Below are 44,933 nucleotides of genomic sequence, written 5' to 3'. Positions count from 1 at the left end.
GTCCATGGAGATTGCCTTTGGTGTAGCGGCCTCGCAGTACCCTGCCCATGCATTTCAAACCGCTACCGCAGACCGTGGCAAAGAGTTTGCCTGTTACGCCAGCCTGGAAGCCACTCATGGCCTAGAGGTGTATTTCGCAGATCCGTATTCCTCCTGGCAACGCGGTTCGAATGAGAATGCCAATGGCCTCTTACGAGAGTTTTTCCCCAAGGGGACGGATTTCGCACAAATCACGGATGAAGCGCTGGAGACCGCTCTGCGCTTGATTAATCTCAGACCACGAAAATGCTTGGGGTGGAGAACCGCTCACGAATCCTTTTCAGAGGAACTGTCGCACTTGGCTTGACAATCCGTCTAATGTAATCGTTTCTTCTGAACTTCTTGAAATGGAATATGTGCCGAGAATCGTTCCAATATATGATTAATATCAACATTATAGCAATTGGCTGTCTTCACGATATGCCCCAGTGCAACACTGATCTCATCAGGCCGATCTGCAACAAAGTCTGCATACTCTTCAAGTACAGCAACTTCGCCAGATAACAGCCGGTATAACAGTGTGTTCGCTTTGGCCCACTCGTTGAATTGCTGAATATACCATATGGCCTCCTCATCCCGCTCACGAATGTAGGCTCCCCCGTTGGCATATAAAGAGACATAACCTAAAGCCTCTGAATAATTCTTAAGTTCTGCGCTCACCGTTCCTCTTGCAAGCCAGCCATACAAGATATAAGAATAGTACGGTTCATTAGGCTGCCTTTCCCCAGAAGGGTGCTCATATTGGATGCTCGCGACATGAAGTAACTGTTCTGCCAATTGATCTACCTGCTTCCATCTATGGGCTGTTCCCATAACATTGATTAGTTCTCTTAGCGCTTCTACCTGATAAGACTCCTCCAGACGGTTTACGTAGTGCCCGAACACATCAGCTGCTCTCAGATTGTCTTCCACATCATCGCTCAGTGAGATCTGGAACAGCCGATAACGGCAGATTGCTAATCGCTCAGAATGCTGGTATCTCTCTGCTTCACTCACGCTCGAATACAGCAATGCCGCAGCCTCTGTATGGTTTAGAGTGAACAATTTTTCAGCGACTACAAATAACAAATGCACATTCCGCAGTTTGTCCAGCAATCGGCCCACCAGTCTTTCCAAACAATCCAAACGACCAAGCTCTGCACATCGTATGATGAAGGGTTCAATACGACGGAAAGTCGTAGAGAATTCAACGCACTCCTCCACGTACAGATCAAACAGCGCATCCTCTGGCAATTCCATGCCTCTAGTAATCTGTTCTAGTTGGCGAAGCGAAATGGGCTTGCTTCCTTGTATCATGCGGCTTAGTGTACCTGTATTCACACCAGAGATCTGGTGAAACTTGACGTAAGAGAGGTTGTTCTTTTGCAAGTATGTATGGAGTACTTCACGAATGGTATTTCCACCTTCCACTTCAATACCTCCTCTATCCATAATCCAAAGTATTGCTTCTCGTAACATCCATATAAAGGTTCTATAAGTTTTTTTACTTTCTATATACTACACAATGAATACTAGTAACCGCAATATAATTCACGAATTATATTGCGTTATATATACTTTATTCCTCATCTATCATAGATGGTATACCAAATATGAGGAGCTATTGTCATTGAGGATCAAGGAAGCCAGAGAAGCCGCCAGGCTTACCCAGGAAGCGCTCGTACTCAAGATCAACCATACGATGAAATGTACGTTGCGCCACTTTCAAAATATTGAGTATGGTATTGTGATCCCTAGCGTCACTTTAGCACTATTAATAGCGCATTTACTGGAAGTGGATCCCCGTGAGGTAGATGAGTGGAAGTTCAAAATTGCTCAAGCTGATTCGTAATCAGCCCACGCTTACCAAATTCACATGAGATGGAACGACTACCGATTCAGGTTGTGAAGCCTGCTCGGTAGTTTTTCTATTAAGCACGAGTTTTACGATTTCAAAGCTTTGTGGATATACCTCCATATAGCAGCCGACTCTGAATCGATGCATTTAATTTGATTCACTCGTTTCCTTTGCTTATTTCACGAAGCAATCGAACAAGTTCACCATGCTTCCGTCCAGAATGTGAGTTAGCCGCAACGGGCACTACATACTTTTGTCTTGTCCCTGCACTTCCCAATATCCCCTTGTCACTCTCGTTCTCTTTCTGATTAGTAGCGGATTTCAGCTCAAAAGCGCAACTTCCGCAGATCCATCGCTCCTGATAAGGGGTGAGCCGCATCTCGGACTGACAGAACACACACTCCTGTAGCTGGTATCGACGCATCATCATGTGCCCTGTATCAGTATCTGCAAAAAACTCAATCAACGAGCTCGGCCCCATCTCCATGGATTGACGTAATTCCACAGGTATCACAATTCTACCCATCCCATCAATAGCTCTGATCATTCCAGTTCTTGTCCCCATGTCGCCCTTCTCCTCCCTTTCCTGAAATATATTGTAAGGCGTCCTGTCATTTTTATTTCCAATATACTGGAGACAAGTATTAATTATGGTAATAAGAGTCATGCCCTAATTTTTATAACAAATGGCTTTGTCCTCGAGAAAATTGTGGAAGTACTTGTCCATATACATGTCCGATATTTCTATTACATCTACTTTATGAAATGTGAGAGCCGCCATGTTTTTTGATGGAATGATTACTGGCTTTACTAACGGTTTGTTCTGAGTGGATTGTAGATTGGAGGGCTTTGCCGGTTGGGATAACTGCAATTGGACACTTGCTGGGTTTTCCCTCTGCTACCGTTAGTGCATCTGGTTGTTTCCTACCTACAAGTCAAACTCACGTTGCTAGCGTTTGTGAGCGTTTTTAATTGGGACCTAGAATCTTTGATGCACTCAGGGATATTGAAATCTGCCAACGACTGATGACCATGGCCAGAAAATTAATAGTATGTTTATCAGAATAAATATCCCGGATGAAGTCTGTTCCCCTTCGGTGCGAACCCCAAGCGCACATGAAATCCCTGGAAGATTCGCACCTCAGTTTTTGTCGAAAACGAGTCGAATGTGAACAGGATTTGAACACGCACCTAAGAAAGGAGCGCTTGTTCTTTTTATTTTCGCGGGTATACGCTAGAATTAGAAGTACCCACAACTTGGTTAAGTTGTTTTTCGCTGTCGCACTCTACATGGGTGCGTGGATTGAAATTCATGAGCCTATTCAACTTTATAGAACCGTTTTACGGTCCCACTCTATGTGTGTGCGTGGATTGAAACGTCCAACCAATCATGACATAGAGTGCATAAGTGTAGTCGCACTCTATGTGAATTCGTCGATTGAAATGAGTTACAGATCGTTTCCGTGGATTCATCCGGACGTCGCACTCTACTTAAGTCGGTGGATGTTCTTTACCTTACTAACACCATTAGAAGGTGTTACTTCCTATCAACTACCGAATTATTATTAAAATACGCTAGAAAAAAGGGCTTCTTCTTCCCTTTGAACTGTGACCCGTAAAATGGACACCTTGAAAAAAGTGACCTCTTACGGGTCATTTGTGTTTGAATCGAAACATTAAGAGAATTGCAAGGTAACTTTCATAGGATTAAGAGCGGGACCTTCAAAGATCTTTAGAGAAGAAGAGACAACTCAAGCCGTTAACAATGGACATTAAAAAAGATGACTCCTCATGAATTCAGAAGCCATCTGTTGGTTACCTAAGCTGAGGCTTTATTCTCACCGGGCGCACAACTAGTCTACAGTGCATGTAATGCTAAATCAGCTTTTGCTGTATACTTTATTGTTTTTACGATGATTATTCTATTTTTGCAAGACATTGATACCGAATTCAATATCTCCACGTTGAAACCTTTTAAGATGAAATGCCATGTTGTTAACCTTATAAATATAATGTGATGTCGTTAAATAGAATGAAGGCAGGAATAACCCGCTCCTAAGCATGCTCAAGGGTACACTCATCTTACACAACGACAAGCAAAAGCCACCGAGGCGTCCAACCTATTAACGGTGGCTTTTTGCGCTATACGAGTGAATCTAGTACACTTTGACTCTATACGTATAGTTTAATTTCTTAGAGGGGTGAGCCAATATGATGAAGCCGAATGTTCAACGCTTGTTATTCTCCGGATTAAGTCTGCTGATTCTTTCCATCGTTGCCACTGCGCTAGCTTTTTACTTGGATGGCCAAAGAGGTGAAAACCTTCCGTTTTCATTGTCGCCCAATGAATCCGTATTAGTCTTTGTCATCGCTGCTTTGTTTTTAGTATATCCCGTTGTATTGCTCGCATTTGCCTTACCTTTTTTCTTGCTGAAATCCTTTCAAGTCCACTTCTCTATTCGTGCATTGGTTTATCTGATGACGGGCATAGTTGCCATGCTTATTCCTACAATTTTACACCGCTACGGCTATTTCTATCTTGTAATCGCGTTGCTCTTTGCGGGATTGGACTTTCTGTGGTCAAAGCAAGTGAAAACGAAATAAACGAATTCTTTAGGTTGTAATTCCTTCTCTTATTTTTCCTATATAGGTGAAAGGGAAAATAACCTAAGGAGAGATACAATATGGCAAACTATGAATACTATACGTGGAAACACATCCCAGCCGCACTTGGGGAGCAACACATTATCAAAACGTCGCTCAGTAACATCAAATCAGAAACGATTTTGCGGCCAGTAAACAAGACGGCCTATGTGGGTATCAATGGCGGTTTTTTCGAAGCGACTAACGGATACAGCAGCCCACCCACCGGTGGTTCTTCCATCGTGTACGTAGCCAGTGAAGAAAATCAAACGGTTACTTATGGGGGCCGAACACTGAAAAAGAATTACCTTTCGAATACCTCGGTCAATGGGAATGAGATTTCCCGAAAGTCAGCTGTCTTTTATCGGGATATGAACGGTAACCTAAGAGCCAGACACCTTTACATTAAAAATGTAAATGAGGTGTATCAGTATTATCCGAAGTCCATGGTGGAAATGGTTATTGGCGGGAATGACTATAATTTGGAGAGTTGGGGCGGCTCCTCTATTAAAGGCGAGCTAGGATACTACTTCCCAATTAATAGAACCATCTTGGCCTGGAAGAATAACGATGCCTATCTCATTGCTGGGAATGGCAGTGTGCCATTCATGCGGGGAATTATGGATGATCTCGGGCTTGATGCGGTTAACTCCATTATGCTGGACGGATCAGGTTCTACACAAATGCAAGTGAGTAACCCGCTTCGAAATCCGATGGATAGTGATCGCTACGTTTATAATATGATTCGTCTTAAGAATACCTAAAAAACTTGAAAACATAAGTTATTTGAAATTGCCTAAGTGGAGCCCAATACCCCACCTGGGCATTTTTTCACTACACATATAAAAAAGGGAAACGCTACAAGAGCAGTTCCCAAGTTGTATATTATTTAGATCTACACTGTTTTATTAATTTCACTAGATGTTCTAGCTACTGAAAGAAAAACATGTATATTTGTGCTGGGATTCGTATGTGAAGCATTAGGCCTTAGTTGAATGGAACAGTAACAAGGGATTAATGAACATTAATATAGTATCTTGGAAAGGAAGCAAAAAAGACGGGACTATCAGCACTTTTGTAACGTAACTTTTTCCCAATTACCGTTTAACCATTTTAAAGGAGGAGTGATGACTTTGAATACATTTACACGCCGAGTGTTAGCTATAGGGATCGTTGGCCTTATGCTTGTAGCGGCCTGTGGAAAAGAAGATAGCACATATACTTCTAGCACGAATCCAAAAACCAGCAAGCCTGCAAACCAACCACCTTCAGATCCCCATACTCAGCAATATACATCAAACGATCCTGCTCCAGATCAGCTCATTGATCCTTCTACCAAAGAGTTTAAGGAGATTACAGAAGCTGAGTTCAAACCAGAGATATCTATTGATTTTGAAGCGTATAAAAAGAGCTTTTTTGATGACGAGATTATTACCAAATTAAAAGAAACACTTGAAGCCGTTATTGCCCAGGATAAGGAGAAATTTCAGACACATTTGCAATCAGGGTACAATCTTGACTCACTATTCTTTGATGACAAAGATGCTCAATATATGTTTTATGATCTGGATATCCTAGAGAAATTGACAATAGACGGTCGCGAGCGCATCCATGTAGGCGTTCGATATGCAAAAAAATCATCAGACGGCTCTATCTACAATACAGGAAATACCGTTTTCTTTACTAAAAACAAAGAAGGACAATGGGGAATTGCCAACATCGATTAAATCAGCTACAAGGTTTATGCCGTCTTTACTGTTACATGTCTAGTGGGGATACCTGAATGATCAGGGGACGGCTTCTCCCGTTTTATCATGCGTTGTAGTTTTTAGACTAATCTCCCTTTACGTTATTGTCGAACGGAACTAACTCATACAAGTCACGAACATCACAACCGATGGAATTGGCGATTGATATGGCAATTTTGAGTGGCATCACTCTCTTGTTTTCAATAAAGTCGTAAACTCGTTCCGGTTTTAAGAGCAAGTTTTTTGCCAGCCATTCCGCTGACTTTCCGGATTCCATCAATCGTTCATTCAGTAAGCAACGTCCTAGTTCAAATTTCAAGAAGCGATGACCTCCCGCATAAGGTAATATTTATCCTAAGCGTTGTCCATTGTCAGTATGAATATACTTCATAAAGGGATGAAGATCCCCATGCGCGTCTGGCCAATTTGCTGGGCGAGTTCCATTAAGATTGCCATGATCGTCGCACTCTATATGGGTGCGTGGGTGATTCATTAATCACATCCTCCCCAAGGAATTCCTCCTTAACAAATAAAGAGTAGCGGCTTAATGTCCACTACTCTTTATTTTCTGACCTAATTCGTTGCTAGTTCCCAGTAAAAACTAGCATGCATCTTCCAGTGACGGACAATAATTAAAAGAAGAACATTCCTTGTGTTGGGTTACTTTCGCCAGTGCATGGCCATGACAAAGAAAAAGCACCACTATGGGTGCCTTTTCTTACTCTCTTTAATTGCAATAATTGCAATTACCAATATAAGTAACGCCACTGTACTTAGGATTATAAAGGAAAAATAAGCAATCTGGTTCAAAAAAGTAAACACAATCACAATTAAACCAAGAACGGAAATCAGTTTATAAAACATTTTACCGATTTTCGATAGTTCTGTATCATGATCAAAAAAATGGTTACCCGAAACAACCACTATTGAGAGGGCAAAAAAGATTAAATCGATCAATGTAACCAAGCTTACTAAAGTAGTGAACAAATACAATTTCGGATCAGTAAATAAAAAATCGATTAAATGCTCGCGTCTTCTTCTCGGTGGAGGGATAATAGTACTTAGGTAGTATGTAACCCAGCTAAGAATCAATGTAATAAGGAATTTAATAATATAACCTTTTCTTTGAGTACTGAAATGAAAGTATTTTATAATGTAGCCTTTAATTGATTCGACCAAAAGTATTCCACGCTCCTACATCGTTTCCGTCTTATATTGGGACGTTATCAACATCTTACTTCCTTTGAACAATTCGGTCTACTACAGAATAGCCTGCCTGCCCATCGTCTCTATACGTACCCTTTGCTTTTCTCTGGCTGTTTTTATCTGAGTGACGGCTTCCGTTTATGTCTTCTTGCCATGGCGACGCTCACCCCTTGGCCAGTGATCATATTTTGCCCCACTACTAGAACTCAACTTATGGTCAATATCGCAGCCCTTGGATCACTCCAAGCAAGTATCCACTTCGGTGCGAACCCCAAGCTCACATGAAATCCCTGGGGGATTCGCACCTCAGATTTTGTCGAAAACGAGTCGAATGTGAATGAATTGTGAACACGACTGTGTTTTAAATCGTCTAAATGCCTCCAATATAATGGATATACGGTATAATAATTTCTGGGTACAGCGTGTTTACGCTGTTTTCCGCTGTCGCACTCTACATGAGTGCGTGGATTGAAATAGAATTTGGCTATGAGTGTTGGGAGCTGGATGCGTTGTCGCACTCTACATGAGTGCGTGGATTGAAATAGTGGTGGTACTAAGCTTAAGGTGGAAGTCACCGGGTCGCACTCTACATGAGTGCGTGGATTGAAATTCTCGAAGAGCTGCGATCCGGAATGTTTGGTTTGCGATCCGGAATGTTTGGTTCATGTCGCACTCTACATGAGTGCGTGGATTGAAGTAACTTACCAGCCAGTATTGGTGAATCTGAACGATAGTCGCACTTTACATGAGTGCGTGGTTCAAATGTCTCTTTTTACGTGGAAGAAAGATGACGAGACGATAAACGCAATCTTGGTATATAAAGAACTTACACGCACTTTAACCCACTTTTCAGAATACTCTAGGTCTTCATCAACTAGCTCTTACACGCGTCGATGCAGCGGAGGGTCGGAGGATTTCTGGAGAAACGAAGTGGTCGCCTTTCAAGCCCGATTTCAACTCCCCCTCTACGATCCATTCAGGAAATCGGGCTTGAACAGCGATTGGAAGAAACCTCCGAGCCCGTAGCGATTCCCTCAGAGAACAAAGTCATTTAACAAAGTCATTTAGGTAGCCTATCTCTTTTAAAGCAACAGACGCTTTACCAACCCCCTCTGTTCGTGGTATTCTGTTACCAAATAACTTGAAACGCTTTGACGGGACCAGTAAGAGTGCATTTGCGGTACTCAGAGAGTAAATTCCACAGGCTGAGAGAATTTACCATCCGTATCCTCCGAACCCTATCCCCGAGCGGCCTGCACAGCAGGACGTTACCTGACGTTACAGGCAGAGTCGGATGATATTCATCATCAATAAAGGTGGTACCGCGGAAGCTAGAACTTTCGTCCTTTGCATTGGCAAAGGATGAAAGTTTTTTTGTGTTATGCCCACTTTCGTATGTACTCCCTGCCTCAGTGGAACAGTATACAACATTTCAGTAAGCTAGAAGGAAGTGGTTACAATGTCTTCGCGCGTAGTGGTCAAAATTGGCAGCAGTTCCTTGACAGAACCAGAGGGTGGCTTGAATCGCGCTGCAGTCGAATTTTTCGCGGCAGAAATAGCACAGTTGCGCTCGGCTGGGCATGAGGTGCTGCTCGTCACATCCGGGGCGGTTGCAGCAGGTTTTCGGGAGATCGGCTATCCGACCCGTCCCAAGCAATTGCACGAGAAGCAAGCAGCAGCGGCTGTCGGTCAGGCATTATTAATGCAGTGCTATCAGCAAGCCTTCAGTAGACATGGTATCACCACTGCCCAGATTCTGTTGACCCGAAGCGATTTTCTTATTCGCAAACGGATGAACAATGCCGGCTTGACTGTTGAAGAGCTGCTGCGGCAGCAAGTGGTCCCGATTTTCAATGAAAATGATACCGTCTCTGTCGATGAACTGAAATTCGGGGATAATGACATGCTGTCCTCGCTGGTCGCGAATCTTGTCAAAGCCGCTCACCTGGTCATCATTACGGATACCGATGGACTGTACAGTGCAGACCCCCACAAAAATCCAAATGCCATCAAATATGAGCGAATCAGTGAAATTACAGCCGAAATTCATGCACTCGGCGGTGACTCAGGCTCATCGGTAGGCACAGGTGGCATGCGTTCCAAGATCGAGGCGGCCAAGGTGGCCACGCGCGGAGGTGTCCCCGTCTTCGTGGGCCGGGTGAAGGAGTCAGGTGATCTTATGCAGGCTGTCATGGGCAGCGGCAAGGGAACTTATTTTGATACGACACTATCCTCACTGCCGATGAAGAAGCAATGGCTGGGCTTCATGTCCACACCGCTGGGCTCCGTGCATGTGGATGCTGGGGCCGAGAAGGCGCTTGTATACGGCGGTCATAGTCTTCTACCAGTCGGTGTTGTCCGGGTAGACGGTAGCTTCCATGCGGGCGATGTCGTGGAGGTCATTGGACCGGAGGGCAAGATTCTCGGGCGCGGCATTGTCAATTATGATGATAGCCAGTTGAGGAGTATCACAGGCCTCCCTACCGGTGAGATCGTGAGCAAGCTTGGCTCGATCCATCGCCTGGAGGTCATTCATCGGGATGAGTGGATTACATTATAGAATGAAGTATGGATTAGGTCGCAATGGCCTGCTAATTATACAAATATAAGGAGGATTACAAGATGACCGATATATTAGGCAGTGAAGTTACCAAGAGTGAAGTATTGCACAAATCGCGGCTGGCAAAAAGCACTACAGCGACCTTGAACCTGTTGACAACAGAGCAGAAAAATAAGGCTCTATTAGCTATGGCTGACGCACTTGTGCGGGAGCATGAGGCGCTGATTGTCGCCAACCAGGAAGATCTGGAGCGCGGACGCCAAAATGGCACCTCAGAGTCCCTTCTCGACCGTCTTAAGCTGACGGAGAGCCGGATCGAGGGTATCGCTGAAGGGCTGAGACAGATTGCGGCATTGCCAGATCCTGTAGGGGAAACAATGGAGGAGTTCGAGCGTCCGAACGGCCTGCATATTCGCAAAATCCGCGTACCGCTCGGGGTCATCGGCATCATCTATGAAGCGCGTCCGAATGTAACGGTGGATGCTGCCGGATTATGTCTGAAGACGGGTAACGCTGTCGTCTTGCGTGGTGGCTCCTCCGCTCTATCCTCCAACCGGAAAATTGTCGAGATTATGCATGCGGCACTTGCCTCGACGGCCGTTCCGCCTGAGGCTTTACAGCTTATCGAGGACCCTAACCGCTCCTCGGTAGATGAGATGCTCAAGCTCACAGGCGTGCTGGATGTCATTATCCCGCGCGGGGGCAAAGCACTGATTGATAATGTCGTGCAAAATTCCAAGGTGCCTGCAATCGAGACCGGTGCCGGCGTCTGCCACACGTATTTAGATGCCACCGCTCCTGTTGAGCTGGCTGCCAGCATTGCCTTGAACGCGAAGGTACAGCGCCCATCCGTATGCAACTCCATGGAGACACTGCTGGTGCACCGTGACTATGCTGCATCTCACCTCGGAGCGCTAGCACAACAGTTCGTCGACGCGGGTGTAGAATTGCGCGGCTGTGAACAGACAAGACAGTATGTATCGAATGCACGTACAGCTACCGATGAGGATTACGCTACCGAGTATAACGATTATATTTTGAATGTGAAGGTTGTCTCTTCATTAGATGAGGCACTGGAGCATATCGCACGCTTCGGTACCATGCACTCCGAATGTATAGTTACTGCGGATACGGCGATGGCGGAGCGCTTCCTGCAAGAGGTAGACGCTGCTGCGGTCTATCATAATGCTTCTACTCGTTTCACGGATGGCTTTGAATTCGGATTCGGTGCCGAGATAGGCATCAGTACACAGAAGCTGCATGCACGCGGACCTATGGGACTGCCAGCGTTGACATCCACCAAATTCATTGTTCATGGCAACGGGCAAATTCGCGAATAACAAGTACGAGGAATTGATGCTGCATTTTTCGCATGAGCGGCCTCGATCTCTGTCATACAGCTTTTCACGATAGTAAGTGAAGATCAGTTGCCGAATTTGTTCTCTCGACCTGATTCCATGGACCTATTGGACTGTACTATTACATGGATAGCCATTACAATCGAAGGATGCAGCATTATTTTCAAAATTTAGGCAGGGGGTACCACCAATTATGTGTGAAGCATCTTCCATTAAACCACTCATTGACAGTAAAGTCGCCTTTATGGGCGCTGGATCATTAGCAGAATCACTGGTACGCGGCATGATTAGCCGCTCCGTTATTCGTCCCTCGGACATTACCATGATGAATCGCAGCAATGCCAAACGTTTGGCAGAGCTACAGGAGCGATATGGTGTAGAGACCGTTGGCGATGAGCAGGCAAAGGATGAGCTCCTGCGCACCAGTCCAGTGATTGTACTGGCAATGAAGCCTAAGGATGCTCGCGCATCGCTGCAGCATCTGGGCCCACTGCTTTCTGAGCATCAGCTCGTAATCTCGGTTATAGCGGGTCTCTCCATTCGCACGATTCAAGCCTTGCTTGGACGCAAGCAGGCGATTGCGCGAACGATGCCGAACACCTCCAGCTCGATCGGACTGGGTGCCACTGGCATTACCTTCTCCAAGGAGATCACCGATGACCAGCGCAGCCAGGTCATGATGATGTTCGAATCCGTAGGTACCGTCAGCGTAATTCCTGAGGACAAAATGGAAATTCTGACTGGAATCTCGGGTAGCGGCCCAGCCTATGTCTACTATCTGATGGAGGCGATGATCGCCGCAGGAATTCGTGGCGGACTCTCTCCACAGCAGTGCCAGGACCTGACGGTGCAGACGGTGCTTGGCGCAGCACGCATGGTTCAGCAGACTGGTGAGGAGCCTTCTGCTCTTCGTACCAAGATTATGTCGCCCAATGGCTCTACCGTAGCCGCACTTCATGCATTGGATGAGGGAGATTTCTTCGAAAATGTCATTGCAGCGGTGAACCGCTGTGCCGAGCGCTCTCGTGAAATGGGTGCCGAGCTGGAGGTGCATGAATGAGCTACTGCCAAGCTACGTACCGGGTATATGACGACCAAGCAGATTTTAACAAGAAGGCTCAGTCCATCGCTGTTGGCATGACTGTCGGCAGCTGGACCGAGCTACCCCAAGCACGTCGCGAGGCTATGAAGCAGCATCTGGGTGAAGTCATAAGCGTCGATATCCATGATGAAGGACCAGGGCATCGTTATGCAGATATGACCATCGCCTATCCTGACATCAACTTCAGTCGAGACATTCCAGCGCTGCTGGTCACTGTTTTTGGCAAAATCTCAATGGATGGCCGCATTAAGCTTACGAGGCTTGCTTTCTCGGATGCATTCCTGTCGGCCTTCCGGGGACCCAAGTTCGGAATCTCCGGATTACGCAATGAGCTTGGTGTTCATGATCGTCCTTTGTTGATGAGTATTTTCAAATCCGTGATTGGCCTCGATCTGCCTGAGCTGCGTGAGCAGTTCTACAAGCAGGCCCTTGGTGGAGTGGATCTGATCAAGGATGATGAGATCTTGTTCGAGAATGAGCTGACGCCGATTGAGAAGCGTGTAGAGGCTTGTATCCAGGCTGCGGAAGAGGCTCGCAAAGAGACGGGCAAAAAGCTGCTGTACGCTGTGAATTTGACCGGTCCTACTTCTCAGCTGCGCAAGCAGGCTCGCAAGGCCATTGATGCTGGTGCGAATGCCCTGCTCTTCAATGTGCTGTCTTATGGCTATGACGCACTGCAAGAGCTAAGTGCCGATCCGGACATTCGAATACCCATTGTCGCACATCCAGCGTTGGCAGGGGCTATGTACCCTTCTCCTCACTACGGCATCGCGCCCTCAGTCCTGCTTGGTCAGCTGATGCGACTTGCGGGCGCGGATCTGGTCCTCTTCCCATCTCCGTATGGTTCTGTGACCATGCCACGTGATGAGAATATGGCTATTCGGGATGAATTGGTTCGTACGGACTTGCCTTTGCAGCCAAGCCTACCTGTTCCCTCTGCCGGGATCCATCCAGGCCTGGTGCCTCTGATTCTTCGTGACTTTGATACGGATGTGGTCGTGAATGCCGGCGGTGGCATTCATGGACATCCGATGGGCACGGAGGCCGGTGGACAAGCCTTTGTTCAAGCGATCGCAGCTGCCGGGCAGTCGATACCGCTCGCGGATTATGCAGAGTCACATCCAGAGCTGAAGGCTGCACTTGAGCTGTGGGGGGGAGAGCGTTGAGCCCTAAGCGCAAGCCGGTCATTTTCTGTGATTTTGACGGCACCATTACCATGAGCGACAATATTGTTGCGATCATGAAGCATTTCAGTCCTCCTGGCTACGAGCCGATTATGCAGGATATTCTTGATCGTCGCATCACGCTGCTCGAAGGGGTAAGTGCCATGTTCGCACTGATCCCCTCTTCTCGCAAGGATGAGGTCATTGATTTCGTGCTGGGTCAGGCAGGCATCCGTGAGGGATTTGACACGTTCCTGCAATATATTCGCAGTCAGGATATCGAATTCTTCGTGACGAGTGGCGGAATGGATTTCTTCATTCAGCCGCTGCTTGCGCCGTTCGATATTCCAGCCGATCATATCTACTGTAATAGTGCAGACTTTTCGAAGGAAGCCATTGAGATTGTCTGGCCGCACACCTGCCAGCCACCATGCGAGAATGGCTGTGGCATGTGCAAGACGACGGTCATGCGACGTTATCCACAGGAGCACTACACGCGTATTCTCATCGGAGACAGCCTGACTGATTTTGAAGGAGCCAAAATAGCCGATCTGGTCTATTCGCGTTCCATTTTGACGACCAAATGTCAGGAGCTTGGCGTTCCCCATGTTCCTTTCGAGACGTTCCATGAGATCGTGAATGATCTGACAACTAAGCTTGAGCAGGGAGTGCTGTAATATGAGTCTATCTAATGTTCCGGCTGAGGACAAAAATCGAGTGCTTGGAGAACTGGCGGATATCAAGGATCTGTTCGCTGCACGCAACTGGTTCCCTGGCACCAGCGGCAATCTGTCTATGCGTATAGGTGAGTTCTCACCCGAGAGCTTTCACTTCGCAGTCACTGCCAGTGGTAAAGACAAATCCAAGCGTACACCTGAGGATTTCCTGATCGTAGATCAGAATGGCAAACCAGCAGAGACTACGGGTCTGAAGCCCAGTGCGGAGACACTGATTCATTGTGAAATCTACCGTCTGACGGGCTGCGGCGCGGTGTTCCATGTACACACGGTGTTCAACAACCTGATCTCGGAATATTACGGGGAGCAGGGTCATGTTCCTGTGCAAGGGATCGAACTCATCAAAGCTTTTAACATCTGGGAGGAGAATGCAGCCATTCAAATTCCTGTGCTCCCTAACTATGCGGACATCCCTTCTATTGCACGCCTGGTACCGGATGTCCTGAACGCTGCCATCCCTGGCATCCTTCTACGCAATCATGGTATCTATGCCTGGGGGCGTGATGCTTTTGAAGCCAAGAAGCATTTGGAGGCCTTCGAGTTCCTCTTTGAAGTTGCCTATCGCCGCCTATTGCTAGAAAAGTAAGCATCTCTATGCTACCCAGCCCGCCGAGGGGCCATGTGCTCAACATGCTCTCGGCGGGTTATTTTCATGATGCAAATTTTATAAGCCTATAGCCCGTTATGTAGCTTACTATGCTCTTCATGCTCAGTTTACGCTGAACCACGTACTCATTCTAGCTTAATACATATACTTACTACTTCGTTTTCGAAGCTATCTTTACTCACACCAAGCTTCTACTCCTAACCAGTATTCATACGAGCTTCCCTACCACCTCTCCAACCTATAAATAACTTCTAACCCGTCATAGGACATAGAACCATTTTTTGATTAATCAGACAATGAACGATTTCGTCTCGTTGTAGGTCTTATTACTGAACATAGCAAAAAAGGGGGTGCAGCAGCATGAATGATCGAGAGATTTTTGAGATGTACAAAGAGCATGTATATTATTTCTGCTACTATTTGTTGAAAAATCAGGCAGATGCAGAGGATGTATCCCAGGAGGTCTTCATAAAAGTCATTCTGGCTGATCGAACAAACGTGCGAAATATGAAATCATGGATTCTGCGTATTGCAGCCAATGAGTGTAACCGTGTTATGAAAAGGCGCCAAACGGGCTGGATGAAGGAGATTCGCAACTATTTGCTCTCCAGAGCTCAGCATTCCAATCAAGTGGAGGATCAACTGGAGTTTAGAGAAACCAAGCAAGCACTTCAAGGCTTATACAGCCAACTGCCGGATAAGCTCAGAATGGTCGTCATTCTGCGATATTTGAATGAATTGACCGTGCCAGAGATTTCTCAAGTCATGAATATACCCGAAGGAACCGTAAAATCAAGGTTATTCAAAGGTCTGAAATTGCTGAATCGTATGGCTGATTCCCAATTAAAGGAGATGATTACGAATGAGTCCATTTACCAAAAAGGATGAACAAGTGCCTCAGCCGGATTACGATCTGATGTGGGCAGCCATAGAAAAAGAAGCATACAAGCGGCAGCAAAGTCCGAATGCCTTCCCAATGACTCGACCTCAGCGTGCCAAGCTTGTTCCGATCAGCCTGGTATTCTCGTGCGTATTGCTTATCGGTATTCCGGCATTCGCCGGTGTAGCTATCAATTGGGATAAAATCGGCGGTCGGAGCGTAACCAATGCCTTAAATAATGGTGTTGGCCAGCAATATGATCTCAAGGCATCAAGTTCAGGAGTTACTATGCATTTGAACGGGGTCGTAACGGATGGAGAAAAAATGAAAATGCTCGTATCCTTGGATACTCCTGACGACCTAACCTCTTATATCGGATTTGCCACCGAGAACAATACCTTGACTAGCCAATCCAGTGACAAGATCAAAGTAACGGATTCTTTGTTTTACGACCCTGACAGTAAAAAGCTGATTGGTATCTATGATGCACCCGATACACTACAGGATGATACAAGAGGCTATCGGTTCGAAGCACAGAATCTCGTATTATATGCAGAGCGGAAGCTTCCTTTGCAAGCCCAACCACAGTCTGGGGATACGATCCAAACGGGTGCCGCGCAGTACCCTACTATTCAGGTCGAGTCGATTCGGCATACCTCTAGCCAGACGATCATCCGATATAAGGTTGCTGCGGAGCCATCTGACTTAGGACAAGGCAATCCACAGCTGGTTGTAGTTATGGATGGTCAGGAGAAGAATGCGATCCCAACGCACATGCCCAGCACAGGATCGGACGTATATATCGAGCAGGTATTCGATCTGTCCGAAGCAGAATGGAAGCGCGCCGATTTACGATTTACTTTTACAGAAGAAGCACGTCGAATTGCCGGGACTTGGACATTTGATTTTGAGGCAGATGGCAAAAAAGCAAGTGAGGCTATGTATACGAGGAAGCTACAGAACAGCCCTGAGTTTCTTGCAAAGACAGGTCTTACTTTAAAGGAGCTAAAAGTTACACCGCTAAATATCCAGATCCATGTTGAGCAAGAGGATTCACTAAGAAATGGAATCGTGCATTATAACACGGCTCAGTTGGTTATAGGCGATAGAACGATAATCGGCGGCTTGACTCTAAAGGGGACTTCTGGAAGCTACCAGCATGTAATAGAATTTGAATCTCCAGAATGGTACAAGGATTGGTCGGATGTGCCAATGCGACTCATATTAAAGGAGGCTGTCATCGAGAAACGGGATACCTCGAAGAACTGGGTCACACTGAACACGCCAACAGCAGACAAACAGTCAACTAAAATAGATGTAGACGGTATTGAAATTCAATTTGCGTATTACACAGACGGAGAGGAATTGATTGTCGAGTCTTCCTCCCATTCCCCTAGCTTCAAGAGGGTTAGTCAGACTACGTTACGCATTCAGGGTACAGAAGTAGTGCCTGAAATCCTTCCTAGAGGCATGGTACCTGCAGAGATATTCATCGATCATTACAAAAATGTACCTTTGGACGAGAAAATTGAATTGAACCCTGGAATCTACAGATACAGCGATCCAAGCAGGGATATTGAATTAGACCTTTAATATATCTAAGCAGCCCGAAAATAGCTTAAACGATAAAGAATCAGGAACTTGTCCTCATCGCGAGGAAGAACCTGATTCTTTATACCTTTTCTTACGATCTTACGACAAAATAGACTCGTCTGAAGCTTGGCGGCGCTTAAAGACAAAAATAAGCATCAACGCAGCTAAAATGGAACATATCATATACATCGTAGAATAAGAGAACAAGTCGGCTATCGGTCCTAGGAGCACTCCACCCATAGACACACCTAAATCAGCCATTGCAATAAATAAGCCTATTAAAATATTTCGATTCACTTGAGGTAACACGAAGCTCAAATATGTAGTTAAGGTTGGATAGATCAGGGCTTGAGCCACGCCTAGGAAAAACGCACCCACATAAAAAAGCAAAGCACCCGCGACGTTTGAAAGGCTTATACATTCTGCACCTATCGCAAGAATCAGCATGATCCCCATCATAAAAGATGTATGCCATTTCCCGTCAGATGGAATCCTTTTCCTTAGGGCAAATCGAGTAATTACAATGGTTCCTGCCTGAAGCATAAGGAAAATCGCCGCACTACCGTTATGAATTTGCCCCGCATAGAGCGGTATAAAGGTAGTTACCGCCCCAAATACAAGGGAAGCAGCAAACATGATAACACTGCATCTAAACAAATGGGGATTTTTGATCAATTGGCCATAGGACGATAGCATCCTCGTTCCTGAGCTCTGTTCCTTCTTAGCCATTTCGGCTTCCTTTTGTCCAACCTTGGTACTAAAACCAGTGATCCCAGTAAGTACAGCTATACCAATCATCGCCATTGCAAAATAATCTATATCCTCTACCCTCCACATGCCTACCGCAAGCAACGGACCAAAGACTCCAGGCATGGAAGCACACAGTGAATACATGGATATGCCTTCAGAACGTTCTTTTTCCGGTAGCTCTTCGATGATTCCGAGCTGCAGTGACATGGAGAAAAAGGCAGTACATACTCCTTGTAGTACCCGAGCAAAGAAATATCCTTCAAGACCAGCAAAGGTATAAATGAGCAGTGCTAGACCATTAATTACTAAGATGACACGCAGTACCTTAATCGGTCCATAGCGCTGGATCACTTGGCCTGCCCATGGGCGAAAGACCATGGTCGTCAGCAAATACGCCCCCATAACAACTCCTATTGTTGTATTGGTAGCGCCTAAGGAATCACCTTTTAAAGGTATGATTACATTCAGGATTGAATTGGCGCTGAAGTACAACAGTGTCAGCAAATAAAGTCGTAGAAACGGTAATGATAGTGCTCCCTTCACTACGAGATCCCCTTCCTAATCGATGCCATTACAGTGGAAAATAACGATCTGTCATGCCAGTACCTTTCGCAAAAGCTCTTTGGCGTACAGAGACTGGACATGCTTCAATTCAGAGGTTGCGACTACCTCCTCGATTCGACCATTGCGGATAATCATAATACGATCACATAGGTAAGCAGCGGCCTGAATATCATGGGTGATGAAGATATACCCCATCTCATAGGTCTCCCTTAAACGCTTCAGCAAATCCAATACCTGCATTTGGACCGAACCATCCAGTGAGCTTATAGCTTCGTCGAGTAGAATACACTCCGGTTCGGTGATGATTGCTCTAGCAATGCATACTCGCTGTGCCTCACCACCAGATAACTCATGCGGAAATTTGGCCAGGTAAGAATCATCTAATCCAACTTGATGCAGCACCTTACCCATATCTTCAGACTGTAGAGAGCTCCCCGTAATGCTCAAAGGCTCGAGTAATACTTGCTTTACCGTGTAAAACGGATTCATGGAAGAGGTATAATCCTGAAAGACTGCGCTGATGGCTCCACGCCGTGTTCTGCGATCTGTAACAGATTTCCCGCCAAAAGAGATCATACCGTTATCCGGCTTTTCGATACCAAGCAGCAATCTCCCGAGTGTGGATTTTCCGCTACCACTTTCACCAATGATGCCGAGGCATTCGCCCTTTTCCCATTCGAAGTTCATATCAAATAGCACCTGATGTTGCGTTTTGCGTAACAGACCGTTCTGTCGATAGGATTTATTCACATTATTAACCTTTAGCACGCTCCGCACCTCCCCCCATCAATTGGTTGTAATGGAGATTAAGGGCCTGCTTGGAGGACACAAGGTAACGGGTATATGGATGGCTCGCTCCAGCAAGAATATCTTCTACTGAGCCCTGCTCCACAATCTCTCCGTCTTTCATCACCATCACGTCATCAGCAATCCGTCTAACCACGCCTAGATCATGTGATACAAAAATCATCGAGCTGCCGAAACGTTCACGGAGCCGTACGAACTGCTCCACCACTTCGTAAGCCGTTACAGCATCCAGCGCCGTCGTTGGCTCATCGGCAATGATGACATCAGGCTCAAGCACAATGGCAAGAGCGATCATCACCCGCTGAAGCATCCCTCCGGACAATTCATGCGGATAGCGGCGCATAACCACACTCGGCTCCTTAAGACCCACACTTGACATGGCAACGGCAATACTGTCCACCATCTCGCTACGCCGCCATTTAAAATGGACGGACAGGATCTCGAACAGATAGGCTCCAATCGATCTGGAAGGATCAAATGCACTCATGCCATTCTGCATGATCATACAAAGCCTTCTTCCCCTGTATTGGCGTAAGTCTTTCGTTGAGAGTTCCGACAAATCTATTCCGCTCAGTGCAATCCGTCCCGACTGACGAATCCCGGATCGATTAAGTCTTGTCAGCGCCTTGCATGTCAGTGACTTTCCACTGCCACTCTCCCCGACGATCGCCAAGCATTTCCCCTGGACAAGGCGGAAAGAACTGTCGGGAACGAGCACTTGTCCCGTTCTGTCATCCCATATTTTCAAATGCTCGACCTCAAGCACAGTTGTCATAGAATCAGGCCACCTCCTTCTTTCGCAATCCTGCTAAGATCCCGCCCGATCGCACTTTAATATGCCTTCCTCCCGTCATCAGCTTCGGATCAAGCGCTTTCTGTAGAGAATCCGAAAGAAAGTTAACCGCTGACACGACTAGGATAATGGCTACGCCTGGAGCAACCATCAGCTCAGGACGAATGAACATGACGGCTCTCGCTTCATTCATCATCATGCCCCACTCCGCATGAGGAGCCTGAATACCAAGGCCCAGAAAGGACAGTCCTGATATTTGCAATATCATGGATCCAAATGCGCTACTGGCAATCACCGCAATATCCGGCAACGCCACGGGTGCAATATGTCGAGCCATAATACGAAAGTGGCCTGAACCCATGACTTTAGCAAACTTGATATAATCGGCGTCGGCAAATTGCATGACCGAAGTTCGAATCACTCGCGCAAACCAAGCCCATTTCATCAGTACAAATGCCACTAAGATATTAGTTAGCCCAGCTCCCATCATGCCGATGATCGCCAGTGTCATGACATAGCCTGGGAACGAAAGCATGATATCGCATACCCGCATCAAAAAAGCATCTGTTCTTCCCTTGAAGTAACCTGCGACAAATCCGATGATGATACCAATACTTGCTGAGGCGGCAAGGGCAGCGAGTACCCACAGCACGCTGGGACGTATGCCATAGATCAGGCGTGAAAGAATGCACCGACCCAGATGATCGTTACCCAGCCAATACTGCCAAGATGCTCCAGCGAATCGCAGATCCATATTTACCTCGTTAGGGGCATGTGGAGCTATGAACGGTGCACAAGCCCCGATAAGCAGCGTGGCTCCTATGAAAACAAGCGAGAGAGCTGCTAGCCTGTCGTTCATTAATCGTACAAGCAGCTTCATTTAGAACTCCCTCCTTAGCTGAGGATTCATCACGGCATTAATCAAGTCTGACACTGTATTGAACAGCACAAAAGCAACGGCAAGTATCAGCACATAAGCTTGGATGATCGGAAAATCTCTACCAAGTATCGAATTGACAGTGAGCGTACCCAGACCAGGCCATGCAAAAATATTCTCGACAACAACAGTGCTGCCCAATATGACCGGAATCGCAAGACCAAACACGGACACCGCAACCTGTAATGAGTTCCGTAGCACTTGCAGGGTTATGCGGTACTCCGACAATCCGTTGGCTCTACCATACAAAACGTAATCTTCATTGAGATTACTGAGCATGGAACTCCGAATCGTGCGAAAGTAAATACCTGCGTAGCCGATGACGATCACTGCAACTGGCAAAATAAAGCTGCTATAAGAGTCCATTCCATTCGTAGGCAATAAGTCAAGCTTAACAGCAAAATACCATATCATGAGTGAGGCCAACCAATAAGCTGGCATAGATGTAAGCAGGAAGGAGAGGCCCCTCACTGAAAAATCCAACCATTTACCTTCCCTTAAGGCACATGCCACTCCAAGTCCAAGTGATAAGATAATAATGATGAGCGAAGATACAATGGTTAACTGTAGCGTGTTCAATAGCGCTGGGCCCAGCAACGACCACACTGGCTTGCCCGTTACGTAAGAGTTGCCGAAATCCAGTTGCAGACAATTTTGCAGCCAATCCCAATATTGCACTAGAAACGGACGATCCATTCCAAGTTCCGTTCTTGTCTTCGCAATCAACTCTTCGGTTATTGTCGGCACGCCTTGTGCATGTAGAACCACCTCAACCGGATCCATTGGTGATAATTGATTAAGCAAGAACGTTAGAAATGAAATGACCACAAGCAATGGAAATGCAACGGCTATGCGTTTAACGATATATTGAGCCATAATTCCTGATTTTCACCTCACATCCCTGTATGCTCTGCAGCTGCAGCTTACTTAAAGCTGAATTTCTCAAAAGGAAGTTCAAATTGTGTTTGCTTGAAAGAAATCCCTTGCAACCCCGAAGGCGCAACTACCGTAACGCTCCCGTTGGTAAGTGGAATAAACACGGCTTCTTCATGGACAGTCGTGAGAATATCTCTATAGAGCTGTTTCCTTGTCTCCTCATCCGAGGAGATCATGACCTCTTCAATTTGTCGATACAATTCCTCCGCCTGTGGAATACCACTCGTCGTAAAGCGATAAGATGATTCCGCTGCAAATGCAGTAATCGTACTTTGTGGATCATAAGCGAGGCCCCAAGTCTGATTAAACAGAAGATCATACTCGCCCGTCGATCTCCGGTTTGCAATGGAAGTCGACTCTTCCCCGAACAGTTCCAGCTTCATACCGATTTTGAGTGCTTCACTCTGTAGCAGCTCCGACTGCGCCTTTTGCGAGGATGAGTTAATATCGTAATACAGCTTCATGGACAATGGCTTGCCGTCCTTCATTCTTAATTCTGCTCCACTCGTATTCCCCCAGCCTGCCTCTGTCAAAAGCGCAGCTGCCTTATCGGGATCGTATTCTCGCTTCGGAAGCCCAATATCTGCATAATGAACATTGGATGAGAACAATGTATCTGCGGGAGTTTCCGTTCCACTGAAGATGGTGCGTGCGATCGTCTCGCGGTCAATAAGGTGCCATATGGCTTCCCGTACCGCTTTTTCATGGATTGGACTATCATTATGACTACTGTTGGCCACAATCATTTTCGTGTTCATCGGCTCGCTACGAACGATTTGATAAGCTCCCGAATCGACAAGACGCTGCATCGCATCCACAGCAACGCTATCGGTACCTCGGTCATCCGTGAAGACAAAATTAACCTCGCCTTTCTGCAAAGCCAGTAATGTCGTCTCTCCTGCAGGTAGTACCTTGGCTGTAATCGTCTTCAGCTCTGGCGCTCCACCCCAGTATTCTTGATTCGCTGAGAAACGAGCAAATTGTTCCGTCACATGCTCATCAAGCTTATAGGGACCCGTACCGTGATATCCCGCTACGCCATCCTTTGTCTCTCCGTTCAGGAAATCCTTCGGGGAGAGAAAAACGTATGGACGTGTCATTGACAACTCAAGCAACGTCGGATAGTATCCTTCCTTCAAAGTTAGCTGAACAGTGTGCTCATCGATGACAGCAACTTGATCCAGCTTGGTAGATAGCTTGACCCAGGCGTGCTTGTCTGCGTTCCGCTGAACGGCTTCAATGTTTTGCTTAACAGCTTCGGCATTAAAAGGCTCTCCATCATGGAATTTCACCCCTTTTCTCAAATGAAAGGTGTATACTTTACCGTCATCTGATATATCCCATGATTCAGCAAGTAAAGGCTTGATCCCATCTGCAGTATTCTCCACAAGCGATTCATACACCATTCCTTGTGCTGCCATCAAGCCAGGATATAAGTGCGGATTCATATCGTTAATATCTTTTGCTGTGGCAAAGGTCAGCTCCGCTGCCTTCTCCTCAATTCCCTCGCTGCTCTTCCTATCCTCACCACATCCAACTAAAAACGCTATAAGCAGCATTGATGCTAACAGCATAGCCAATCTATTTCTCTTCATTAAATTGACACTCCTCTTTTATTAAATAGTAATAATTACTATTAATTAACTTCTTGATTGTAATAATAACTATTATCATTTGTCAATTCATTTTTATTCGATTTTGAAATTTTAAAAAACAGTTGACGATTTTCCAATATATTACTATGATAATAGCGAGTTTAATAGTAAAAATTACTATTTATTTCAATGCGTGGTCGTTCTACACGATGTCGGGAGGTTGGTTGGATGAAGTTGGAGATTGAGTTTGTTAAATGCAACACCGCTGATAATATGACGATTCTCGTCGTAAGTGAGGTGCCCCTAGCGCTGCTTGCTCCTATTGCCTCCCAATTAATGAGTTACGGCCACCTCTATGCCGAACAAGTAGGTTATGTTGAGGGCTCTGCGCATCATGGCTGTGCCGCCAGGCTCCAGATGGCAGGAGGTGAATTTTGTGGAAATGCTTGCTTGGCCTTAGGAGCACAGCTGGCATCAGCGAGAATGTTGCTTCCAGGTGAGAGAATAGAGGTCATGCTGGAGACTTCGGGCTCATTACGGCCAGTTACGTGCCAGGTGGAAAAACTAACAAGCGGATACCAGTGCGAGGCAAGCACACCGATTCCCAAAACAGTGGAGCGCTCCTCCTTCGCTTATGAAGATCTCCATCTTGAAGTTGGTATCGTTCGATATGCTGATTCCTTCCACCTCTTGATCGACCATGAGCAATTCGAATTAGATGCTCCAGCTGCCGAACGTTTGGCAAGGCTTATGGGCGTCGTTACAGGGGCAGATTTAGTAGGCGTTATGCTATATCGTCCTTCAACACATGAGCTAAGACCACTCATTTTTGTCCCTGCCCTTGACAGTCTTGTCTGGGAGCAAGGCTGTGGCTCAGGTACAGCATCACTTGGATGTTACCTGGCGTGGAGCACACGTAAATCCATTGATGTCCCTGTGCTTCAGCCTGGCGGCATCATTCATACGAGCGTATGCTGGCATGAGAAAAGCATCAAAAGTGTCCACATTAAAAGCACGGTCGACATTGTTGCCCAAGGTAAAACCTACGTCAATATCGCTAATTAACATTCATTTCTGAGGAGGTAATGGATTGTAATGGAGCAAATCTTCCGTCCACTTATTCAATTCCGGGATCAATTTGAGCTGGCTGCTGCGAAATATGATGGGACCCTAAGACACAGTCTGGAGCTTCAACAGACCATTGATGACTATTCCGCCTTTATTGTTGATGAATCTAACCAACGACGTTGGCGAGAACTCGGAGAGCAAAATAGGACTGAGCTTCGAGAGATCGTAATACAATTACGAGATACATCAGCTCGCTGCGTAGCCATCATGGAGAAATATCGAGCCCTTAAGCTACTTCATGACGGTGATGACAGGAACGACTACTTTCATCATATCGAGAACTCTATCAAAAATGAGTTTGGTTGCTTTGAGATATCTGCCGATTCCAGAGTGTTGCTGGTTGGATCAGGCTCCTTTCCGATGACGCCACTACTGATAGCCAAACACATAGGAGCTGAAGTTATTGGAATCGACCTAGATGCTGAAGCCGTTGATTTAGGCAGGAAAGTCATTGAGCGGCTGGGGCCCGACCTACGAATTCGACTAGAGCATCTGTCATTGGAAAGCCTGGATGATATCCATATGGCTACACACATCATTTTCAGTTCAACCGTATCCGTCAAATATGCCTTACTGGATTGGCTGCATGATGTCGCTTCTCCTCATGTTGTCGTTGCCATGCGGTATGGAGACGATCTGAAAAGCCTCTTCAACTACCCCATGGAAGAAACGGATGCACAGAAATGGAAGCTCGCCGATAAGGTGGCTCAGCCCGGGCGCATATTCGACGTGGCTCTATATACCAAGGTAGTGACATTGAATCCCGTTGGAGGTGCACGTTCATGAATCTCTTTGGTAATGTCCTTGTGGCAGGAACAGGGCCTGCAGCCATACAACTGGCCATATTATTCAAGCGCTGGTGCAAGAGCCATGTAGGTATTGCAGGGAGACACTCCGTTCGTTCCGCCCCTCTATTCGAAGCGTTGCGAGGAAGTAATGGACAACTTGTCGTCGAAGTAAGTAGTACCAAGCTGGAAGCACTCACTGGTGAATATCAGGTCGATGAATTTTTTTACGGATACAGAAATGTGAAAGGTCACTGGGATACGTTGCTGTTGACTGTGACCGCGGATGCCTATATACCGGTGCTAGCACAGCTCCAGTCCGAGCTTCTGGATAACTTGCGTTGTGTGGTGCTTCTGTCTCCGACATTTGGGTCCAATGCACTTATCCGTCAGTATCTGAAAGAGCAACGCTGTAACGCTGAGGTCATAAGTTTTTCTACTTACATTGGAGATACGCGTCTTATGACGGACAAGCCTCCTGGGCATGTGCTGACCACAGCAGTCAAGCGTAGGGTGTATGCAGGATCTTCGACGCAGCCATCCCAATTCGTAGAAGCATTCCGGAATCTATACGCCCAAGCAGGTATCCAGCTGATCAGTTTAAATTCAGCACTCGAGGCGGAGGCACACAACATCTCCTTGTACGTTCACTGCCCATTGTTTATGAACCATTTTTCTCTTGACGCTATTTTCAACCCATCTGACATTTCACAATACGTATACAAGCTATTCCCGGAAGGGCCCATCACACCGACTCTCATACATGAGATGCTCCTCCAATGGAAAGAAATTTCAGTTCTTTCCCAGAAACTAAATCTGACAGAAATCAATCTGCTACGTTTTATGGTTGACGATAACTATCCGGTAAGACCAGAAAGCCTCTCGCGACAGGAGATTGATCAATTTACGGAGCTTGATTCCATCCATCAGCAATACTTGCTTTACGTCCGCTATGCATCGCTACTTATCGATCCATACTCAGAGCCCGACCAAAACGGTAAATACTTTGATTTCTCCGCCGTTCCCATTCGGTCTGTCTTTGTAAACTACGATGGCGAATGGGATATTCCACGCATGCCAAAAGAAGACTATTATCGAATTAAAATCATTCAGGGTATCGCCCGAGGCGCTAAGGTGCCATGTCCAACTGTCGATACATTCATTGAGCGTTATGAGCAGAATCTAGTGAAATCTAGTCGATTACTGAAGGAATATCCGCTATCTGACGCCTTCATACCGAAGTCCTTCGAAGAAGATATAAAGAGAATTTGCATGGAGTTGCCACTATCGGATTAGAATTAGGCTTGAGTGTAGAGAGATTCGTGTAATGCGAATAGCCAGGGAATGAGCGGCTCATCTCCCTGGCTATTCGCTATGCATTTTCCATTTATATAAAGAGTAATTCCATTAAGAACAGTCTATTGTCCGCTCCTGTTCAAGCAGCGTATACACCTCAGCACAATGCTGCAAGAGAAGACAGAAAGATCGATTATGTCCGATAAAAAAGGAAGACAAGTCATACCGATGTCGTGAGGGCTCGAACGTTACAAGTAATCGATGCCTCATTCGCCGCATGGCAAATTGCACGAAATTATCGCTTTTCTCTGATGCTAACAGCGTAATGTACGCATACAGTGAATGGTCTTCTGGTTCATCCAGTGGGCTAACTCCTGCGCAAGAAAATTCGGTGTGGATGTGCAATTTCTTGAGAGAGACGAGTGTCAGAAACATCTCCGTATCAACTTCCGTATTTCCGAGTAATACGGTTTGCTTAGCTCGCCTTCTAGGCTTGGTAGCTTCCAGCCAACTGGTAAGCTCCCTCTCTCTCCTGTGCCATGATCTTTCGGAATGGAGGCTAAGCACCTTCTCCTCTTCGTTCTTATTCATCAAGTATGTCAACAGGCTCAGTCCTCCTCTACCCAAAAGATCCCCTCACGATCAAGTTCAACCTTCTCCAACTGCTGCTCAAAATCAGGATCAGGCCTAATAGATTTGAACGCTTCCCAGTCTTGGTTCGCATTTTCTATGTACACGTTCCATTTTTTTAATTCCAGACGAAACTGTACGATAGCTGATGTAGCCTCACAAAAACTCCTCCAAGCTGTCCTCCACATCTTACGATATGGAAGTAGTTCTTGAAGGTGTTTTGATTTATCTAAAGCTATGGGGGCTAGTCCCTAACAATTACTTTACAGGTCGATCGAGCGAGAAAGTCTCTCCCAGCTTGGCGTATGCATTACCAGCCAAACGACTGACAGGCGCCAGTGCCTTGGCCTGGATATAGGTATTCTGATAGACGTCCGTGGACAAGTGGTACTGTACGACCCGACCAATCAGCAGATCACAGGCTGGCTGCCCCGACTTGCCTCCAAGTGGAATAGCCTGGTCCAAGACGCATTCCATTCGAATCTTGGCCTGCTTGAGCCCGGGCACCTGAATGGCGCTGCTCGCAATTGTCTCCAGACCCACTGCCTCTACCTCGCTCTCATCGGGCTGTAATGGCGCCGCTGTACGGTTAGCTGCTTCTACATTGTCTTCGTCTGTGATGTGGACAACCCATTCTCCACGCTCTATTGCGTTTCTAGCCGTATCCTTGGATACCCCCTGCACTCGCTGGACAGAGACAGAGATGAGCGGTGGATCCGAAGAGACGATAGAGAAATAACTGAATGGAGCAGCGTTCACAACACCCGTGCTAGAGAGCGTTGTCACCCAGGCCACGGGCCTTGGAATGATGCTTCCTGTGAGTAGCTTATAATTTTCACGATCGGTCAATGTGACCGAATCAATCGTAATCATCGACATGATATCTCTCCTTCGTTCAATCCACTTGTGGTACGAGCATTATTCACAGTGTAACACACCACGATTTGCTTGGACATTATGTGATGTTGACGAGTGCTCACGAGTGGCTGAAGAGTGATTGACGTGAGATCGAGAAGAGATGATGACTTTTCCTCCCAAAGCCTCGCACACTCGCTTGATTCGAGCAGCTGCCAAGTACAGACACTCTAACGACTGGACATACGGCGAGGCTTATCTGCAGAGCTCTTGGTCTGCTTCTGTAACAGCTTGATTCCACCTACTATGAGCAGGATCGAGACAATAATGGTCTTCAGATGCCTGTCGATCCGATCCGATAGCCTCCATTCGGGAAAGCGTATGTCGAGCGAAGGAACGACAGCATTCGTCAGGATATAATACAGGCCCAGCAACAAGAGAGCTGCGCCAATCCAGTGCCGATACAGCTGCCAACCTTCAAATATGGGCCGATCCTCTAGCTTCTCACTCCCATATCGACTGATCAACTGCAAGCTATCAAAGAAGCTATAGCACCATACGATCGGGATGAGGAACAGGAAAACGGACAGTCGTAGTACATCCAGCACGTAAATTCCGCCCAGAAACAGCACCATAAGATGCAGACCACGCTTTTGCAGACCCAGGTACATATGTCCTGCTCCTGGCAGCACGGATAGGATCATGGCAAGAATCTTGCTACGCTTACCATCACGGCGGCCCTGATTCAAATCCTCAAACACCGTCTGATCGTTCAGTACTTCTCCGCTTAGCTTCATATGGACCAGCTTGACCGCATCAAACATCGAATACAGCCAGATTACGGGCATCAATACCAGAAAAGCCAGAAAACCATCGGTATAAGCCATCAGACTATCAATGAATAGCAGCATGGCTCCCAGCCCAAAGAATGCCAGCAGAAAGGACAAGCCTCTTTGCATCAAGCCGAGATGAAAATGACCCAGGCCAGGTACGAATGACAGCAAAATCGTAATTAGACGCTCATGGTCCATCCCGCGGTGGCTATGCGGGTAAGATGAGGCCAATGGTAAAGGCTGTGCGCCTTGAACTCTCTCTTGATCATTTGCGGTGTGCCGCATCTCATCCGCTATATGAGGACCATACTCTGAACCAGCACCTACAGGATATGGTGCCCCATAATACGGTATATGCTGATTCATAGCGCTCTCTGGCTTGTAGGTCACTAGCACAATTAGCATATGTAGCATGCAGAGGCACCATAATAAGAACAGTCCTACCAGTGCTACTATAAAATAATCCTGTGACCCTGATACCAAGGACAGGAAGACACCGCCCCCCATGCCTGATACTATCAGACAAAAATAGATAAAAGCAGCCAATCTACGATTCCAATATAAGAAACCTAACCCAGGAATCACATTCAACAAAAATGCTAGCAAGCGGCTACGCTCCGGCGTTGGCATTGCGATATTCCTCCTTATTCATGTTCATATCCTTGCTCATGATGGCATCCTCTTATCTCAGCATTTACTAAGATTCGAGGGTAGCTTTTAACGACCCTGCACACGGTCCAGCCAGCCTGTCGCAGCCTTCATGACTTCTTCACTAACCGATTCAGCAGTGTGAAAATCAGACTGTGCGCGCAGTGACGCTGCGGGGGAAAGCTGATCAAAGGCCCCGGTATAGGAGCATATCAGTGTAATACTGGCTGCGATGGCGTAATGAGCCCATTTTCGGTGATACCATCGCTTCACTCTATCGTGACTCGGGATGTTCTCCGTCATCTTAGTAGTCTCAGCCTTCTTGTGTGACCCCGTTAATTCGTGCTTGTCGGCTATTCTGGCAGTTTCATCAAGTGCTACAGTCTGGACCAGTCCGATAGCCATTGACGTTTTTCCAGTACGTTGAGGGGGCTCCGGCAGCTGCCTGCCATCCTCAGTTCCCACCATTTCTGTGGAATCTGGCAGGCTAGCCATTATTCGATCCGCAAAGGCGGTGATATCGCCCAACTCTGGCAGGACATCCGCTTCCTGCTCTAGCTGCCTCAGGTAGGCTGTCACCACTTCTTCCTGATCCATGAGCATGTTCTCGAGACGATCTTCCTCCTTCGCTGATGCTTGCCCCTGAATATAGCTTTTCCAGTCGTCTGCTGATGTCTTGTATTGATCGCTCATGCCCACTCCTCCTCTGTCCAGTTCGCACGTATCCACTGTCTGGCCCTGTATAAGCGTGATTCTATCGTCTTCGTGGCAACCTGCATTTCCTTTGCCATCTGCTCATAGCTCTTACCCTCTATGTAAAACGCCGTGATAATCTCCTTATGCTGATGAGGCAGGGCAGCAATCCTCGCTGCGAATTCGGTCATTCTCTCCTTCTGAAGCACTGTCGCCAAAATATCTTCGTCATCTGTAAGGAGCTGATCCCAGCCTTCAAGAGGGTCCACCAGCTCTGCAGGTCTGCGACTTCGTTTGCGCTTGGTATCAATTGCTTTACGCACCGCGATACGGGTAAGCCATGTCTTGAAGCCTTCGTCTCGGTATTGGGAGAGAGAGACAAAGACTTGGACAAAGACTTCCTGGGCTGCATCCTCGGCTTCCTTCTCATCATGCAGCACGGAATAGGTTACATGGTACACATGTCTGCTAAAATGATGCACCAGTTCCCTGAAGGCCGTACGGTCCCCTTCACGAATCCGGTCAATCATATCTTCTACTTCAATCGTCCTCTCCCCCTTCCCGTATAGATAGACGCTCCCCGATGCATGTACCCCTGCATTATGTATGATTTTTGTTAAAAAAAGACCGACCAGACATTCCTTCGTGGAATACCGGTCGGCCTGTAAGCTTATTTAGATCATAGAACTATGACAAATTTTCAGCGGAACTGATCCAGTCGACTATCGCAAGAAAGACTTCGGTTAAACACGGTATGTCTTCTGTGAACGTACGTCCGATAGGCGTTTTTCTAGATCAGCACGACCCTCTGATGCTTCAGCGACCTCCGCCTCTGAACTTCTGAGCATAGGCCTTAGCATCCTCTGGTGTACGAATTCGATTGCGATTCCATTCGAGCAGAATGCGATCAATGTAGCGGAAATGTACTTTACCAGTAAAGACCGCCTCCTTCAATGCCAGCAAAATCAGCTCTTCAGGATATTGATCATGATCGATCCAGCCACCAATAGTCTCGTATTCCATCGGAGACAGTGGTCGGCCGAACTCCTTCTCGAAAATCGTGAACAGATTACGTTCACCTTCGTGTGCACCCGCTGTAAACAGGTCATCAAGCTCGGTAGAATCCTTGGTCGGTCTCTTATGCTGCTGTTCGTTGTAGAGATAGGTAGCAAGCTTATGGTATACCCCTGCCAGGTTATAACGCTCATATTGTACGTCTGAGCCTTCATAAGCCACGGTATCAATGCTAATCCAGCCTTCGTGGATCAGCTTCTGCAGCAGCTTACCAATCCCGTCAGCCGTTAATCCCATACGACTCTGAAGCTCATCAAGTGTCGGGAACTCATTATGCTCCTGCTGGCGGAAGGCCATCAGCTGTAGCAGCAGCATGGCCTCCGTATCCAGTAGACGCAGGCTACGGTAGTAGCGCAGTAGTGCATGGGGAATCTGAACCGTTCCGTCCTCCAGCACGAGCGCTGCGCCTTCTACCCATGCAGACTGCTTATCCTGTTGTCCGTGCGGTCCATAGTTCATCATCAATTATGGGTACAGGCGGTATAGCATCCGCGGGAAGGCAATTGTCTCACGCACATGCTCCAGACCGCAGATCCAAGCTACTGTCCGTTCCAGACCCAAGCCGAAGCCCGAATGCGGCACCGTACCATAAGTACGCAGATCCATATACCATTGGTAAGCTTCGCGTGCAAGATTATGCTCTGCAAAACGCTCATCCATCAGCTTCGGATCATCTATACGCTGGGAACCACCAATAATCTCACCATAGCCCTCTGGAGCGATCATATCGGCACACAGCACGACTTCTGGACGATTCGGATCAGGCTTCATGTAGAAGGCCTTGATCGCAGCCGGATAATGGGTAATGAATACCGGCTTATCGTATTTCTCGGCAATCGCTGTCTCATGCGGAGCACCGAAATCTTCACCCCAAGGAATATCAAAGCCTTGTCCTTGCAGGAATTCAATAGCCTCATCATAAGTAATGCGCGGGAATTCACCTTGGATATTCTCCAACTTGGAGATATCACGTCCCAGAGTCTCAAGCTCAGGACGACAATTCTTGAGCACCGACTGAACGACATGACTTACGAATTGCTCCTGGATTTCCAGGCTTTCTTCAAGCCCAACGAAGGCCATCTCTGGCTCAATCATCCAGAATTCAATCAGGTGGCGACGTGTCTTGGATTTCTCAGCACGGAAGGTCGGACCGAAGGAGTAGACCTTACCCAGTGCCATGGCTGCAGCCTCCATGTACAGCTGGCCACTTTGTGTCAGGAATGCATCTTCATCAAAGTATTTAATATGGAACAGCTCTGTCGTTCCCTCTGCAGAAGAAGGAGTAAGAATTGGTGGGTCCACCTTCGTGAATCCATTTCCGTCAAAGAACTGCTGCACAGCCCGGATAATCTCTGCACGGATGATCATGATCGCGCGCTGCTTCGGCGCACGCAGCCACAGATGTCTGTGATCCATGAGGAAGTCTACCCCGTGCTCCTTCGGTGTAATCGGATAATCCTCTGTAATATGAATGATCTCCACGCCTGTAACCGTCATCTCGTAGCCGGATTTGCTACGCGGCTCTTCGCGAATAATACCTGTCACATACAAGGAGCTCTCCTGGGTCAAGCGTTTGGCATCATCCCATACCTGCTCAGGTACTTCGCTCTTCACAACTACACCTTGAATGTAGCCGCTTCCGTCACGAAGCTGCAAAAATTGAATCTTGCCGCTGGAGCGCTTGTTATGTACCCATGCACCAACGCGTACCGTCTCGCCTACATGACGGCCCACTTCCGAAATTGTACTCTTCAACGTCATTGTCTATCTCTCCTCATAACCGAAAATAAGAAAACCTCTCTCGCAGCCTTTCCAAGGAAGACAGACTGCGTGAAAGAGGTAGGTTTTCTTGAGAAGCAGCCCTGCCCGTTGACAAGGACAGGAGCCACTTGATCTTCATGCTTCGTATACCGTATATTTCCTATACCAGACGGAATGTATCACGTGCGATAACCAGCTCTTCATTCGTAGGCACAACCAGCACCTCGACCTTGGAGTTCGCTGTGGTAATACGGCGTGGCTCGCCGGAGCGAATGTTGTTCAGGGATTCATCGAGCTCAATACCCAGGAAGGTAAGCTCCTCCAGCACTCTCTTACGAAGTATAGCAGAGTTCTCTCCGACACCCGCTGTGAACACGATGACATCAACGCCGTTCATAGCTGCTGCATAGGAACCGATGTATTTGCGTACGCGGTACGTATACATGTCAAATGCCAGAATGGAGTTCGCGTCGCCCTTCTCTACACCATCCGTGATCTCACGCATGTCACTGCTGATTCCGGAGATGGCAAGCAATCCGCTATGTTTGTTCAGCATGGAGTTCACTTCATTGACTGTCAACTCTTCTTTATTCATGACATAAGGAACGATCGCAGGGTCCAGGTCACCACTACGTGTACCCATCATCAGACCTTCAAGCGGAGTCATGCCCATAGAGGTATCGACGGAATCCCCGCCTTTAACTGCTGTAATACTTGCTCCATTACCGATGTGGCAAGTGATGATCTTCAGATCCTCAAGCGGACGACCGATGAACTTAGCCGCTTCCTTGCTCACGTAGTCATGGGATGTTCCGTGTGCTCCATAACGGCGCACCTTGTATTTATTGTACAACACTCTTGGGATCGCGTACATATAGGCTTTTTCAGGCATCGTCTGATGGAAGGCTGTATCAAATACAACCACCTGTGGAATACCTGGCATATTCGACTCTGCAGCGTTGATTCCCAGCATGGATGGCGGATTGTGCAGTGGAGCCAAGTCGAACAGACGACGGATCTCCTTCTTCGCCTCATCTGTCACGAGAGCAGATTCCTTGAACGCCTCTCCACCGTGCACCACACGATGTCCAACAGCATCAATCTCATTGATGTTCGCGATCACACCATGCTCTTCACTAGTGAGTGCGTGCAGTACCTTACGGATTGCAGTCGTGTGCTCCAGAATCTCACTGACCTCGGTCAGTTCATTTTTGCCAGTCGGCTTGTGAGTCAGAATGGAAGAGTCCATACCGATCCGCTCAACCAGACCTTTAGCCAATACAGATTCATCTGTCATGTCGTACAATTGATATTTAAGCGAGGAGCTACCTGCATTGATTACTAGAATTTTCATACCCGGTCACCGTCCTTGTCATACTTGAAGAAGCCTTCTCCTGTCTTAACGCCCAGATTTCCAGCTCTCACCATCTTCTTGAGTACGACGGAAGGTCTGTACTTCAGCTCGCCGAATTCACGGAACATACGCTCCAGTGCAGCAAGTACGGAATCAAGACCGAAGCGGTCTGCCATCTCCAGTGGACCGTGTTGGAAGCTGTAACCGATACGCATCGCGTCATCGATATCCTGAGCAGAGGCAACACCCTCCTGCAGGACGTGAGTAGCCTCGTTAATAAGCAAACAAATAATCCGGCTGGTCACAAACCCCGGAGATTCATATACCATGACGCCTTTTTTCTCAAGCAACGTCTCAACGAAATATTTCGTATGTTCAAAGATCCCGTCCGAAGTCTTCAGACCACGGATAATCTCAACCAGATCAATGCGGGATACCGGATATATAAAGTGCATACCAATAACGCGTTCTGGATATTCAGTCACGCTTGCAAGCTCAGTCAAGCTCAGCGTGGAGGTGTTACTTGCCAGGATAATATGGCTAGGACATACATGATCCAGCTCCTTGAAGACTGCCTTCTTGGCTTCCAGATCCTCTGTGATGGTCTCAATAACCATATCACAGCTGCTCAGCTCAGCCAGATGTGTAATCTTCTGAATGCGGGACAGAATCAGCTTCTTCTCCGCCTGGGTGATTGCCCACTTCTCCAGCTGCTTGTCGAGACTTGTCTCAATCATGCTGTAGGCATGTTCCAGTCTATCTGTAGTTTTCTCGAGCAGCAATACATCAATACCTTTGGCTGCAAGCATTTCAGAAATGCCTTGACCCATAGTACCGCCACCAATGACGCCGATTTTTTTAAATTGCATGGTCTTCTGCTCCATCCTTTCAAGGCCTATATCGTATATTGTATCCTTCCTTGTCGAAAAATACATTTGTAAGACCCAATAGATAATAATATCTTAGCACGGAACAAAAGTAAAAAAAAATAACCAGCATAAAAAAATTATGCTGGTAGAAGGGCATTTTCACGAAATTGACATCTGAATTGCTCTCCATTGAGAACTTCTTCACGCATTAGAATGTCGAGAGAATTGTCGAATATTGGCCGATGCTGCTCCAGTAGCTCCAGTGTTCTTGTATGAAGAGCGTTCAGAATTTCACTATTCTCACGCATGAGCTCCTGCTTGGTCATCATTTCCATATTAATAATGCCTAACGAAGTCAGTCCTGAGGTCATCATCGTCTGAACGATCTGGATCGCTTGCTCAAAGTCATTGCTGGAGCCTGTGCTACGACCACCATAGTACATCTCCTCCGCCGCTGCTCCAGCCAGCGAGATCATAATCTGCTCCTCCAGAAATGCCTTTGTGTACAGGTAATGCTCCTGCTGCGGATTATGACGGACATATCCCAAAGCTTTACCACGTGGACTCAGCGCCACCTGCTTCACGCTGCCGGGACGTACGATCTCGGCCATAATTGCGTGGCCCAGCTCATGGATAGCAACCCGCTTCTTCTCCTCTGCGGTCGATTCACGGTCTGTTTTCTCACCCATCATAACCTTGTCAATCGCCATGGACAAATGCTGCTGGTCAATGACCGCCTCATTTTGCCGCATCGCATAGATCGCCGCCTCGTTCATCACGCTTTCCAACTGCGCACCGGAGAAGCCGTAGGCCTCCTCTGCAATTCTGCTGAGATCCACGTTCTCCTTGATTGGCTTGTTCTTCGCGTGCAGCTCCAGAATATGCTGTCTGCCCTTCTTGTCAGGTAGATCCACCTGAATATGACGGTCAAAACGACCAGGTCTCAGCAGAGCGCTGTCCAGCATTTCCTTACGGTTCGTTGCAGCTATAAGCAAGATCCGCGGCGTCTCGGAGGAATAAATCCCATCCATTTCCGTCAGGAGCTGGTTCAGCGTCTGATCGTACTCCCTTTGCTGACCACCCTCACGCTTGCCTCCAATAACATCAATCTCGTCGATAAAGATAATGGCACTATCCTTCTTGTCTTTGGCGGCACGGTTGCGCGCTTCGCGGAATAGATCCCGAATCCGGCCAGCACCGACACCGACATACATCTCAACAAATTCACTACCAGAAGCCGCCACAAACACAGAGTTCGTATACTGTGCTGCAGCCTTGGCCATCAGCGTCTTCCCGGTTCCCGGAGGCCCCGTCAGCAATATTCCTTTAAGCGGACGAATGCCGAAGCGGGATATCTCCTCATGACGCACCAGAAAATCCAGTGCCTCGCGAAGCTCCTGCTTGGCGCTCTCCTGGCCGCCAATCTCCTCGAAGGTCAGCTTCGCAAGACCAGCTTGCTTGCGCTTCTTGTCCTGTGCAGCTCCTACAGCAATCCCTCCACGCATGTGAAGCATCAATAGCAATCCTCCAACGAGCGCTCCTGCCAGGAGTAGAGGAAATATATTAATCCCGATGAAAATCAGAAATATAAGCACTACGGGAACGGTACCAATCAACGTCTCCTTTACCCATCTAGGCATTCGGCCACACCCCTATCTTCTGCGATTCACGAGGTAAAATGATATATTTGCTGGCTTCACCATTTTGAAGACGAATGTAGACGTTCGCATCATCCATATTGGTATCAGCCTTGATCTCTCCCTGCTGCAATCCGTTAATGGTTGCAGGAATGTCTGTATATCTCTTGCTATCCATAGCTTCTGCAATAGGGAACATCGCTTGAGACCACAGCTTGTCCAGCTCCTGGTCCGAATGATCCTTAATGTCCAGCCTCAGTCGCTTGCTCCCGAGCACAGAGCTGCCGTCCTCCTTCACAGCCTGAACGAGTCCACGTACATCTGTGTCGGGTTCAAGATCAAGTTTCAAGGTGACCTCGGATTGGTTAATATCTACTTGAGCACTTGTTACACCAGGATATTGGGTAACAATCTTCTGCAGTGGTTGGTGCACAGCTACTTGGCGATACAGGAACCAGCCACCGAATAATACGGAAGCGGATAGAACTGCTGCCAGCGCTATAGGTACAATGCGCAGTTTCAAATTAACGTCCTCCTCTCAGGTAATACAAGATTCATTTCTACTAAGTATACAGTATGGCTGGACGACTCTGCATCTCTACACACAGACTGCACATAACAGTAGACTATGCCAGTGATAAGACCACTCCTCTTCCATCAGCATCTTCCAAGTATCCTATAGACTCTTCTATTTACAGATCTCCGACTGTGATTTTAAGTTCTGATAACAACGCATAACAACAAGCAACAAAGCAATCATAACTCCTTGCCTCTCAAACAAGTGCAGCATCAGTATATACTAGAGTATATCACATGATATATCAAGTAGCTAAAAGCAAAGTATGTCTATTTTTCAAAATTTAAATATGAATCTCTTAAAATGGAGCTAACAAAAAAGAGTTGTCCCAGAAAACCCTAAGATTTTCCAAAACAACTCTTGATTTTGACTAAAGTTAGCTTATTTATCCAGCTAACGCATTCGCCAAATACAAGTAATACTATTTCCATATGCTTGAGAACGTCTATTCACTCAGCTATTTTCCTGGAAGCGTATACCCTTGGCTCACTTCAGTTCCATCCTGAAAACGATAAAAACGATAGCGATAACGGTCGTTCTCCTGATACATGAGTTGCCATACATACTGATTGTCGTACACGCCAGGCCGGAGGCTAATGATATCCACATTCGGCAGATCACTCTCGATCCGCGCCCGCATTTGATCCTCATTTATACCCTCATTCAATAGCTCGGTATGGACGGAAGCATCCTGTTTTACCGTATCAGGTGCGTTCTCCACCAGCTCGAATGGAACCCATACCATCACCTGCTGACTGTCGGCATTCGTGCCCTCAACGGTCCAATACACCGAATCCCAAATGGATTTCCATGAAGCATTTACTGACACGATCTTCGCATCCTGCCGTGCCTTCTCCACTGCTGCATTGCGCTCGACACGCTGGTCCTGTGTAACATAGGAGTAATAAGCATAGATGCCTGCGAACAGCCACAGCAGGACCAGAATGATGCCTGTGAGCCATTTCCTCTTGTTCTTCAACCCGAACTTCCTTTCCGGATAAAAAATAGATTAGCGCGCCAGCAGCCCCTCGAACGCTGCCTGGGCTTCATAGCGAATTCGCTCCTCATCCAGTGTGAGGCAGCTTCCATCCTTAAGCACTTGCTTGCCATCTACCCACACATGCACAACGTCCTTGGCACTTGCCGAATAGACAGCATGCGAGATGAGATCCGTACGAGGCAGGAAATGTGGCTGATCCATATCCAGCGCAATAAAGTCTGCCTTGTTCCCCGCTGCCAAGACTCCTACTTCCTTCAGCCCAATCGAAATAGCACCGTATTCTGTCGTCATCCGCAATGCCTCAGCTGCCGGTACGGCTGTAGGATCACCAGACACACCTTTATGAATAAGCGCAGCCAGACGCATTTCCTCGAACATATCCAGATTGTTATTGCTGGCTGGTCCGTCCGTGCCCAAGGACACCTTGACGCCTGCACGAAGTAGAGCTGGCACTCTAGCTACACCGCTTGCCAGCTTCAGATTGCTGCCTGGATTGTGAGACACACCCACGTCATACTGTGCAAGCACCTGAATCTCCTCGTCGTTCAAATGAACAGCATGGGCGACCAGGGATGGTCTGGAGAAGAAACCAAGCTTCTGAAGATGCTCTACTGGACGCGCACCATACTCTCTTACATTCTGCTCTACCTCTGCGAGTGTCTCTGACATGTGTGTATGGAGCGGAAGGTTCAGATCATGAGCAGCCTGAACGAACTGCTCGATGAAGGCTGGTGGGCATGTATAAGGAGAGTGCGGAGACATCATCGTTGTAATGCGTCCGTCCGCCTTGCCATGCCAATTTTTCGCGAACGCGACAGCTTCATTCAGCTTCATCCGTTGCTCTTCCTCTGAGCACAGACCGATGGCTCCACGCATCAGACAGGCACGAATACCGGACTGCTCAGCTACTTTGGCGACCTCATCCATGTGATCATACATGTCCAGGAATGTCGTCGTACCTCCCTTAAGCATCTCAAGCACGGACAGGGAAGTGCCCCAATATACATCCGTAGAGGTGAATCTCCCCTCCATGGGCCACATTTTCTCCTGCAGCCATTGTTGTAGCACCATATCATCTCCATAGCCACGCAGCAACGACATAGCCGCATGACCATGTGTATTCACAAGTCCAGGAAGGAACAGCAGGCCTTTGCCATCGACAACAGGAGTATTCTCTTCTCCATCGGGGATGGTCGGTCCAATATATGTAATTCGGCTATCCTCTATAATCATGCAGCCTTCAATAACACCAGCATCTTGCCCGTTCACTGCAAAATGTCCGTTTTTGATCATCCATTTATTGCTTGTCATGTTCCTTCTCTTCCTTTCCATCCTCCAAATAATAAGCCAGGCTCAGCAAATCTGTCGTAAAATCTGTCGCGTGAATACGAATGTGCCGTGGAGCCTTGAGGATCGTAGGCGCAAAGTTCAGGATAGCTTCGATGCCGCTGTCAATCATCAGATCAGCGACACGTTGTGCTTCAAAATCCGGCACAGTAATAATCCCGATTCGAATATTTAGCCGCTCAACCGTCTCCTTCAGCTCTTCCATGGGCTGCACCTGCAGCGTGTTAATCTTCGATCCGACCTTGGTAGGCAGCGCATCGAATACAGCTACGATCTTCATATTGTCCTTCAGGTACGCATTATAGTTGGACAACGCTTGCCCCAGATTACCTGCCCCAACAAGAGCCACGTTAATCTGCTGATCAATTTTGAGTATATGACGAATAATCTCAATCAGATAGGTAACATCATAGCCAATGCCCTTTCGTCCAAAGTCACCAAAATATGCAAGATCCTTGCGGATCTGGGCCGGATTCAGATCCAGCTTCTGGCCCAGTTCCTGCGAGGACACCGTAGAGATTTCACGCTTTTGCAGTTCATTCAAATATCTGAGGTAAACAGGGAGCCTACGAACGACGGCTTCCGAGATTTTATCCGATTTCATACTTGCTCCTCCTAGTCACAACGGTCTGTATAACTTTACATTCTAATTTGAACAAAATTCATCCTTGTACCGGCTCATGAAGCCAATCCGCGATTCGCGGAACCATCTGCGTAGTTGGCATATGCTCCATCTTGGGTCCTGGAAGTGAATACAGGAAATGCTTCCCGTAATATGACTCCAACACTCGCGTATCATAGAGAATAACCACGCCTCGATCCTGTCCCGTCCTGACCAGACGACCAAAACCCTGCTTGAACCGTATGACAGCCTGCGGCACGGATAGCTGCATGAAGGGATTCTTGTTCTGCTGACGCAGCAACTCACTCTTGGCCTCCAATAACGGCTGATTGGGCGGCTGGAATGGCAGACGAACGATAGCAAGGCAGGTCAGTGCATCCCCAGGAATATCGACCCCTTCCCAGAAGCTGCTTGTACCTAGCAATACGGCCGACTTGGCTTCCTGAAATCTGCGAGTCAGCCTCGAACGACTTCCACTGTCCACACCCTGACCGAGCACCGTAATGTCACTGGCTGCCAGCGATTCTTTGAGCGGCTCATGCACCTGCCGAAGCATTCGATAGGAAGTGAACAGCACAAGCATTCTTCCTTTGGTCGCCTGAGCTGCCTTACTCAGGGACTGCACCAGCGTATTTACGAACAACTCATCACCAATGCTACCCTTGACACTTGGGAAATCCCGTGGGATGACGAGAAGTGCCTGCTCTCTGTAATTGAAAGGAGATGGCAGCATCGACGTAAGAAGCCTGCCGGTGTCAGCCGCTTCCTGCAGCCCTAATTGGTCTATCATGTACTGAAAGGATTTATCGACGGAGAGTGTTGCCGAAGTTAGCACCACACTACTCTTTTTGTCAAAAAACATTTCCTTCAGCTGACGACTGACATCCACCGGAACTGCATAAAATTGCAGGGATTTACTGCGGAACTGACCGCTTGCCTCCAGCCAGTATACCGTGGTCTCATCCTCCATTTTCATGAAGAAGCGTAGATTCTCACGGAAGCCGGCCAGATCCTTGAACAGTCCCTTCAGATCAATCATGAGGCTCTCCGTACCGAAGTCCTCCAGCTCATCCTCCACTTCCTGTAGCAGCTTGTCGCCTTGACGAATCAGCTCGCCCAGAATCAAATAGATCTGCTGCTCCAGCGCCCCAGCATCTGACCAGCCCTTGGGCTTGTCAGACGGCTTCAGGCGTGCAGAGAATTGCCCGCTCTCTCCAGGCGAGGCATCCGAGCGCTCAGGCAGCATCGCGAATAGCATCTCGCTCAGCTTATCCCATGCTTCCTTCGCCTCCACAGCCTCACTATACATGCTGTCAATCGTGGAAGACCAGACAGCGGACTGTTCCAGACCGGATTGATTCAGCATTTGCCGTAGCGCTGGCAATTGACCTGTCTTACTATCCTTGAATAGTCGGGTCAACGGATGAATAAATGTGAAATATTTCATATGAAGTCCCAGGTGCTTGCCTGCTACCTCTTCCAAATGATGCGCTTCATCAATGATCAAATGCTCATAGCTGGGCAACAACTGATGACTGGCCTTCACATCCGTGAAGAGCTTGGAGTGGTTCGTTACGATGACATCGGCTATACCTGCTTCGTGGCGAGCACGATGGTAGAAGCATTTACGGAACCAAGGACAGGATCGGCCGAGACAGGAATCTGAATCACTAGCTACCGTCTCCCAGAAGTCTCCACCTCGACTGCTGAGATTCAGCTCTTCATCGTCGCCAGTCTCCGTCATCGTTAGCCAGACAATCATCTGTGCAGCTGTGATCAGGTCCTCCTTGGGTGTCGCGAACTCTCTCTTATTTATTTTATGTTCAAACTTCCGCAGACACAAATAATGCCCACGTCCTTTGAATATCGCAGCCCGGAACGGAAAGTCCATAACCTGTGTCAGCAACGGAATATCACGCTCACGCAGCTGCTCCTGCAGGTTGATCGTATGCGTGCTGACCGTCACCTTCTGGCCTGTCTTCACACTCTGATATAAGGCTGGCAGAAGATAACCGAGAGATTTCCCCGTACCTGTACCTGCCTCAATCAACAAATGCTTATCCTTCTGAAGAGCCTCCATCACAGTAGCGAACATCTGGTTCTGCGCTTCTCTCTCCTCATATTGCTTCAAGGTAGACCGCATACGCTCCTGCACGCCTTCCAGAAATTCCTCAAAAGTCACACCGCTGAGCGGACTAGCTTCCTCAGGGTCTCTAGGTGTCGTTATGTCTGTCCAGTCCTCAACCTTGAGTGCGAGCTGACGATAGAAGCTATAACCGTTCAGATCCTGATCTGTCTCGCGTTCACGCTGTTCACGTACGCCTTCAAAAAACCAGCTAAGATCACTGTCCTCATTTTGGAACAGCTCACACAGTCGCTGAATCGTAATGAGCGGCAGCGCCTGCAGATCCTCTAGACACTTGATAAATACCTCGGCGGTTGCCTGCGCATCACTGTCAGCCTGATGTGGCCTGTCATGCACAAGACCGAATTCCGAGGATACATAGCCCAACTGATACGAGCCCAATGACGGAAAGAATATCTTCAGGAAATCCATTGTATCCAGAATACGTCCTTGATAAGGCAAATAACCACAGCGATCAAGAGCACTTTGTAAAAAATTGAAGTCAAAGGCCACATTGTGCCCGACCAGCACAGTATCATTTAATAGTGGAACCAGCTCAACCATCATATCCTCAAGCTGCGGGGCATCGGCTACATCTTCATCTGTGATGCCAGTTAAACCCGTAATGAATGGTGGAATCGGCTTTCCCGGATTTACATAAGAACCGTATATTTGGGAGATGCTTAAATCATGATCTATAATAGCAAGCCCGACTTGAATGATATCATCCGTGGACTGGGTTCCTGTCGTCTCAAAATCCAATACTGCAAATTTCATTTCAACCTTAATCCCTTCCATCAAATGAATTTTCTTTCCACCCATAATTAGTATACATCGGAATGGACTATGGTTCGATAAGCATACCAAAAGTTTGAGCTATTGAACAGGCAACAACAAAATAGAGCGATGCAAGGCATCGCCCTTAATGGTTCAAAATCATGAAAATCAGGCATGGAAAGGTTCGCCAAAGCGTAAATGATCGGAGTTGGTTCGGCATGCTTCCATATTCTGAAGCGCCTCTTGCAGAGAAGGATCATAATTTAAGGCCAGTTTGAAGTATTGCAAAGCTGCCTCGACATTAGAGCTTTTGGTCTCTGCACAGCCGAGTGCGTTATAAAGGACAGCCTTTGTCTTTGCATCGCTGGTAAGCTCCAACGCCTGACGAAGTCCACTAGCAGCCTCCTGGAAATAGTCATTATACAAATTAGATATAGCTCTGTACATATGTGCCATCAGACTTTGTGGGTATACAGCAAGCACCTGTCCAAATTGCTCCGCTGCCTCCCTGTACATCGTCAGACGGAAATATCCGATGCCACGGGTACATGCATCAAGCGTTAGCTCCGGGTAGTTATCCTCATCCGAATGTACAGGATCAGCGTTGTGCTGCTGCTGTACTGCACGCATATCACTCATCTTCTCTTCAAATGCTAGCCATTGATCAATCATGGAGTCGCTCATTCGACGCAGCAGCCCCCATTTATACATCAATTCTTCCTTTCGAGGGCCTTGGGCAGAAGGGTAATTTTTCACAATTTCATCTAACATGTCGTTCATCTCTGCGAATACATGCTTGAACATACCTATGCACGCCACCCTTCACAAGATGATGGAATTCACGCCGTAAGGTGACCCGATGCAGATCGGCGACGTGTACTCACATTTTTCGCCCAAAGCCCCCGTTTCATCCGCCCCTCTGCTGTTACATGATGGTAGCGTGCACTTCCTCATGTATGGTCTGTACAGCACGGTTCTTATCATCGACGAATACTACCGTTGGCTGGTATGATTTGGCTTCTTCATTGCTCATACTGGCATAAGATATAATAATGACATTATCTCCA

At 47.3% G+C, this 44,933-nt stretch carries 43 protein-coding genes and 1 CRISPR repeat array (1 of these 44 running past the window's edge); of the genes, 16 read left to right on the top strand and 27 right to left on the bottom strand.

From position 1 onward, the window contains the following. A partial coding sequence (locus tag K331_RS0103150) for an IS30 family transposase (RefSeq protein ID WP_028589147.1) occupies window positions 1-346 on the top strand: 346 nt, incomplete at its 5' end. An 8-nt stretch (window positions 347-354) separates the two neighbouring features. Here the strand turns inward: K331_RS0103150 and K331_RS28800 are convergent. Next, the gene (locus tag K331_RS28800; protein WP_051289559.1) at window positions 355-1,449 is read right to left on the bottom strand and encodes a hypothetical protein; all 1,095 of its coding nucleotides are present in this window, start codon (window positions 1,447-1,449) and stop codon (window positions 355-357) included. Window positions 1,450-1,648: 199 nt separating this feature from the next. Between K331_RS28800 and K331_RS0103140 the strand changes: the two genes are divergently transcribed. Next, on the top strand, window positions 1,649-1,870 hold the full coding sequence (locus K331_RS0103140; protein ID WP_028589146.1) for a helix-turn-helix transcriptional regulator: 222 nt from the start codon (window positions 1,649-1,651) through the stop codon (window positions 1,868-1,870). Window positions 1,871-2,033: 163 nt separating this feature from the next. On the opposite strand, the gene K331_RS30865 is transcribed toward K331_RS0103140, so the two are convergent. After that, window positions 2,034-2,441 (bottom strand): AbrB/MazE/SpoVT family DNA-binding domain-containing protein, encoded by a 408-nt coding sequence (locus K331_RS30865; protein WP_051289557.1) that lies wholly within the window; start codon window positions 2,439-2,441, stop codon window positions 2,034-2,036. Between the two features lie 1,646 nt (window positions 2,442-4,087). Here K331_RS30865 and K331_RS0103130 point away from each other — a divergent pair. The 3 genes from K331_RS0103130 (at window position 4,088) to K331_RS0103120 (ending at window position 6,246) form a co-directional block, all read left to right on the top strand. Continuing rightward, the gene (locus tag K331_RS0103130) at window positions 4,088-4,480 is read left to right on the top strand and encodes a hypothetical protein (protein ID WP_028589145.1); all 393 of its coding nucleotides are present in this window, start codon (window positions 4,088-4,090) and stop codon (window positions 4,478-4,480) included. 80 nt (window positions 4,481-4,560) lie between these two features. Continuing rightward, a complete protein-coding gene (locus tag K331_RS0103125; protein ID WP_028589144.1) occupies window positions 4,561-5,283 on the top strand; it encodes a phosphodiester glycosidase family protein in 723 nt (240 codons plus the stop codon). Between the two features lie 369 nt (window positions 5,284-5,652). Beyond that, window positions 5,653-6,246 (top strand): hypothetical protein, encoded by a 594-nt coding sequence (locus K331_RS0103120; protein WP_156897605.1) that lies wholly within the window; start codon window positions 5,653-5,655, stop codon window positions 6,244-6,246. Window positions 6,247-6,352: 106 nt separating this feature from the next. Here the strand turns inward: K331_RS0103120 and K331_RS0103115 are convergent, their stop codons facing one another. Then, entirely contained in the window at window positions 6,353-6,586 is a 234-nt protein-coding gene (locus K331_RS0103115) for a hypothetical protein (RefSeq protein ID WP_028589142.1), read from the bottom strand. A 1,330-nt stretch (window positions 6,587-7,916) separates the two neighbouring features. Further along, window positions 7,917-8,236: a CRISPR direct-repeat array (repeat unit 30 nt; unit sequence GTCGCACTCTACATGAGTGCGTGGATTGAA). 696 nt (window positions 8,237-8,932) lie between these two features. Between K331_RS0103115 and proB the strand changes: the two genes are divergently transcribed. From proB to K331_RS28790, 8 genes are all read left to right on the top strand, one after another. Next, window positions 8,933-10,033 (top strand): glutamate 5-kinase, encoded by a 1,101-nt coding sequence (gene proB, locus K331_RS0103105; protein WP_028589140.1) that lies wholly within the window; start codon window positions 8,933-8,935, stop codon window positions 10,031-10,033. Window positions 10,034-10,095: 62 nt separating this feature from the next. Next, entirely contained in the window at window positions 10,096-11,373 is a 1,278-nt protein-coding gene (locus K331_RS0103100; RefSeq protein WP_028589139.1) for a glutamate-5-semialdehyde dehydrogenase, read from the top strand. A gap of 211 nt (window positions 11,374-11,584) precedes the next feature. After that, window positions 11,585-12,451: a pyrroline-5-carboxylate reductase gene (gene proC / locus K331_RS0103095; RefSeq protein WP_018886172.1), complete on the top strand. Its 867-nt coding sequence runs from the start codon at window positions 11,585-11,587 to the stop codon at window positions 12,449-12,451. Continuing rightward, a complete protein-coding gene (locus tag K331_RS0103090) occupies window positions 12,448-13,659 on the top strand; it encodes a 2,3-diketo-5-methylthiopentyl-1-phosphate enolase (protein ID WP_028589138.1) in 1,212 nt (403 codons plus the stop codon). Before proC ends, K331_RS0103090 begins: the two co-directional genes overlap by 4 nt. Further along, window positions 13,656-14,333 (top strand): 2-hydroxy-3-keto-5-methylthiopentenyl-1-phosphate phosphatase, encoded by a 678-nt coding sequence (locus tag K331_RS0103085; RefSeq protein WP_028589137.1) that lies wholly within the window; start codon window positions 13,656-13,658, stop codon window positions 14,331-14,333. The genes K331_RS0103090 and K331_RS0103085 overlap by 4 nt, the downstream gene beginning before the upstream one ends. A 1-nt stretch (window position 14,334) precedes the next feature. Continuing rightward, window positions 14,335-14,979: a methylthioribulose 1-phosphate dehydratase gene (locus K331_RS0103080; protein WP_028589136.1), complete on the top strand. Its 645-nt coding sequence runs from the start codon at window positions 14,335-14,337 to the stop codon at window positions 14,977-14,979. Between the two features lie 381 nt (window positions 14,980-15,360). Beyond that, window positions 15,361-15,888, top strand: a complete 528-nt coding sequence (locus K331_RS0103075; RefSeq protein WP_028589135.1) for an RNA polymerase sigma factor — start codon at window positions 15,361-15,363, stop codon at window positions 15,886-15,888. After that, complete coding sequence (locus K331_RS28790; protein ID WP_036633932.1) at window positions 15,863-17,473, top strand: DUF4179 domain-containing protein; 1,611 nt, start codon at window positions 15,863-15,865, stop codon at window positions 17,471-17,473. The genes K331_RS0103075 and K331_RS28790 overlap by 26 nt, the downstream gene beginning before the upstream one ends. Before the next feature lie 99 nt (window positions 17,474-17,572). Here the strand turns inward: K331_RS28790 and cntE are convergent, their stop codons facing one another. The 6 genes from cntE to cntA are packed head-to-tail and all read right to left on the bottom strand — an operon-like array spanning window position 17,573 to window position 23,855. Next, window positions 17,573-18,766 (bottom strand): staphylopine family metallophore export MFS transporter CntE, encoded by a 1,194-nt coding sequence (gene cntE / locus K331_RS0103065; RefSeq protein WP_028589133.1) that lies wholly within the window; start codon window positions 18,764-18,766, stop codon window positions 17,573-17,575. Window positions 18,767-18,817: 51 nt separating this feature from the next. After that, the gene (locus K331_RS0103060) at window positions 18,818-19,555 is read right to left on the bottom strand and encodes an ABC transporter ATP-binding protein (protein WP_028589132.1); all 738 of its coding nucleotides are present in this window, start codon (window positions 19,553-19,555) and stop codon (window positions 18,818-18,820) included. Beyond that, window positions 19,542-20,369 carry a staphylopine uptake ABC transporter ATP-binding protein CntD gene (gene cntD, locus K331_RS0103055; protein ID WP_028589131.1) on the bottom strand — a complete coding sequence of 276 codons (828 nt, stop codon included), beginning with the start codon at window positions 20,367-20,369 and terminating at the stop codon, window positions 19,542-19,544. Before cntD ends, K331_RS0103060 begins: the two co-directional genes overlap by 14 nt. Window positions 20,370-20,373: 4 nt before the next feature. Further along, complete coding sequence (gene cntC / locus K331_RS0103050; protein WP_028589130.1) at window positions 20,374-21,267, bottom strand: staphylopine uptake ABC transporter permease subunit CntC; 894 nt, start codon at window positions 21,265-21,267, stop codon at window positions 20,374-20,376. Further along, on the bottom strand, window positions 21,268-22,200 hold the full coding sequence (gene opp1B, locus K331_RS0103045) for a nickel/cobalt ABC transporter permease (protein WP_028589129.1): 933 nt from the start codon (window positions 22,198-22,200) through the stop codon (window positions 21,268-21,270). A 47-nt stretch (window positions 22,201-22,247) separates the two neighbouring features. Continuing rightward, a complete protein-coding gene (gene cntA, locus K331_RS0103040) occupies window positions 22,248-23,855 on the bottom strand; it encodes a staphylopine-dependent metal ABC transporter substrate-binding lipoprotein (protein ID WP_028589128.1) in 1,608 nt (535 codons plus the stop codon). A gap of 228 nt (window positions 23,856-24,083) precedes the next feature. Here cntA and K331_RS0103035 point away from each other — a divergent pair, with 228 nt between their 5' ends. The 3 genes from K331_RS0103035 to K331_RS0103025 are packed head-to-tail and all read left to right on the top strand — an operon-like array spanning window position 24,084 to window position 27,064. Further along, window positions 24,084-24,920 (top strand): hypothetical protein, encoded by an 837-nt coding sequence (locus K331_RS0103035; protein WP_028589127.1) that lies wholly within the window; start codon window positions 24,084-24,086, stop codon window positions 24,918-24,920. 30 nt (window positions 24,921-24,950) lie between these two features. Beyond that, window positions 24,951-25,769, top strand: coding sequence for a class I SAM-dependent methyltransferase (locus K331_RS0103030; RefSeq protein WP_028589126.1), 819 nt, complete (start codon window positions 24,951-24,953; stop codon window positions 25,767-25,769). Then, window positions 25,766-27,064 carry an opine metallophore biosynthesis dehydrogenase gene (locus tag K331_RS0103025; RefSeq protein ID WP_028589125.1) on the top strand — a complete coding sequence of 433 codons (1,299 nt, stop codon included), beginning with the start codon at window positions 25,766-25,768 and terminating at the stop codon, window positions 27,062-27,064. Before K331_RS0103030 ends, K331_RS0103025 begins: the two co-directional genes overlap by 4 nt. 111 nt (window positions 27,065-27,175) lie before the next feature. On the opposite strand, the gene K331_RS28785 is transcribed toward K331_RS0103025, so the two are convergent. The 18 genes from K331_RS28785 to panD all read right to left on the bottom strand — a co-directional run. After that, window positions 27,176-27,667: a hypothetical protein gene (locus K331_RS28785; RefSeq protein WP_318842581.1), complete on the bottom strand. Its 492-nt coding sequence runs from the start codon at window positions 27,665-27,667 to the stop codon at window positions 27,176-27,178. A gap of 5 nt (window positions 27,668-27,672) precedes the next feature. Further along, the gene (locus tag K331_RS28780) at window positions 27,673-27,882 is read right to left on the bottom strand and encodes a DUF3024 domain-containing protein (protein WP_036633928.1); all 210 of its coding nucleotides are present in this window, start codon (window positions 27,880-27,882) and stop codon (window positions 27,673-27,675) included. Window positions 27,883-27,952: 70 nt separating this feature from the next. Further along, a complete protein-coding gene (locus K331_RS0103010; RefSeq protein WP_028589124.1) occupies window positions 27,953-28,567 on the bottom strand; it encodes a flavin reductase family protein in 615 nt (204 codons plus the stop codon). 212 nt (window positions 28,568-28,779) lie between these two features. Further along, entirely contained in the window at window positions 28,780-30,012 is a 1,233-nt protein-coding gene (locus tag K331_RS0103005; RefSeq protein ID WP_028589123.1) for a hypothetical protein, read from the bottom strand. An 87-nt stretch (window positions 30,013-30,099) separates the two neighbouring features. Further along, window positions 30,100-30,723, bottom strand: coding sequence for a hypothetical protein (locus K331_RS30860; protein ID WP_051289555.1), 624 nt, complete (start codon window positions 30,721-30,723; stop codon window positions 30,100-30,102). After that, the gene (locus K331_RS0102995) at window positions 30,720-31,253 is read right to left on the bottom strand and encodes an RNA polymerase sigma factor (protein WP_084165315.1); all 534 of its coding nucleotides are present in this window, start codon (window positions 31,251-31,253) and stop codon (window positions 30,720-30,722) included. Before K331_RS0102995 ends, K331_RS30860 begins: the two co-directional genes overlap by 4 nt. Before the next feature lie 286 nt (window positions 31,254-31,539). Beyond that, a complete protein-coding gene (locus tag K331_RS0102990) occupies window positions 31,540-32,259 on the bottom strand; it encodes a DnaD domain-containing protein (RefSeq protein WP_084165313.1) in 720 nt (239 codons plus the stop codon). A gap of 3 nt (window positions 32,260-32,262) precedes the next feature. Beyond that, the gene (gene asnS, locus K331_RS0102985; RefSeq protein ID WP_018886196.1) at window positions 32,263-33,558 is read right to left on the bottom strand and encodes an asparagine--tRNA ligase; all 1,296 of its coding nucleotides are present in this window, start codon (window positions 33,556-33,558) and stop codon (window positions 32,263-32,265) included. Between the two features lie 160 nt (window positions 33,559-33,718). Next, window positions 33,719-34,912, bottom strand: a complete 1,194-nt coding sequence (locus tag K331_RS0102980) for an acetate/propionate family kinase (RefSeq protein WP_028589120.1) — start codon at window positions 34,910-34,912, stop codon at window positions 33,719-33,721. After that, window positions 34,909-35,781: a 3-hydroxyacyl-CoA dehydrogenase family protein gene (locus K331_RS0102975; protein WP_028589119.1), complete on the bottom strand. Its 873-nt coding sequence runs from the start codon at window positions 35,779-35,781 to the stop codon at window positions 34,909-34,911. The genes K331_RS0102980 and K331_RS0102975 overlap by 4 nt, the downstream gene beginning before the upstream one ends. A gap of 137 nt (window positions 35,782-35,918) precedes the next feature. After that, window positions 35,919-37,421 (bottom strand): AAA family ATPase, encoded by a 1,503-nt coding sequence (locus K331_RS0102970; RefSeq protein WP_028589118.1) that lies wholly within the window; start codon window positions 37,419-37,421, stop codon window positions 35,919-35,921. Continuing rightward, window positions 37,414-37,941, bottom strand: coding sequence for a hypothetical protein (locus tag K331_RS0102965; RefSeq protein WP_028589117.1), 528 nt, complete (start codon window positions 37,939-37,941; stop codon window positions 37,414-37,416). The genes K331_RS0102970 and K331_RS0102965 overlap by 8 nt, the downstream gene beginning before the upstream one ends. Window positions 37,942-38,452: 511 nt before the next feature. Continuing rightward, window positions 38,453-38,974, bottom strand: coding sequence for a cell wall elongation regulator TseB-like domain-containing protein (locus K331_RS0102960; protein WP_028589116.1), 522 nt, complete (start codon window positions 38,972-38,974; stop codon window positions 38,453-38,455). 30 nt (window positions 38,975-39,004) lie between these two features. Further along, window positions 39,005-40,306, bottom strand: a complete 1,302-nt coding sequence (locus K331_RS0102955) for an amidohydrolase (protein WP_028589115.1) — start codon at window positions 40,304-40,306, stop codon at window positions 39,005-39,007. Beyond that, window positions 40,293-40,946, bottom strand: a complete 654-nt coding sequence (locus K331_RS0102950; protein ID WP_028589114.1) for a redox-sensing transcriptional repressor Rex — start codon at window positions 40,944-40,946, stop codon at window positions 40,293-40,295. The genes K331_RS0102955 and K331_RS0102950 overlap by 14 nt, the downstream gene beginning before the upstream one ends. Window positions 40,947-41,004: 58 nt before the next feature. Beyond that, window positions 41,005-43,866 (bottom strand): ATP-dependent DNA helicase DinG, encoded by a 2,862-nt coding sequence (gene dinG / locus K331_RS0102945; protein WP_028589113.1) that lies wholly within the window; start codon window positions 43,864-43,866, stop codon window positions 41,005-41,007. Between the two features lie 168 nt (window positions 43,867-44,034). Then, window positions 44,035-44,670 (bottom strand): hypothetical protein, encoded by a 636-nt coding sequence (locus tag K331_RS0102940; protein WP_028589112.1) that lies wholly within the window; start codon window positions 44,668-44,670, stop codon window positions 44,035-44,037. A 121-nt stretch (window positions 44,671-44,791) separates the two neighbouring features. Beyond that, a protein-coding gene (gene panD / locus K331_RS0102935) for an aspartate 1-decarboxylase (RefSeq protein WP_028589111.1) crosses the window boundary here: on the bottom strand, window positions 44,792-44,933 show its 3' end. 242 nt of this gene lie beyond the right edge of the window; the window shows 142 of its 384 coding nt (coding positions 243-384); its start codon lies beyond the right edge, outside the window; it ends in the stop codon at window positions 44,792-44,794.

Source organism: Paenibacillus massiliensis subsp. panacisoli DSM 21345 (assembly GCF_000426545.1).
GTDB lineage: Bacteria > Bacillota > Bacilli > Paenibacillales > Paenibacillaceae > Paenibacillus > Paenibacillus panacisoli.
This window is presented reverse-complemented; position numbering and strand designations above follow the sequence as displayed.

Excerpts from the sequence above, each read along its gene's own strand:
- K331_RS30865 (WP_051289557.1), bottom strand. The coding sequence starts at position 2,441 with ATGGGGACAAGAACTGGAATGATCAGAGCTATTGATGGGATGGGTAGA.
- K331_RS0103130 (WP_028589145.1), top strand. The coding sequence starts at position 4,088 with ATGATGAAGCCGAATGTTCAACGCTTGTTATTCTCCGGATTAAGTCTG.
- K331_RS0103125 (WP_028589144.1), top strand. The coding sequence starts at position 4,561 with ATGGCAAACTATGAATACTATACGTGGAAACACATCCCAGCCGCACTT.
- proB (WP_028589140.1), top strand. The coding sequence starts at position 8,933 with ATGTCTTCGCGCGTAGTGGTCAAAATTGGCAGCAGTTCCTTGACAGAA.
- K331_RS0103100 (WP_028589139.1), top strand. The coding sequence starts at position 10,096 with ATGACCGATATATTAGGCAGTGAAGTTACCAAGAGTGAAGTATTGCAC.
- proC (WP_018886172.1), top strand. The coding sequence starts at position 11,585 with ATGTGTGAAGCATCTTCCATTAAACCACTCATTGACAGTAAAGTCGCC.
- K331_RS0103090 (WP_028589138.1), top strand. The coding sequence starts at position 12,448 with ATGAGCTACTGCCAAGCTACGTACCGGGTATATGACGACCAAGCAGAT.
- K331_RS0103080 (WP_028589136.1), top strand. The coding sequence starts at position 14,335 with ATGAGTCTATCTAATGTTCCGGCTGAGGACAAAAATCGAGTGCTTGGA.
- K331_RS0103075 (WP_028589135.1), top strand. The coding sequence starts at position 15,361 with ATGAATGATCGAGAGATTTTTGAGATGTACAAAGAGCATGTATATTAT.
- K331_RS28790 (WP_036633932.1), top strand. The coding sequence starts at position 15,863 with ATGAGTCCATTTACCAAAAAGGATGAACAAGTGCCTCAGCCGGATTAC.
- cntD (WP_028589131.1), bottom strand. The coding sequence starts at position 20,369 with ATGACAACTGTGCTTGAGGTCGAGCATTTGAAAATATGGGATGACAGA.
- cntC (WP_028589130.1), bottom strand. The coding sequence starts at position 21,267 with ATGAAGCTGCTTGTACGATTAATGAACGACAGGCTAGCAGCTCTCTCG.
- opp1B (WP_028589129.1), bottom strand. The coding sequence starts at position 22,200 with ATGGCTCAATATATCGTTAAACGCATAGCCGTTGCATTTCCATTGCTT.
- cntA (WP_028589128.1), bottom strand. The coding sequence starts at position 23,855 with ATGAAGAGAAATAGATTGGCTATGCTGTTAGCATCAATGCTGCTTATA.
- K331_RS0103035 (WP_028589127.1), top strand. The coding sequence starts at position 24,084 with ATGAAGTTGGAGATTGAGTTTGTTAAATGCAACACCGCTGATAATATG.
- K331_RS0103030 (WP_028589126.1), top strand. The coding sequence starts at position 24,951 with ATGGAGCAAATCTTCCGTCCACTTATTCAATTCCGGGATCAATTTGAG.
- K331_RS0103025 (WP_028589125.1), top strand. The coding sequence starts at position 25,766 with ATGAATCTCTTTGGTAATGTCCTTGTGGCAGGAACAGGGCCTGCAGCC.
- K331_RS28780 (WP_036633928.1), bottom strand. The coding sequence starts at position 27,882 with ATGTGGAGGACAGCTTGGAGGAGTTTTTGTGAGGCTACATCAGCTATC.
- K331_RS0103010 (WP_028589124.1), bottom strand. The coding sequence starts at position 28,567 with ATGATTACGATTGATTCGGTCACATTGACCGATCGTGAAAATTATAAG.
- K331_RS0103005 (WP_028589123.1), bottom strand. The coding sequence starts at position 30,012 with ATGCCAACGCCGGAGCGTAGCCGCTTGCTAGCATTTTTGTTGAATGTG.
- K331_RS30860 (WP_051289555.1), bottom strand. The coding sequence starts at position 30,723 with ATGAGCGATCAATACAAGACATCAGCAGACGACTGGAAAAGCTATATT.
- K331_RS0102995 (WP_084165315.1), bottom strand. The coding sequence starts at position 31,253 with ATGATTGACCGGATTCGTGAAGGGGACCGTACGGCCTTCAGGGAACTG.
- K331_RS0102990 (WP_084165313.1), bottom strand. The coding sequence starts at position 32,259 with ATGATGAACTATGGACCGCACGGACAACAGGATAAGCAGTCTGCATGG.
- asnS (WP_018886196.1), bottom strand. The coding sequence starts at position 33,558 with ATGACGTTGAAGAGTACAATTTCGGAAGTGGGCCGTCATGTAGGCGAG.
- K331_RS0102980 (WP_028589120.1), bottom strand. The coding sequence starts at position 34,912 with ATGAAAATTCTAGTAATCAATGCAGGTAGCTCCTCGCTTAAATATCAA.
- K331_RS0102975 (WP_028589119.1), bottom strand. The coding sequence starts at position 35,781 with ATGCAATTTAAAAAAATCGGCGTCATTGGTGGCGGTACTATGGGTCAA.
- K331_RS0102970 (WP_028589118.1), bottom strand. The coding sequence starts at position 37,421 with ATGCCTAGATGGGTAAAGGAGACGTTGATTGGTACCGTTCCCGTAGTG.
- K331_RS0102955 (WP_028589115.1), bottom strand. The coding sequence starts at position 40,306 with ATGACAAGCAATAAATGGATGATCAAAAACGGACATTTTGCAGTGAAC.
- K331_RS0102950 (WP_028589114.1), bottom strand. The coding sequence starts at position 40,946 with ATGAAATCGGATAAAATCTCGGAAGCCGTCGTTCGTAGGCTCCCTGTT.
- dinG (WP_028589113.1), bottom strand. The coding sequence starts at position 43,866 with ATGAAATTTGCAGTATTGGATTTTGAGACGACAGGAACCCAGTCCACG.
- K331_RS0102940 (WP_028589112.1), bottom strand. The coding sequence starts at position 44,670 with ATGTTCAAGCATGTATTCGCAGAGATGAACGACATGTTAGATGAAATT.